This is a genomic window from Planotetraspora mira (assembly GCF_016863275.1).
Taxonomy (GTDB): Bacteria; Actinomycetota; Actinomycetes; order Streptosporangiales; family Streptosporangiaceae; genus Planotetraspora; species Planotetraspora mira.
The window spans coordinates 1-49537 of sequence record NZ_BOOO01000054.1 but is presented as its reverse complement, the minus strand read 5'-3'; the positions used below and the strand labels follow the sequence as shown (position 1 = coordinate 49537).

Sequence of the window (49537 nt, the reverse complement as noted above, 5' to 3'; positions counted from 1 at the left end):
ACCCACTCCTTCCGGGAGCACCACCATGAACCAGAACACCGCGGACAGCGAGACGATCCTGCGCGGCGTCCTCGACGGTTGGAAGGTCGCCGTCGACAAGCACCAGACTGACACCTCCGGTGTCCCGAGAATGTGTCGAAGCTGGGGGAGCAGGGCACAGGACCACCCTTCCGTCGAACAAGGGTGATACATGGACCGCCTTGTGAGGCTGGGCGACTTCCTCCGCTCACGCCGCGCCCGCCTCCAGCCCGTGGAGGCGGGGACGGTCACTCGCGGGCGCAGACGCGTCCCGGGGCTGCGACGCGAGGAACTCGCCCGGCTCGCCGGTCTCAGCGTCGACTACTACACCCGGCTGGAACAGGGCCGCAGCAAGAACGCCTCCCCAGCGGTACTCGACGCCATCGCCCGCGCCCTCAGGCTCGACGAGGCCGAACGCGAACATCTGGTCTCCCTGGCCAGCCCTCTTCTCAGCCCCGGCCGCGGACAGCCGCGCACCTCGCAGAATGTGCGGCCGGAAACATACGAGATGCTCGACACGCTGGAGCGCGCCGAGACCCCGTCGTGTGTGATCGACCAATACACAGACGTCCTGGCGGCCAACCGGGTGTTCCGAGCCTTGATGATGTGGGACGACCCCACGATGACGCCGGAGCGGAACCTCGTGAAGTTCGCGTTCCGCAATCCGCGAGCCCGTGACCTGTATCTGGACTGGAACCTCGTGGCAGCCGACGCGACCGCCATGCTCCGTTTCACCGCCGGGCGCTACCCCGACGACAGGAGGATCTCCCAGCTGATCGGCGAGCTGATGAGCGGCGAGGACTTCAGGCGGGTGTGGGGCCAACATCACGTGTACAAGCTCATGTGCGCACCCAAGCGATATCACCATCACGTCGCCGGCGATTTCATGCTCAGCTTCCAGGTGTTGGCGCTCACCACGTCCCCCGACCAGAATCTGTGCGCCTACACCGCCAAATCCGGGTCGCCCTCCGCCTCCGCCCTCCGGCTCCTCGCCGAGTGGGCCAAGGCCAACGACCCCCGCCCGCCGAACGACGAGAACGCCTAGAAATCCTGACATTTGCGCTCAATACCACTGAGCCTTTTCATCCTGCGTAGCGGTCGGTTTCGACGCGGTGTAGGACGAGGATGGCCTGCACGATCGCGGTGGAGCGGCGTGGACAGCAGCGCAGCTTGGCAGGAGTTTCCAGGTCTTTAGCGTGGCGATGGCTCGTTCGCCACGGGCACGGATTCTCGCGTGCGCCTTGTTCACCGCCTTCTGCTGCTGTGACAGCTTCGGCCGGTATCGGTGCCGTCTGGAACGGAGTGCGCACGCTGCCGCTGGCACCTTGGTAGCCCTTGTCGGCGAAGGCCATCACGTTTGCGTTGGCCAGCGCGTCGATGATGCCGTGAGTGCGGGCAGCGCTCAGTTCGTGCGCCGAGCCGGGCAGTGCCGGCGATGCCCATACGAGCCAGCCGGCGCTCGGGTGGTCGCGCTTCCGGAGGTCATCATGGGTGATCTCGCCTGGCACCTCCAGCGGTTCAGCGAGCCGGCACCCGATGGTCTCGTGTTCGTGGGGGAGAAGGGCGCCCAGCTGCGGCGCAGCAATTTCACGAAGGTCTGGGCGAAGGCACTGGCCAAGGCGGGGCTCCCGAAGATTCACGTCCATGACCTTCGGCACACGGGTAACACGCTCGCGGCGGCGACTGGCGCGACGCTCAAGGAGCTGATGACTCGCATGGGCCACTCCAGCACGAAAGCAGCCACGGTCTATTTGCACGCCGCCAGGGACAGGGATCGGGCGATCGCTGACGCCATGGGTGAGATCGTCAAGCAGGGACTCGGCGCGAAGGATGACCGCGATGATCCGCCCCTCACCGAAACCAAGATCCACTGATCTGGCACGAATCTGGCACGCGAGTGAGAAGCAACCTCAACAAAGATCAAGGCCCGGGTCGGGAATCATCCTCTGACCTGGGCCTTTGTGTGTGGAGCGGGTGACGGGAATCGAACCCGCGCTGTCAGCTTGGGAAGCTGATGTTCTGCCATTGAACTACACCCGCGTGGGCCGACCGTGTACGCCGACCGCGTCCCTACTGTAGCGGAAACTCGACCCACTCCTGCAGTCCCCGGACTCCCGATCTTCACTTCGGGCCCACCGTGCGGCCGACTTGATGAAGACGCACGGGGAGGCGTGGCCGCCGTGTCAGCGACCATTAGCCTTGCACCGTGCTGCTTTCCGATCGTGACATCCGTACAGAGATCGAGTCGGGACGGGTCAAGCTGGACCCCTACGACCCCGAGATGATCCAGCCGTCCAGTGTCGATGTGCGTCTGGACCGGTACTTCCGGGTCTTCGAGAACCACCGCTACCCGCACATCGATCCGGCCACGGAGCAGCCTGACCTCACCCGGGAGGTCGAGCCGCAGGGCGAGGAGCCGTTCATCCTCCACCCCGGCGAGTTCGTGCTGGCCAGCACGTACGAGGTGATCAGCCTGCCGGACGACATCGCGTCGCGGCTCGAGGGCAAGTCGAGCCTCGGCCGGCTGGGCCTGCTCACCCATTCCACGGCCGGCTTCATCGATCCCGGGTTCCAGGGACACGTCACCCTCGAGCTTTCCAACGTGGCCACCCTCCCGATCAAACTGTGGCCCGGCATGAAGATCGGTCAGCTCTGCATGTTCCGGCTCAGCTCGCCGGCGGAGTTCCCCTACGGTTCCGACCGGTACGGCTCCCGCTACCAAGGGCAGCGTGGTCCCACGCCGAGCAGGTCGTACCTCAACTTCCACCGCACGTCGATCTGAGCGGTCGAGGGCCCGGCAGCGTGTCAACAGGGGACAGGAGGGCAACCACAAGGGGAAGAGCAGGTTACAAGTGGGTGTGCGATGCCTTAAGTTCGCATTTCTACAGGTAGGCCGTACTCTTCTCTGCGGACCATTCCCGCACATCTGGAGAAACGACGTGCGACTGCGTCTCACGCCCCGTGAGGACAGCTACTACGAGTTGTTCGCAGACTCCGCGAACAACCTCGTCACCGCGTCCCGTCTGCTGGTTGAGATCATCGGCGACGACTCGGACAGGGAAGCCCTGGCCGAGAAGATGCGAGCCTGCGAACACGCGGGCGACGAGCGTACTCACGCGATCATGAATCGTCTGAATGAGAGCTTCATCACGCCGTTTGATCGCGAGGACATTTATCGCCTCGCCTCGAACCTCGACGACGTGATGGATTTCATGGAGGCAGCCGCCGATCTGATCGTGCTCTACCAGATCGACCACCTGCCGAAGGAGGTCGTCCGCCAGGTCGAGGTCCTCGAGAGGGCCGCCGAGCTGACGGCGGACGCCATGCCGCGGCTGCGGTCGATGCAACACCTCAACGAGTACTGGATCGAGATCAACCGCCTGGAGAACCAGGCCGACCAGATCTACCGACGGCTGCTCGCCAAGCTGTTCAGTGGGGAGTTCGACACGCTCACCGTCATGAAGATGCGTGAGGTGATCGAGCAGCTGGAGTTGGCCGCCGACGCCTTCGAGCACGTGGCGAACACGATCGAGTCGATCGCGGTCAAGGAAAGCTAAGTGGATCTCGCTATTGTCATCGGCGTCATCGTCATCGCCTTGGCGTTCGACTACACCAACGGCTTCCACGATGCCGCCAACGCGATCGCGACCTCGGTGTCGACGCGGGCCCTGACGCCCCGGATCGCGCTTCTCATGGCCGCGGTGATGAACTTCATCGGTGCGCATCTCGGCCTGTCGGTGGCTCAGACGGTCGGCAGCGGGATCATCGACGCCCCTCAGGGCAGGCATGGCCTGGTGGTCGTGGGGGGCGCGCTGACCGGCGCCATCGCCTGGAACCTCATCACCTGGTACTTCGGGCTTCCGTCCTCCAGCAGCCACGCCCTGATCGGCGGGCTGGTGGGCTCCGCCCTGGCGGCGAGCGTGTCGGTGCACTGGAAGGGCGTGCTCGACAAGGTCGTCATCCCCATGATCCTTTCGCCGGTGGTCGGCTTCCTGCTGGGCGGGATCATCATGATCGCCATTTTATGGATCTTCCGCCGGTCGAATCCGCACAAGACCAGCCGCGGGTTCCGATACGCCCAGACGGTCTCGGCGGCCGCGATGGCCCTCGGGCACGGTCTGCAGGACGCCCAGAAGACGATGGGTGTGATCTTCCTCGCCCTGGTCGTCGGGGGGCACATCTCGCCCACGGCCGACATCCCGGAGTGGGTCATCACCGCGTCGGCGGCGGCGATCTCGCTGGGCACCTACGCCGGCGGCTGGCGCATCATGCGCACTCTCGGCCGCCGCATCATCCATCTGGACCCGCCGCGGGGCTTCGCGGCCGAGTCCGCCGCGGCGACCGTCCTCTACACGGCGGCGATCGCGTACGGCGCGCCGATCTCGACGACGCACACGGTCACCACCGCGATCATGGGTGTGGGGGCCACCAGGCGCCTGTCGGCGGTGCGGTGGGGCGTCGCCGGAAACATCATCACCGCGTGGGTCCTCACGATTCCGGCGGCCGCCCTGGTCGCCGCGCTCGCCTACTACATCCTGAACCTGATCATCGGTTAGTCACCGGCGATACATGACGTCGGTCTTCCACCGGCTGAACCCCAGCGACTCGTAGAGCCTGACCGCCGCGTGGTTCTCCTCGTCCACGTAGAGCATCACCTGCGGCAGTCCGAGCGCGCGCAGGTGCACGAGCCCGGCGAGCGTCAGGGCCCGGCCCAGCCCCGTCCCCTGCTCGGCGGGGTCCACCCCTACCACGTAGACCTCACCGACGGGCTCGTGCCCGCCGTCCTCGCCGTCACGGTGGACCTTCGTCCAGTGGAAGCCCGCCAGTGTGCCGTCCCGCCGTACGGCGAGGAAGAAGCCGGCCGGGTCGAACCAGGACTCCCGTTCCCTCTGCTCGACGTCGTCGATCGTCCACGCACCCTGCTCGGGGTGCGCGGCGAAGGCGAGCGCGTTGAGCGCCACCCAGGCGTGCTCGTCCTTGCCGGTCTCGAACGTGCGCAGCCGTACATCGCCGGGCAGGACCGGATCGGGCGTCGGCGTCTCCAGCGAGCGGCGCATCTGCCACAACGACCGGCTGCGGCTCAGCCCCGTCGATGCCGCCAGCCGGGACGCGGCGGGGTGGTCGCCGTGCGCCCACAGCCGGATCCGGCCGCCGCTCTCCTCGAGGACCGCCTCCAGCAGTCGCCGTCCCAGGCCGCGGCCGCGGAACGCCGGGTGGACCACCAGTTCGCCGCTCGGCCCCTCGCCCTGGCCGGCCGGGTCCGGTGGGTCCAGTTGCGCGAATCCGGCGAGGTCCGCGCCTTCATGGATCAGTACGGCCCTCGCCCCCGGCGCGCCCCCGTGGCGCAGGCGCAACATCGCCTGCTCGTTGAGCGGGCGGACGCCGTCCGTCTCCGTCGCCGCCTCCACAAGGGACCGCACGGCCGTCACCTGATCTTCGTTCAGCCGTTCCACGACATCCACGCGCACGTTCATGCCTTGAACGTTAAGTGACCGCCGAGATCTCAGCACGCTCGGGTTCTGGCAATGTTCGCCATCTCGGAGCCCCATGAATCGTTACGTTCCAGCCATTTGATGCTTAGATCACGGCTTTACTGTCGGGGCCATGACCCCTGCATCTCTCACGCGTCTGGCCCTCGTAGGAGTCGCCGCGGTGAGCCTCACAGCGCTCGCCATCGGTCCGGCCGGCGCGACCTCATCCCATCACCCGTCGCACAACCAGCCGTCGCAGCATCACCCCGAGCCCAAGACGGTTCCCGTGCGCCTGCTGTCCATCAACGACTTCCACGGCAACCTGGAGCCTCCGACCGGCTCGGGCGGCCGCATCGCCGACGAGACCGGAACCCTGGTCGACGCGGGCGGCGCCGCCTACCTCGCCACGCATCTCAAGCAGATGCGCGACAAGAACACCGTGGTGGTCGCCGCCGGCGACCTCATCGGCGCCTCGCCGCTGATCTCCGCCGCCTACCACGACGAGCCGACGGTCGCCCTGCTGGACAAGCTCGGCCTCGCGACCTCCGCCGTGGGCAACCACGAGTTCGACGAGGGCATCGACGAGCTCAACCGCATCATGAAGGGCGGATGCCACCCGGTCGACGGCTGCTCGCCCGCGGGCAAGTGGAAGGGCTCCAGCTTCGACTACCTCGCGGCGAACGTCCTCAAGGAGAAGAACGGCGACTACGCGCTCCCGCCGTTCTACGTCAAGAAGATCAACGGCGTGAAGGTGGGCTTCATCGGGCTCGTCACCCAGACGACCCCGACCATCGTCACGGCCGCGGGCATCAAGGGGCTGAAGTTCACCGAAGAGGTGGCCGCCGCCAACAAGGTGTCCAAGCTCCTCGCCCGCCAGGGTGTGAAGGCCCAGGTCGTGCTCATGCACGAGGGTGACAACGTCGCCCCCAACCAGAGCCCGGACGCCTGCCCCAACGTCCCCGGCGCCGGCTCCCGGATCGCCCAGGGCCTCGACGCGCAGGTCGACCTGGTCATCAGCGGCCACTCGCACCAGGCCTACATCTGCAAGACCAAGGACCCGGCCGGGCATGACCGGTACTTCACCCAGGGCTCGTCCTTCGGCCGTGTCATCACCCAGATCGACTTCCAGGTCGACAAGAAGACCGACGACATCGTCCGTTCGTCCGTCGTCCCGGACAACCACGTGGTGACCCGCACGGTCACCCCCGACCCCGAGATCACCGCCTTCGTGCAGACCTGGAAGGACCGGGTCTCGACCGTCGCGAACAAGCCGATCGGCTCCATCACCGCCAACCTCGGTCGCAACTCGACCAACGGCGGGGAGTCCGCGCTGGGCGACGTCATCGCCGACGCTCAGCTGGAGGCGACGAAGGTGGGCGGCAACGCCGAGATCGCGCTGATGAACCCCGGCGGCATCCGCGCCGATCTGACCTTCGCGCAGAGCGGTTCCGAGGGCGACGGCGTCGTGACGTACGGCGAGGCCTTCACGGTGCAGCCGTTCAACAACCTCATGCAGGCCGTCACGCTCACCGGCGCCCAGCTCGACGCGCTCCTCGAGCAGCAGTGGAGCGCCGCGGCGACCCGGGTGCTTCAGCCGTCGGCCACGCTGACCTACACGGCCGACCTGACGCAGCCGTTCGGGTCCCGGGTCTCCGGCATCAAGGTCAACGGTGTGGCCGTGACCGACACCCAGCAGATCCGGGTGGCGGCGAACAACTTCCTGGTCGGCGGAGGTGACGGCTTCACGGTCTTCACCCAGGGCACCGACCTGTGGAGCGGCCCGCTGGACATCGACGCGTTCGTCGCCTACATGGGCGCCCACTCGCCGATCGCTCCTCCGGTGACCGATCGCCTCACCGTCATCCAGTAGGGATCAGATCCGCCATCACGAAACAGGCCCGCCCCGGAGTCCGGGGCGGGCCTTCTCGTCTCGTGGCCTGGTGCCGTCACCCGTGCGGGGATCGGGCCGGTACGGCTATCGCCTGGCGGTCTCGGCGGCCTCGGCCTGCTCACCGCCGCGGTCGGGGACGAACCGGTAGCCGACGTTGCGGACGGTGCCGATGAGGGCCTCGTACTCCGCGCCGAGCTTCGCCCGCAGACGGCGGACGTGGACGTCGACGGTGCGGGTGCCGCCGAAGTAGTCGTAGCCCCAGACCTCCTGCAGCAGCTGGGCCCGGGTGAAGACCCGGCCGGGGTGCTGGGCGAGGTACTTGAGCAGCTCGAACTCCTTGAACGTCAGGTCGAGCGCGCGGCCGCGGAGCCGGGCCGTGTAGGTCGCCTCGTCGATCGACAGCTCGCCGCTGCGGATCTCGTCCGGGACCTCCTCGGCCGCCGCGAGCGACCGCTTGCCGACGGCCATGCGGAGCCGGGCCTCGACCTCGGCGGGGCCGGCCGTGTCGAGGATCACGTCGTCGAGACCCCATTCGGCCGTCATCGCGGCCAGGCCGCCCTCGGTGACGATCACCATGAGCGGGCAGTCGATCCCGGTGGTCCGCAGCAGCCGGCACAGGCTCTTCGCCTGGACGAGCTCACGGCGGGCGTCGACCAGGATGGCGTCGGCGGGTGGAGTGTCGATCAACGCGGACGCCTCGGAGGGCGCGACCCGCACCGAGTGCAGGAGAAGTCCGAGCGCGGGAAGTACCTCCGCGGAGGGCTCCAAAGCATTGGTCAGCAGGAGCAGGTTGCTCAATTTCCGCCTCCTTGCCACCTCGTCGGCTTGTCCGCCGCTTCGGATGAAAACTGCGCCAGCCGTACAAACACGGAAGGACCCGGGGGCGACGCTGCCCAGGTCCATTAGTCCGTAGGGTAGCTCACAGCATGTTGAGGTCCAATGTGGGTCCATCGTGTGAACACCAGGTCACGTGGATTAACACCGTAACCTCTTGCTCACATTGAGTGGTCGCCCGTGTGGCGGAAGGGGGCTGGGAGACCGATGGCAACCGGGACGGTCCGCTACTGGGCCGCGGCCAAGGAAGCCGCCGGAGTCGCGGAAGAACCGTTCGACGCGGAAACCTTGAAAGACCTGCTCGCCGCGATCGGAGGGAACCCGGACCTGGAGCGGGTGCTGCGGCGCTCGTCCTTCTTGATCGACGGTCATCCGGCGGGCACGCGCGATCCGAGTGTCGTACTCCTCCCTGAGGGTGCCGTTGTCGAGGTTTTACCGCCTTTTGCCGGGGGATGAGGCGCTAGTCTCAACGGCAGGCCAGCCCTGGAGGAACCCGGATGCGCAAGCTGATCGTCACTCTGATCGTGCTTGCCGTCCTGCTCGCCGTCGTGGACAGGGTCGCGGTCGCCGGCGTCCAGCGCGAGATCGCCAAGCAGGTCGCGGCGAAGTACGACCTCACGACGCCTCCCACGGTGGAGATCAAGGGCATCCCCTTCCTCACCCAGGCACTCCTCGGACGTTATGACGAGATAGCCGTCGGGATCGGGCCGATGACCGTCGAGGACGTCGAGCTGTCGAAGATCGACGCCACGCTGACCGGCGTGACGGCCCCCCTGGGCGACCTGATCCAGGACCCCTCGAAGGCCGACATCCGGGCCGAACACGTGACCGGCACCGTGGTGATCCCCTGGGAGACCATCGCCGCCCGTGCTCCGCGTGGCATCGAGATCGACGGCGCGGGGGACAAGGTGCGGGTGTCCGGCACCGTCAAGGCGCTGGGGCGCTCCCTCCCGGTCACCGCCGACATGAAGATCAACGTCGTCTCCGGCGCCGTGAAGCTGACCCCGGTCGGCGTGAAGGTCGCGGGCGGTTTCTCCGTCCCCAACCCGGAGAGGTTCATCACCTTCACTGTGCCTGTCAAGGACCTGCCGCTCGGCCTTAAAATCACCAGCGTGAAGACGACCCCCGATGGGCTCGCGGTCGAGGGCACCGCCAGCGATGTCCCCCTCCGGTGACCTGGGCCACACTCCTGAACCCGACGGCCCGGCCGTACGTGATGAGGGTGTGAGTCCAGCCGCAACCGCCGCCGACGAGCTCATGCGCGCGCTGGTGGAGGAGCACGGTGGGCCGCTGTACGGCTATGTGCTCCGCCTGACCGGAGATCCGGGAAGGGCGGAGGACGTCGTGCAGGAGACGCTGCTGCGAGCCTGGCGCCATCCGTCCGTTCTCGGGGCGCGCCCTGTGCGCGCGTGGTTGTTCACCGTCGCCCGCAACCTCGTCGTCGACCAGCATCGGGCCCGCCAGGCCCGGCCGCAGGAGACGGGTGACGAGGCCCTGGCCGTGGTCCCCGCGGACGACGAGCTGGAAAAGGCCGTCGAGTCGTGGGCGGTGGCGGAGGCGCTGGCCTCGCTCAGGCCGGAGCATCGCGAGGTGCTCCTGGAGACGTACTACCGGGGGAGATCGGTGAAGGAGGCGTCAGAGGTCCTCGGCATACCGGCAGGCACGGTCAAGTCGCGGACCTACTATGCGCTCCGAGCGCTGAAGCTCGCCCTGGAGGAACGGGGGCTTGCGCCATGACCTGCGACGACGAGGTGCGCATGTCGCTCGGGGTCTACATCCTCGGCGCGCTGGAGGACGACGAGATCGCCGAGGTCGAGGCCCACCTGGACGGATGTCCCGAGTGCCGGGCCGAGCTGGCGGAGCTGTCCGGGCTGCCGCGCGCGCTCGCGCTCGTCTCCGAGGACGACATTCGGCACGCCGAGGGTCCGCCGCGGGCCGTGCTCGACCGGCTGGTGGCCACGTCCGTCCGGCGCAGCCGCTGGTCGCGGGCCTTCCTCGCCCTGGCCGCGTCCGTGGTGGTCGCGGCGCTCGGCGGTACGGCATGGCTGACGGTCAGCCGCGGAGCCGGAGACTCGCCGACCGCGACATCGCAAAGTGAGATCGCCGCGGCGAAGCCGGGCACCCCGGCCGTCGCGGCCGAGGACGGCGCCGACGCCGCGGCCCCCACCGCGGCCCCCAAGATCCTTTCCAGTAGTCCGCAGGCGGCGCCCGACAGGGCGGGGACGATGAGGCGGGAGGTCACGGACGGCGACGTGCGGCTCGGCGTCCGCCTCACGGCCGAGACGAGCGGTACGAAGGTCGTGTCCTGGGTTCGCGGTGTCCCCGCGGGCACGGTGTGCCGGTTGTGGGCCATCGGCAGGGACGGCACGAGGTCGCCGGCCGGAAGCTGGAAGGTGCCCAAGGGGGGCTACCGCCCCGGCCAGTGGTACGACGGCTCGATCGAGCTCCCGATCGGGGAGATCACGCGCTTCGAACTGTCCACCTCCGACGGAGGGCTCGTGACCCTGCCCGTGTGACCGCTCGACCCGTTCCTGTGACGGAACCGCTGTGATGGGTGTGCCTTCTCGGGTAGGCATGACGGGAATGAATCCGCGCGGAAGGCGGGTTGCACAGCACGATGGTCGGAATCGTGGTTCTTGGTGTGACGCTCGTCGTGGGCGTGATCATCGGATTCGCCGTGAGGCGCCGCGACGGGAAGGTGCGTGCCGTGAAGCAGGTGGTCTCCGACGCCCGCGCGGTGGTGACGAGCGACGATCTCGGCGTGGAGCTGGGCGAGCGCGTGACCCTCGTGCAGTTCTCCACCGCCTTCTGCCAGCCCTGCCGGGCGACCAGGCGGATCCTCCACGACGTCGCGGAGATGGTGCCCGGTGTGCGGCATGTCGAGATCGACGCCGAGTCGCGGCTCGATCTCGTCAGGCGCTTCGATGTGATGCGGACGCCGACGGTCCTCGTCGTGGACGTCGCCGGCAACGTCGTGAAGCGGGCGTCCGGCCTGCCCAGGAAGGCCGACGTCATCGCGGCCGTCGGCGTGGCGGTCGACGGTCCGTCTCACGAATCGTCTCATCAATCGGACAGCGTGTGACAGATGGCGAGACGGCAGGTACTGTCGTGGTCATGACTCCCACGACAGAGCTGCTCACGAAGCGGCGCGCGGTGGACTTCTGCCGCGTGGCCACCTCGCTCTGTCGCATGGCCTGAGGGTGATTCCCGCGGCTTTCGCCGCATTCCGTGAATCGTTCAGGAGCATCCCACGATGCAAATCGACCCTCGAGGCCCCCGGTTCGGTGCGGCCGTCACGACTCTGATTCTCGCGATCACCCTGGTGACGCGCAGCCCCTGGCTGCTCGCCCTGCAGGCGGTCGTGTTCGCGTTCGGTGCTTTCGACGCCTCCCCGTACGGCCTCCTGTTCCGGAGACTCGTGCGGCCGCGGCTGGGACCGCCGAGCGAGTTGGAGGACGCGGCACCACCGCGCTTCGCGCAGGGCGTCGGGCTTGGGTTCGCGATCGTGGGGTTGATCGGGTTCGCGGCAGGAATCACTCCGCTGGCTCTGGGTGCGACAGCAGCGGCACTGCTGGCCGCCTTTCTCAACGCCGCCTTCGGCCTCTGCCTGGGCTGCGAGATGTACCTGATCATCCGCCGTCTACAACCTGGGAGAACACAATGAGCCGCTCCGCCGTCCTGGTGGATGCCGACTGGGTCGAGGCCAACCTCGACACGCCCGGTGTCGTGCTCGTCGAGGTCGACGAGGACACCAGCGCCTACGCCAAGGGCCACATCCGCGGTGCCGTGAAGATCGACTGGAGGCAGGACCTGCAGGACCCGGTCCGCCGTGACTTCGTCGACAAGGCGGGCTTCGAGGCCCTCCTGTCGGCCCGTGGCATCGCCAACGACGACACCGTCGTCCTCTACGGCGGCAACAACAACTGGTTCGCCGCCTACGCGTACTGGTACTTCAAGCTTTACGGCCACGAGAACGTCAAGCTGCTCGACGGTGGCCGCAAGAAGTGGGAGCTCGACTCCCGCGAGCTGGTCGAGGACGTGGCGGCCCGTTCCGCCACCACCTACACCGCCTCCGAGCAGGACCTGTCGATCCGCGCCTTCCGTGACGACGTCGTCGCCGCGATCGGCAAGCAGAACCTGGTCGACGTCCGCTCGCCCGACGAGTTCACCGGCAAGCTGCTCGCCCCCGCCCACCTTCCGCAGGAGCAGGCCCAGCGTGCGGGCCACGTGCCCACGGCCCGCAACATCCCGTGGTCGAAGGCGGCCAACGACGACGGCACCTTCCGCTCCGACGACGAGCTGAAGGACCTCTACTCCGGTGAGGGCGTCGACTTCGGCAAGGACACCATCGCCTACTGCCGCATCGGGGAGCGCTCGGCGCACTCGTGGTTCGTGCTGCACGAGATCCTCGACCAGGCGAACGTCAAGAACTACGACGGTTCGTGGACCGAGTACGGCTCGCTCGTGGGCGTGCCGATCGAGTTGGGGGAGGCCCGCTGATGACCGTTCAAGCACAAGGTTGCGCAGCTCCGGAGCAGACCGTCGCGCTGCCGGCCGGCATCGACCTGTCGACGCAGGCCGTGATCCAGGGTGTCGTCTCCGGCGCCGGCACGGCCTACGCGCGCCTGCTCGACCACTCCGGCGAGTTCACCGGTGAGGTCGTCGTCTCCGACGAGGGCATCTTCCGCTTCTTCGCGGCCCCGGGCCAGTGGACCGTCCGCATCATCGCGGGCGGGGGCGTCACGAAGGACGTCTCGGTCGAGGCGAAGCTCGGCGAGGTCTCCCAGCTCGCCGTCGCCGTCTGACCTACGCACGCACCACCGAAAGGCCGGCACTCTCACCGAGTGCCGGCCTTTTGCTTTCTCGCCCGTGCCGCACCGTGACGATCTCGCCGCGATGGCGGGGTGATGGCGCCTCGAACCCGATAACATGCGGCAGATGTCCGGAACGTCCGCGCTCCCTGCCCCGATCCAGGCTGCCGCTGCCCCCAAGGCGACCTGGACGCTGTCGCCGTACGCGCTCCCGTTGCACACCTTCCGCATCGCCGCGCAGTGCGCACTGCCGCTGATCATCTGGTTCTCCGCCGGGCGACTCGTGCGGTGGGCGTTGCTGCTGCTGGCGGCGACCCTCTCACACGGGTCGTGGTATCAGGCCCGCCTGGTCGTGGTCCTGTTCCTCTTCACGCTCGTCGTGATGATCTCTCTCGCGACCACGGTGGGCATGTTGTACGTGATCCGGGGCGCTCTGATGGAGACCCGGGCCCGCAGGAACGCGAGCGAGGCGCAGGAGGGCCTGTTCGGGGCGCTCAACCGGACGGCACTGGTCTTCTCAGGTATTTACATGACCTGGGGCTTCGTCGACCAGGACCTCCGCGATTTCTTGAACATCGACCTGTTCCGCCAGCCGGACGGGATCCTCGTCGACGTCATGGCCGGCCGGGAGAGCACGGTGATGGGGGGCCTGATCAGTCTCGACTGGAAGGTCTCGCTCGTGACGGCCGTCGTGGCCTACGGGGTGAAGACCATCTTCGGCCGGCGGCACGAGGCGGGACAGGGCCGGTTCTCGGGGATCGTGGCGACCTTCGGGGAGCTCGCGTTCGTCTTCTACGGGCTCAACGCCATCGGGGCCGCGGTGGGCGTCCGCTCGGCCTGGATCGGTGACCGGGCCGTGGTCGCGGGTGGGGAGAAGTTGGCGACGGACGCGCAGAGTGCGATCCCCGGATGGGAGACGTTCTGGTCGGACATCTGGCCGAATGTGATCTCCGGACTCGCCCTTCCGCTGGCGTGGCTGACCATCGGCATCCTCGTCTACGGGGCCTACGCGGAGGACACGCAGACCACGATCAGGGGCACGCCCCTCGAGGTGGCCGCCGCCCGGCTGCAGGACACGCACAGCCTGACCCGGCGGGCCCTCTCCAAACTCACCGCGGGATGGACCGAGCGCTGGATCCCACTGCTCAACTCCCTCCGGCTGACGGCCAGGGGAGGGGCGCCGCTGTTCGGGCTGTTCGCGCTCTGCTACGTCGGTCTGCACATCGGCGGCGACTATCTCACCAGGGCGGGTCAGTACCTGGTCGCCAGCGACAAGCCGTACTTCTGGTTCATCACCGACGTCCCGGTCTTCTTCGTCTCCGAGTTCGTGGTCACGACCCTGACCATGTGCCTCATCGCCGCGACCTTCGATCTGGCGGCCACCCGTGACCGGCTGCGCCGGCCCCGGGTCACCGGGTGAACCTGAGCACCTGGTCTTGCTTCTCCTCGGTCGTGACCGACGCCTTCATCGAGTCGTCGAACGACTGGCCGGGCACGTCGCGGGTGATGCTGGGCCGTACCAGGACCTCGATCTTGTCGGCGACGGACGTCGGGACCACGCCCATCAGCTCGATCTTGTACAGCGTCCCGACCTTGTTCTCGGCCGTGGCCGAGGGAGTGGTGTCGTTGACGAGCTGCGCGAGCCAGGTGCGGCCTGACCCGTCCGTCAGCTTCACGTCGGGGGTGCCGTGCCGGATGGCGCCCTCACCGTCCAGAGCCGTCCTGGTGACGACGACCTTCATCCACTGACGTGAGGGGTCCGGCTTCGCGCTCGGACCCGGATCGGCTATGGGCCACAAGGCCACCCGCCACGACACGTGTTGCCAGGTTGCGGCTTGTTTGGGCTTGACGATGTGGATGTGGTCGCTTGGCCGGCCGTACTCGTAGACGCCTCGGGCGAACCAGAGCGGAAACGCGATGGCGGCGGCCACGGAGAGGAACGCGCCCGACCCCAGCAGGACGCGCCGCCGACCGCGTGACATCTTCTTGCGCGCGGGAGGAGGCGGCGGCGCCGGCGGCGAGGGCCGCCTGTAGTGGGCGGGCAACTCGACGCGGGTGCCGGGGACGGCGGGGAAGGGCACCGTCATGGTGTGCTCCTCCTCCGACAGGGCCGGCCAGACCCGCAGGTCCCCGACCGGCCGGAGCGTCCCCGGAATGGGTATCGAGGGAGGCTGGGGCGGTGGGCCCGTGTAGGTGATGTCCATGTCCGCCGGCTGGTCCAAAGGCGGGGCGAACCAGTCCCGGGAGTCGGGAGAGCCGGGGTCCTGCCGGTCTCCGCCCATCGGCGTCTCGCTCACGTCAGAACCTCGCACGTCTTCCCGATTCTTCGGCTCATGAGGTCTTGGTCACCAGGGGGTGGTACGCCTCTGCCCGTGAGATCAGCCGGGCGGCGTCCGCGCTGGTGAGGCCCAGGTCGATCTCCGCTTCTGGCGCGGAGTTGTCCACGACTATCGCGGCGACGGGCGGGATGAAGACGAAGCGGACGCCCGGTATGGCGGCGGCGGGAACCTCGTAGACGAGGGTTCCGGCGGACCAGAGCCCCGGCTGGACCTGCTTGGCGAAGAAGGTGAGCGACTCATCCACCTTGTCGGTGGGCTTGTATCGCTTGCCGTCCGCGGTGAGAAGCTCGGGCGGCCCCAGCTTGCTCAGCTGCATGGGCTCGCTGCGGGTGGTCGCCCTGAGGTTCACCAGAAGGAACAGGTAGCGGGTCGCGACCTTCACGGTCTCGCTGGAGAAGTTCCGCGTATCCACCATGTGTGCCGCCGTCACCGACGTCACCTGCACGGTGTAGCGGTTCGTCTCCACGGGCCGGCCGATCTCGCCCTTGGTGGTGAGGAAGGAGCCGCGCTGCTCGTACGGCATGGCGTTCGACTGGGCCCACACCGCGGCCGCCGCCAGGGCGATCCCGGCGACCATCGCCGCGACGCGGCCGACGACGCTCCGCCGCTCCACGGGTCTGCGTGCCTGCCGCGGGGTGGTTCCCGGTTCCTGTCGCGTCATCGTCATCACCCGCGCTCCCGCGTCACTGGGAGGGTGACCTCCGCGGCCACCGTGGGGACGAACCCGTCGTCGTCATCGTCACCGACGAGTTGCCAGTAATGCGTCTGGTCCCGTAGTCCGAGCGGCTCGTAGACGAAGCTGCCGACGTCCAGAGTGACTGAGGTGGGAGCCGTGGCCGTGGGCTCGAGTTCGAACTTCACGAGCACGGTCGTCGCCACACCAGGCTGCAGAAGCCCGGTCTTGACCCCGAAATCCGTCCCGTAGACCTCGGGTCCGTACTTCGTCTTGATCTCCGGTCGCATGCGGAGGATGGAACCCGCGAAGTTGAGGGGCATCGACCCGATCTTGTCAGCCTCCGGGAGGAGGCCGATGCCTGTGGTCTCATCGCCCAGGTTGGTGACCTTGAGAGTGAGCACCAGGTAACGCTTGAGATCGCCGAAGGTGCCCGGCTGGGTGGTGTCGGCCGCCTTGACGAACTGCGTGCGGAACTGGCCCTGGTCGATCATCTTGCCTGGAGCGACCTTCGGGGGTGGATCGTCGGCCGCCTGGGCGAAGCCGCCGGAGACGGCGGTCACGCCGATGCCCGCCGCCAGCACCGCGGAGGCGACCGGAACCAGGACCGGACGTCGACGGCGGCTGCCGCGGGGGGATGACATCATGGCACCGGATGGTAGTACGCCCGCAGTCGAACCATTAGCCGCATTCGTCCCATCGCTGGCCGGAATTGCGTCCGAATGCCGAGAAGCCCGTCCTGATAGGGCTTATAGCTCCTACGCTGTGACCCAGGCGGACATGGAGGGCTTGTGGGCGACCCGCACCCGGAGCATGCTCAGCTTCAGGCGGACCGTATCTACCTGGGCTGGCAGTACGCCCTGCTGCATTCAGATCCGGGGCCCCCACCCAAACGTCCCGCCCGGGAGGACATCGAAGAGGCGGACGCCCAAGCGCCCGCCGAGGCGGAATGGGCCCAGCGGGAGCGGCTCCAGGAGGACATGCTCAACCGCCCGGTCCGGATCTTCCGCCGTTTCATGGCCGTCGTCGCGGTCGGCATCTTCGCCCTCGGGGTGACGCAGATGCTCGCGTGGTCGTTCGTGCTGCTCGGACTGGTCGCGGCGGGCGGTGTGGCCGGGATCTGCACCTATGCGATCGTCCAGGGCAACCGCGCGGTCGGCGTACGGGTGAACGAGCGCCTCGCTCGGGAGCAGCGGACGCAGGAGCGGCGCGAGCGCGAGATCATGACGGCCCAGGAGGAGCACGCCGCCGAGTACCGTGCCTGGGCCGAGAAGAAGACCACGTTCGACAAGCAGCTGAACTGGTACGCGGTGGCCGTGCCCGACGAGATCGACCGCGTCGACGTCGCAGGCGGGACGCTCGCGGGCTGGTCGGCCCTGATCACCCTGATCGGCGCGACCCGGCTCTACAGCGGCGGTCACCTCACCGTGCTCGACCTGTCCGAGGGGGCCATCGCCAAGGACCTCATCGAGCTGGCGAAGAGGGGCGGCGACGACCCGCTGGTGTGGGTGCTTCCGGTGGACCTGCCGCGGCTCGACCTGGGTGCCACGCTCAAGCCGGAGGCCTTCGCCGACGTGCTCGCCCACGTCGTGAGCGTGAGCGAGGAGACCAGCAGGGACATCGGGTTCGACAACGCCATCCTGGAGCGGGTCCTCGAGGTCCTCGGGGAGAACGCCACGATCAGCCAGGTCACCGCGGCGCTCCGGGCACTCGCCCAGGTGGGTGACCCGCGCGACGACATGAAGTACGGCCTGCTGACCGCGACCCAGCTCGAACGCATCGGCACCCTGTTCGGCCGGGGCGTCGCCGACCGCGTCGTGATCGAGCGGGCCTGGGCGCTGGAGTCGCAATTACGCAAGCTGGAGACGCTCGGCTCCGAGGCCGTACGGCTGCCGCCGGCACGGTTGCGCGTGGTCAGCATGGACCGCCAGGCGGGCGTCTTCGGCAACCGGGTGCTCGGCACCTACGTGGCCACGGCGCTCACGCACATCCTGCGCCAGTCTCCGGCGAGCGAGCGGCCCTGGTATCACACGATCATCGTGGCCGGGGCGGACAAGCTGCGCGGCGACGTGCTCGACCGGCTCATGGACGCCTGTGAGACGTCCCGTACGGGGCTCGTGCTGACCTACCGCAGCCTCACCCCCACGGTCAGGGAACGGCTCGGCAGGGGCCACGCCGCCGTCGCGTTCATGCGCCTGGGCAACGCAGAGGACGCCAGGGTCGCGAGCGAGCACGTCGGCACCGAGCACCGTCTCGAACTGGCCCAGCTCACCGAGACGTTCAGCTCGTCCGTCCATCCCCCGAGCGGGTTCTACACCTCCACCGTCGGCGAAGGCCGTACCGGCCCGGAGGAGAAGGGGGAGGGCGACCTCAAGGAGGACATCACCGAGTCGACCGAGTGGGGGCGCACCGCTCCCCAGGTCGCCGAGGGCGTGCTGCAGCGCTCGCGGGAGTTCCTCGTCGAGCCGCACCAACTGCAGCAACTCCCCACCACGTCGGTCATCGTCACCCATGCGACCGCCGAGGGGCGGCAGGTCAGGCTCGCGGACGCCAACCCCGCGATCCTCACCTTCCCCAAGACGACGCTGGGCGAGTTCCAGGAGCTGAGGCGGGTCGCGCTGCGCTCCGAGGAGCCCGAGCCGCTCGAGCTCGACGAGGACGCGCCGCCGCCGAATCTCGGTCCTCCGCCGCCCCGGCTCGACTGGCGCAAGCGGCCATGACACCGTCCGGATCCGGTAAGGGCATCGTCAACAGGGATGTGAGCACTTGATCGTTGAAGGAGTCTCTCCCCTGTTCGTCGTCAAGTGAGGGGTCTCATGCATCCGTTCCCCCTGAGCGGGCCGTGGTACCGGATCCAGGCGATCGCCGCCCCGTCGCGGAGTTCGTCTGCGGAATGGGACTTCGTCACCGTTCTCCCGGCCGTTCTGTCCGCCGCACAGCGCAACCGCCCGTTCGTCATCGGCTGGTTGTCGCGTGGTTCGGGGGCGCCGCTCGAGCTCATCACCAACGCGGGGCCGCTCACGCCGCCGCGGCCGCCCAAGCGCGCGGTCGCGAGTGACGAGGCGCCCGTCACGGGTCCTCAGCCGCTGCTCTTCCCCGGCGGTGCCCGCGGGGTCGAGATCGGCGAGGAGTGGATCGCCGACCTGGCCGACCTGGTCTGGACGCCCTGCCCCGGCAGGCAGGCGCCTCCGCTGTACGGCAGGCGCGAGCCCGAGCCCGACGAGCACAAGCGGCCGACGCTGTTCGAGTCGACGCTGGTCACGCTGATGTCGCGACCGTTCGGCTGGGTGGTGGTCGCCGAGCCGACCGACCTCCTCGACACCGAGGTCGCCCACCTGCGCACCCAGCTCAACGTCCTGCGCCAGTACGGCGACGCCTCGGAGAGGTCCCGATTCGACGCCGAGCGCGCCGAGCGCAGGATGCAGGAGCTCGACGCGTTCCGCGAGGCCGGTCTGTGGAACGTCCGTGTGCTCGCGGGCGCCGCGGGCCCCGACGAACTGCGGCAACTCGCCCCCGTGCTGGTCGGCTCGGTCGAGATGAGCCACCATCCCTACCGGCTCCGCAGCGCCATGTCCGTGCCGGCCCTGTCCGGAGCCGAGCGCGGCATCGCCGCCGGCGAGTCCGTGTACGGCTTCGCCGAGGCGCTGGCCGTCAACCTGCAGGACTCCGCCGACGGGGCGGGCGCGCCGTTCGCCGCCACGGCGGGCGCGCTCGCCGCTCTCGCGGGACTGCCGCGCCGGGAGGTCCCGGGCGTGCGGGTGGTCGACGCGGGCTACTTCGACGTGACGAGCGAGGCCGAGATCGAGGGTTCCTCCGAGCTGATCGACCTCGGGGCGATCGTGGACGGCCAGGACCGGGCGGTGGGCGCGTTCCGGGTGCCGCTGGCCACGCTGAACCGCCACGCCTTCATCACCGGCGCCACCGGCTCGGGCAAGTCGCAGACGGTCAGGCACCTGCTGGAGGAGCTCACCAAGGCCGGGATCCCGTGGCTGGCCATCGAGCCGGCCAAGTCGGAGTACGCCGCGATGGCGGGCCGGGTCGAGAACCTCGCGCCGCTGACCGTCATCAACCCGTCCGCGCCGGACAACGTGCCGTTCAGCGTGAACCCGCTCGCTCCCGAGCCGGGCTATCCGGTGCAGGCGCACATCGACATGGTCCGCGCGCTCTTCATGGCGGCCTTCGACGCCGAGGAGCCGTTCCCGCAGATCATGTCGCTGGCCCTCCAGCGGGTCTACGAGGCCAACGGCTGGGACGTCGTCACCGGAGGCGGGATCCCCGGCGCGGCGGTGCAGCCGGCCGTACCGACCCTCGAGCAGCTGCAGCAGCACGCCCTGGAGGTCATCCAGGAGATCGGCTACGGCAACGAGGTGCAGGCCGACGTCGAGGGGTTCATCAGCCTCCGGCTGCGCAGCCTGCGGGTGGGCAGCGCAGGCCGGTTCTTCGAGGGCGGTCATCCGGCCGACATCGGCGGCCTGCTCCAGCGCAACGTGGTGCTCGCCATCGAGGACGTGGCCAACGACGAGGACAAGGCGTTCCTCATGGGCACGCTCATCATCCGCATCGTCGAGCACCTGCGGATGCGTGCCCGGCAGGACCCGCGTAACGAGGACGGCCCGGCCGGACTCCGCCACGTCATCGTGATCGAGGAGGCCCACCGTCTGCTCAGGGACCGCGGTTCGCAACGGGCCTCGACCCACGCGGTCGAGCTGCTGGCCGGGATGCTCGCCGAGATCAGGGCGTACGGCGAGGGCATCATCGTGGCTGAGCAGATCCCCACGAAGCTGGTCTCCGACGTCGTGAAGAACACCGCGCTGAAGGTCGTCCACCGTCTGCCCGCGGAGGACGACCGCCGGCTCGTCGGCGCGGCGATGAACCTGAGCGAGGACCAGTCCCGCCAGGTCGTCTCGCTCCAGCCCGGCTACGCGGCGGTCTTCGCCGACGGGATGGACCGCCCGCTGCGCATCCAGGTGCCGCTGGGGGAGGACCGCGAACGCGCCATGCTGAGCCCGGTCCCGCCCATCTGCGGCCGCCGCTCGGCCGCCTGCGGCCGCGAGTGCCGTACGGGCAAGGCCTGCACGCTGGTCGAGCTGCGCGAGGCCGACCTGCTCGCCGTGGCGCCGGAATGGGCATGGCTGCGGATCTGGACCGACACGGTGATTCTGTCGTTCGTGACGAACCGCTCTCTGCCCGGTGTGCCGCGCGTCCTCGCCGACATCTGGGCCGAGTTGCCGGTCAAGCGCCGGGAGTGCCTGCTCGCGACCCTCACCGAGCGCGGCGTCGCCCGCAGGTCGTGGTCGCTGCGGACCTGGTTCGACCCCACGCTGCTCACGGAGAAGGCGTCCGAGGTCGCCGCGGGACTGCTGGACCCGGAGGACAGGGAGCAGCCGATGCAGGCGGGGGAGCGCCCGGGGGCGGCCTGGGTCATCCCGCAGGTCCGCTGGCTGCACGAAGTGGATCGGTTGTTCCCGTTCGGCCATTCCGCACCCGATTTGCGCAGCGCCGCCCCGGCGATGGAGTACACCCTGTTCGGCACCGATCCGGTCGGCCGGCCGTACGCGCACCAGGGGGTCAACGGGTCCGCGGCCGCCGGTGAGGGGGCCGTCGCGGTGGGGGTCAGGACCGAGTTGCTCGGCCACCGGGCCAAGGCCCTGCGCCACCACCCCCTGTCGATGGAGGTGGACCGCAACCGCGCTCTCGCGTGGCGGGTCATCCTCGGAGACGACGAGCACGAGGGCATCCAGCGGGACGTGGGGACCGTCGCGATCGGCGTGGAGCCGAAGGACCGGGTCAAGCACGTCGCCCAGACGATGGGCGCAGGCTGGCTGGAGACGGTCCTGTCCTGGCCCCGCCGGTTCGTCCTCCCCTTCGACGGAGACACCCCCCCGGAGTTGTCCTTCATCCCCCCCGCGTGATCATGCACAGGTTCGGCAACACCCCCACCGACCTGCCCAAACCTTGGGCGTGATCATGCACAGGTTCGGGGAAACCACATTCACCTGCACCTTCACAACTCGTGATCATGCACAGGTTCGCAAAAGTCGCCTCCTGCCTACGTCTTCACGGTTTGTGATCATGCAGGGCCGTACGGCTCCGAGCCGCGAGGCGGCCGGTGGTGGGGAGCGCGGATAGGATCTCGGGCATGAGTCAGCTTCCGTTGCGGGCGCAGCTCGCCAGTGCCTTGGGCCGCACGGCCGCGACGCTGTCCAGGGCCACCGGACGCGGCGACGGGTCGGTCATCGGCGGCAGGGTCGGGCTCATGCTGGAGCCTGATCTGCTCCGCAAGCTCGCCACAGATCGCAAGCTCGCCCTGGTCAGCGCCACCAACGGCAAGACCACGACGACGCGTCTGATCGCCTCGGCGCTCATGGAGTTGGGCGAGGTGGCCACCAACGCCTTCGGTGCGAACATGCCGGCAGGCCACGTGTCGGCGTTGTCTGGGGCGAAGCACGCGCCGTTCGCCGTGCTCGAGGTCGACGAGAAGTACCTCCCCGAGGTGCTCGACACGACCAACGCCGGGATCGTCACCCTCATGAACCTCAGCCGCGACCAGATGGACCGTGCGGCCGAGATCTGGCTGCTTGCGCAGAAGTGGCGCCGTGCGCTGGCGGGCAAGCCGGCGCACGTGATCGCCAACTGTGACGACCCCCTGGTGACGTGGGGCGCGTCCACGGCGGCCCGGGTGACCTGGGTGTCGGGCGGGCAGCGCTGGCGTGAGGACTCGTGGTGCTGCCCCGAGTGCGGCGGCCCCCTCGACCGCGGCGGTTCCAGGGAGATGGGGCAGCAGGGGTCGGTCCACTGGGCCTGCCGCGAGTGCACCTTCCATCGCCCCGAGCCCGACTGGGTCCTCGACGGTGAGGACGTGATCGACCCGCACGGCCGGCGCTGGCGGCTCGATCTGCAGCTTCCCGGCGAGGCCAACCGGTCCAACGCCGCGATCGCGCTGGCCACGGTGGACGCGTTCGGGCTCGACCCGGCCAGAGCCCTGCCGAGGTTGCGGACGGTCACGTCGGTGGCGGGCCGCTACACCACAGTGGAGCGCGACGGGCGCGCCCTGCGACTCCTGCTGGCCAAGAACCCGGCGGGCTGGCTGGAGGCCTTCGAGGTCTCCGACCCGAGGCTTCCGATCATCTTGTCGGTCAACGCCCAGGGGCCGGACGGCCGGGACACCTCGTGGCTCTGGGACGTCGACTACCGCATCCTCCGGGGGCGGCCCGTCTACGTGACCGGTGAGCGGCGTCTCGACCTTGCGTTGCGGCTCGACGTCGCCGGCATCCCGTTCCAGCTCTGCGATTCGTTCGACCAGGCGGTGGCCGCGCTGCCGCTGGGCAGGATCGACGTGATCGCCAACTACACCGCGTTCCAGCAGATCCGGACGGAGTTCGGTCGTGCAGTCTGAATTGTCAATCGTCTGGATCTATCCGGACCTGCTCAGCACCTACGGCGACCAGGGCAACGCGCTGGTCCTGGAGCAGCGGGCCCGCGCCCGGGGCGTCCCGACCCGGATCCATCACGTCCGGTCGTCCGACCCGGTGCCGCAGCAGGGCGACATCTACCTCATCGGCGGCGGTGAGGACCGGCCGCAGATCCTCGGCGCCGAGCGGCTGCGCAAGGACGGCGGGCTGCAGTCGGCGATCGCCCGCGGCGCCGCCATGCTGGCGGTCTGCGCGGGTTACCAGATCATGGGCTCGGTGTTCGGCGGTGAGGAGGGGCAGCCCGTGCCCGGCCTCGAGTTGCTCGACATCAGTTCGAGCCGCGGCGAGCGGCGAGCGGTCGGCGAACTGGCCGCGGAGGTCGATCCCGCGTTGCGCCTGCCCACTCTGACGGGCTTCGAGAACCACATGGGCGTCACCCGGCTGGGCCCGGGCGTGCGGCCGCTGTCGCGGACGATCGTCGGCACGGGCAACGGAGACGGCACCGAGGGCTGCGTCGCAGGAAAGATCATCGGCACCTACCTGCACGGCCCGGCTCTGGCGCGCAATCCCGCCCTGGCCGACCTGCTGCTCTCGTGGGCGATCGGGCCGCTGCCGCCGGTGAACGACGAGTGGTATCAGCGGCTGCGCGACGAGCGGCTCTCGGCCGTTCTGGGTGACCAGGCCTGATGGAGCGCGATCCAGCCGGTACGGCTCTCGCCGGCTAGTAGACCAGGGCCTGGACGCCCTCGGCGAGCACCTCTTCGACGAACGTGGAGGCTCCCGCGATGCGGACGCCGTCGATGATGTCGTCGACGGTGATCCCGCGCCGTGCGGCGCACTGGGTGCAGAGGGTCACACGTCCGGCCGCGAGGACGGCGTCGAGTAGATCCGCCAGCGGTGCGGCCTCGGGCAGGACGAACTCCTTCGCGCGACCGGGGAGCGCGAACCACGCGGATTCTCCGGTGAGCCAGACAGACACCGGTACGCCGCTGACCAGGGCCGCCGCCGCGACGGTGAACGCCTGGTTGCATCGCTCCGGCGCGTCCGCGCCGGCCGTCACCTTGATCACCAGTGATCGTGCCATGCTGGCAGCCTAGTCGGAGACCGATGGGCCCGCGTCGCCGCATACCGGATAAGTCGCCACAAGTCCTGCGGCTGCCGGTTGGCCTGCTGTCCGGCCCGCCCGGGGCATCTAAGCTCGTATCCCATGGACGCACATCCCGACCTCGAACCGATCGCCTTCCTCCTGGGCCGTTGGGAGGGGGCCGGCGTGATCGGCTACCCCACCATGGAGAGCGCCAACTTCGGCCAGGAGGTGGAGTTCGGGCACAACGGCAAGCCGTTCCTGACCTACCGGAGCCGCTCCTGGCTGCTCGACGCCGAGGGCGCCAAGGTCCGCCCGCTCGCCACGGAGACCGGTTTCTGGCGGATCCAGCCCGGACGCCAACTCGAGGTCTGCCTCGCCCACCCCACGGGCATCGTGGAGATCTACGTGGGGGAGGTCGTCTTCCACAAGATCGAGCTGCAGACCGACATCGTCGCCCGTACGGCCAGTGCCAAGGAGTACACGGCGGGCCACCGTCTGTACGGCCTGGTGGGCGGCAGCCTGATGTACGCCTATGACATGGCGGCGATGGGTCAGCCCCTGCAGTCGCACGCATCCGCGGAGCTCAAGAAGGTGGCGGACTTCCAGCCGGAGGACTGAGCGGTCGCAAGGCCAGGGGCCCAGGACCGAGAGCTGAAGGCCGGGCAGGCGACCGTTGAGCCGGGATCACCCAGGAGACGGTCGTTCCAGGAGAAGTCTCAAGAGAAAGAAAAAGAACCCCGGGCGGCCTCCGCCTCACAATGAGGCGGGCCGGCTGGACCATGGCCGAGGATGCTCCTCGGCCGCCGGCAGCCCGGGGTTCCGGTGTCTGTTTGAGGATTTCGCCAGGACGTCAAAGACATCCAGACGGAAGGTCCGAATGGACGACGTCCTAGCGGACAGCCACCTCGCTAGTCCAATAATGATCAACCATTGTTCGGACCACCTCCCTTCTGCGTGCTTGTACGTTATGCGAGCCCCAGAGGCAGCGGCAAGCGATTAACCGGGGAGGCCGAAATCACAGCGAGACCTACTTGCCTGTGACGCCTCGTAGACTCTGTTCATGGCTGAGACCTGGCATGAGGAGCTGCGTTCGCGCGGCTACCGGATCACTCCTCAGCGCCAGCTGGTGCTGGAAGCGATCACCCAGCTCGGGCATGCCACGCCCGAGGACATCTGCTCGCGCGTCCAGGAGACCGCCCGCGGGGTGAACATCTCCACCGTCTACCGCACCGTGGAGCTGTTGGAGGAGCTGGGCCTCGTCTCCCACACCCACCTCGGTCACGGCGCGCCCACCTATCACCTCGCCTCGGAGGCGGATCACGTCCATCTCGTCTGCCGTTCGTGCAGCAAGGTGACGGAGGTCGCCCCGGAGCTCGTCAACGGTCTGGTGGACGTGCTCGACGACCGGCTGGGCTTCGCGACCGACGTCCGCCACCTCACCGTCTTCGGCCGCTGCGGAGACTGCCGCTGACCCACGGGTCCGCGCCGTCACCGCGCGCGGACGAGGTCCGTACGGGACCGAATAGCCTTGAGGCATGCGGAGCCCATTGCTTGACACCCCGGGAGCGGTCGCCGCTGTGGCGCCGGACGAGACGATCGCAGCCCACTACGGGGAGCCCTACGCCGAACAACGTGCGCTCGCGGCCGGCCAGGCACTGGTCGACCGGAGCAACCGGGAGATCATCCGGGTCTCCGGGCCCGATCGGCTGACCTGGCTGAACGACCTGAGCTCGCAGAAGCTTGACACCCTCGCACCGGGCGTTCCCACCCAGACGCTGCTGCTCGATGCCCAGGGCCGCGTCGAGCACCACCTCACGCTCGTGGACGACGGCGACGCGGTGTGGGCGCACGTGGAGCCGGGGACCTCGGCCCAGCTCGTCGCGTTCCTGGACAAGATGCGGTTCATGTTGCGGGTCGAGGTGGCCGACGTCACCGCCGACTACGCCGTGGTCTCGGTCGCCGCCTCCGGGGCCGTTCCCGCGGTCGCACCCGCCGAGGGGACGATCGCCATCGGCGGCGACTTCCTGGTGCCGCGGGGCGCGCTGGCGGACGTCCCGGCCGAGCTGGGCCTGAGACTCGCCGGGATCTGGGCGTACGAGGCGCTCCGCATCGAGGCGCACGCGCCGCGGCTGGGCTTCGAGACCGACCACAAGACGATCCCGCACGAGGTCGGCTGGATCGGCGAGGCGCTCCACCTGAGCAAGGGCTGCTACCGCGGGCAGGAGACCGTCGCTCGGGTCCACAACCTGGGCCACCCGCCGCGGCGCCTGGTGTTCCTGCATCTCGACGGCAGTGTGGACACGTTGCCCCCGCACGGTGCTCCGGTCACGCTCGGCGCCGCGACGCAGGCCGAGGGGGACCCGGAGGCGGCCGCCGAGCCCGGCCAGATCGGCTTCGTCGGCTCTTCCGCGCGGCACCACGAACTCGGCCCGATCGCCCTCGCCGTCGTTAAGCGGACCGTGCCCGTCGACGTCGAACTGCTCGCCGGAGGCGTCGCGGCGACGCAGGAGGTCATCGTGCCGCCGGACGCCGGCCGCAACGTGACGATCGACCCGGCTCTGCGGCGCCGTCTCCGCTAGACGCCGGGAACGTCCAGCACGAGCGTGATGGGGCCGTCGTTGGTCAGGGAGACCTGCATGTCGGCCCCGAACACGCCGGTCTCGACATGTGCCCCCTGCGACCTGAGCTCGGCGACGACGGCGTCCACCAGAGGCTCGGCGACAGGTCCCGGGGCCGCCGACTGCCAGGTGGGACGGCGGCCCTTGCGGGCGTCGCCGTACAGCGTGAACTGGCTGATCACGAGCAAGGGGGCGCCGACGTCCGAGCAGGACTTCTCACCGTGGAGGATGCGCAACCCCCACAGCTTGCCGGCAAGCCTTGCGGCCTCGGCGGGCCCGTCGGAGTGGGTGACGCCCACCAGGACGAGGAGGCCGGGCTCATCGATCTCCCCGACCACTTTGCCGTCCACCGTCACCGACGCTGAGCTGACTCGCTGGACCACCGCACGCATGGCCCCGCATTCTGCCACGTCCGGCCGCTTCGTAGACTGCCCGCTATGTCCGAACTGATCGTCGAAGTGGTCCGCTCCGGGTTCGTCGAGTCCGTCCACCGGGTCCGGGTGTACGCGGTGGACGCGCACGGCTCGCCCGTCATGGTCCACGGTGACACCTCGAGCCTGGTATCCCCCCGTTCGTCGATGAAGCCGCTGCAAGCGCTCGCCATGGTCCGGGCCGGCCTGCCCGTGGAGGACGAACTGCTCGCGCTGGCCTGCGGCAGCCACGGCGGGGAACGGTTCCACGTCGACGGGGTACGGAAGATCCTGGCCGGGGCCGGGCTGGACGAGTCCGCCCTGCGCTGCCCCGAGGACCTGCCCCTGGACACCGAGGCGCTCCACCAGGTCTTCCGCGAGCATGGCGGGCCCAGCCGGATCCTGATGAACTGTTCGGGCAAGCACGCGGCCATGCTCGCCACCTGCGTGGTGAACGCGTGGCCCGTGGACGGCTACCTGCATCCGGGCCATCCTCTGCAGCGGGCGATCAGGTCCACGGTCGAGGAGCTCACCGGGGAGCGCGTCGCGGCCACCGGGGTCGACGGGTGCGGCGCCCCGCTGTTCTTCGTGTCGATGGCCGGTGTCGTGCGGGCCTTCCGCCGCTTCACCCTGGCGGACCCGGGCAGCCCGGAGCGCCGCATCGCCGACGCGATGCGCGCCTTCCCCGAGTGGACCAGCGGAACGGCGCGGCCCGAGGCCGTGCTGATGCGCGCGATCCCCGGACTGATGGTCAAGGCGGGGGCCGAGGCGTTCGACGCCTTCGCCTTCGCGGACGGAAGCGGCGGCGCCGTGAAGGTCGACGACGGTGGTTCGCGCGCCCGCGTCCCCGTCACCGTCGCCGCTCTGCGCGCCCTCGGCCTCGACGCCCCTGAGCTGGACCGGCTCGCCACCACGCCGGTGACCGGCGGGGGAGAGCCGGTGGGCGAGATCCGGGTTCGACCGGCCTCCGCATGACAGTCGCCCCGAAAGACCCATCTTGTACGGCCAGGCGCACTGACTAGGCTTGCTGGACATGGGACGCACGCGTCTGTATCGGAACGGGAAGCTCGAGGCCGAGGGCTTCCCCGTCGCCGATGTGTCGGAGCACGTGAAGGACCCGTCCGCGGTCGTGTGGTTCGACATGTGCGAGCCGACCGAGGAGGACCTTCGGGCGATCAGCGAGGAACTGGGGATCCACGAACTCGCCGTCGAGGACGCCCTGCAGCACAAGCAGCGCCCGAAGCTGGACGTCTACGACAGCCACAAGTTCCTCAACGTCTACTCCGTGAGGTTCGACCCCGACTCGGGCCGGCTGGACGTCGCCGAGGCCGCGGCGTTCATCACGTCCAACGCGCTGGTCACCGTACGGAACTCCGACCACTTCGACATCGGCGAGGTCGTCAGGCGGTGGGACGACGCACCGGCCCTGACCGAGCACGGCATCGCCTTCCTGCTGCACGGCCTGCTCGACTACGTCGTGGACACCCACTTCGAAACCGTCGAGGCGATCGACGAGCAGATCGAGATCCTGGAGGAGAGCGTCTTCGGGGAGCGGCCCATCACCCAGGGCGACCAGCGCCGGACGTTCGAGATCCGCAAGAGCCTGGTGACCCTGCGCCGCGTCGTCATGCCGATGCGCGAAGTCGTCAACACGCTCATCCGCAGGAACGACGAGATCGGGGACGGGGCGATGGCCCCGTACTACCAGGACGTGTACGACCAGGTGTTGCGCGCCACGGAGTGGACCGAGTCCCTGCGCGACCTGCTGAGCAACATCCGTGAGGCGCATCTCACGATGCAGAGCAACAAGATGAACCTGATCATGAAGCGGGTGACGAGCTGGGCGGCCATCATCGCCGTCCCCACCCTGATCACCGGTTTCTACGGGCAGAACATCCCGTTCCCCGGGTTCGAACACTCCTGGGGGTTCTGGACGTCCAGCGTCGCCATCGTGGTCGTGTCGGCGGTGTTGTACCGGTCGTTCCGCAAGCGTGACTGGCTCTGATCGGTCGCGGACCTCACTCCTCCACGGCGATCCTGAGCCGCCGGAAGCCCTTGCCCTTGTTCTCGATCTTGGCGACCCGGATCCTGCCGATCTGCCGGGTGGAGGCCACGTGGGTGCCGCCGTCGGCCTGGCAGTCGAGACCGACGATGTCCACGATCCTGACCTCCTGGACGGACTCGGGCACCAGGTTCGTCGCGGTGCGGATGATGTCCGGGATGGCGAAGGCCTGCTCGCGCGGCAACACCCGGACGTCGATGCGCCGGTCGGCCGACACCTCGGTGTTGCAGGCCGCCTCGACGGCCTCCTTGAAGCCGGGCGGCACCTCCGTCAGGTTGAAGTCCATCCGGGCGACCAGAGGCTCCATGTTGCCGCCGGTGACGAGCGCGCCGAAGTCCCGGAACACGACCCCGCAGAGCACATGGAGCGCGGAGTGCGTGCGCATCAGCGCCGAGCGCCTGTCGTCGGCGACGGCGGCCGTGACCACGGTGCCGGGAACGGGCAGCGGCTCACCCTCGGCCGGGATCAGGTAGAGGTCGTCGCCCTTGCGCACACCCGCGATGCGGGTCTCCACCCCCTGCCAGAGGAGGGTGCCTTCGTCGGCCGGCTGGCCGCCGCCTCCCGGGTAGAACGCCGAGCGGTCGAGCACGATCCCGTCAGGCGAGGAGGCGAGAACGACCGCCTCCCAGTCACGCAGGCTCTGGTCGGCGAGTTCGAGGCGTTCGGTGCGCCCGAGGACATCGGTTCCCATGGTTGGCAGCCTAGGGCCACCCCCCGGGTTCCGGCGCCCGCCGGGGCCTACCAGGGACCGTAGGGGCCCTGGTTGCCGCCGCCCCTGCGGTAGCCGTTCACCGCGGGCTTGACGTCGGCCAGGTAGATGCCCGCGGCGATGACCGCGGCGATCGTGAAGATGCCCGGCAGGCCTACGCCCATGTTCTGGTAGTTGACCGCGGCGGCGAAGGTGAAGAGCGTCGCGAACCCCAGGATGACGAGCCAGAGCGGCTTGGTCTGCTTGCCCGCGGCGGGGAACGCCTTCGTGGGGATGCGGATCGCATGGATCAACGCCCATGCGGACATGATGAACGCCGCGATGCTGATCAGCCAGAAGATGAGATCCAGGACGCCGTTCACAGGCCCGAACATGAACTCTCCCAGACGGTCATTCGGTGGGTGTCGCCTCCACACTAATGCGCGGGGGCAACCTGTGTCGCGAGCGCGAGAGGCGTATCACCCTGAAACGGCGAACGGCCCGTCCCCGGATCAGCGGGGACGGGCCGGGCGACGCGTCGCATCGCGGAGTCGTCGTCAGGAGTGCGAGCGCTTGGCGCCGGACTTCCTGGTGGTTCCCGTGGTGGTCCGCTTGGCGGAGCCGTTGGTCGCGCCGTTGGTCGTGCCGGCGGACTCGGAGACCTCGGCGAGCTCGTGGGCGGCCTCGCCGCTCACCTTGCTCACGATCTTGCGGCCGCGGAGGGCGAACTCCTCGTAGAGCTCGGTGAACCTGGCGGCGGCGGTGTCGGCGTACGCCCGGGCCTTCTCGGGGAAGTCCTTGGCGGCGGCCTCGGCCCTGCCCTGCACGGTGGTGGCGTACTCCCGCGCCTTGACGGGGAGGTCCTTGGCCGTCTCACGCAGGTCGTCCTGGCGGGACTGGATCTTCTGCAGCTGCTCGGGCAGCTCGCGGAGCTTCTCTACGGCGAAGTCCCCGGCGCCGGTCAGCGCGTAGAAGGGCTTGGACTCGGTGATCTTCTTGACCTCGGTCGCGAGGGTCATGGACTATCCTTCCTTCTCCGGCGTGATGCCGTTACGTGGGGGAACCGGGTCGTCCCCGAGATCATCGGCCGATTGCGGCGGCCGGGCGGAATCAGCGGCCCGGTTCTCCTTGTGGAACGATTCGTAGATATCGATGAGCACCTGGCGTTGCCGCCCGGTGAGTGTGACGTCGGCACGGATCGCCGCGAGCACGTCACTGTGGGGCTCGCGGTCCTCGATGAGCCCGGCCTGGACGTACAGCGCCTGGGCCGAGATGTGCAGCCCCTTGGCGATCTGGTTCAGGATCTCCGCGCTCGGCTTGCGCAGGCCTCTTTCGACCTGGCTCAGGTAGGGATTCGACACCCCTGCCTGGGCGGCGAGCTGACGGAGAGAGATCTTCGCCTGCTGCCGCTGCTGGCGGATGTACTCACCGAGCGAGCCGACTTTGGGCAGTTCCATACCCCAAGTCTGCCGCATGGTGCTTGCAATTGCAAGCTAGGCGATAAACGCCAGCTAGCACCCAACGGTCAGCCAGGAATCAGCCAAAGCAGCGGGGCCGACGCGGTCAGCAGGACGGAGCCGAAAAGGATCAGGAACCGGGCGTGGGCGGGAAGCTCCACCGCCGGATGGACGAGGCGGTTGACGCGGGCCATCACGTTCGACACCGCGGAGGCGCCCAGGGCCCCCTGCGGCGTGGGAAGCGCGGCGGCGGAGCCGAAACGGAGCAGGGCCGTCGCCAGGGGCTTGGCGCAACAGTGGCGCAGGGCGCGGTCGTCGGCCGCCATCTCGATCAGCAGGCTCACGGACGCGTGGGCGTCGCGGACGACCGCCGACCAGGGCAGCGCACGGCGAAGCGCGGTGAACGGCAACAGCACCAGATCGTGCCGCTCCCGCACATGCGCGGCCTCGTGCGCGAGCACGGCGTCGAGTTCGTCGGCCGACAGCAGGCTCAGCGTCCCGTCGCTGATCACCACGTGTGACTTCTTGAGCCCCGGAAGGCAGTAGGCGGCGGCGGCGGGGAAGTCCACGACACGGACTCCGGGGACGGCGGGCTCGTCCCTGGCGATCAGCGAGAGCAGCACACGGTGCCGGTGCCGGGCACGCAGCGTCTGGGCGCCGGCGGCGAGCAACACCGCCACCAACCCGGCGAGCAGTGCCAGCCCCGCGATGAGGGAGCCGAGCCTGACCACGTCGTGCGGCTCGCGGGTGCCGTACTCCAGAGTGGTGAGCAGGGCGGCGAGACCGTGGACGACGCCCCGCCGGTACGGCTCGAGCGCGTATGCCAGCAGGGCCCCCGTGGAGGCGAGTCCCCAGGTCACCCCGAGCGACTGCCACAGGAGAATGGCCGTGCGCGGGGCACGCCACGTCCAGCGCGCCGACGTCAGCCGCCAGGCGGCCAGGGCGCAGATCGTGGCCAGGGCCGCTAAGACCGCCGCCGCGATCACTCCTCCTCCAGCTCCGTGAGGGCTTTTCGCAGGATCTCGGCCTCGGAACCGGAGACGGCCTGCGCGAAGCGCGTCAGCGCCGCGTCGCGGTCACCGGTCATTTCCAGGGCCTCGAGCATGAGCTCGGCGACGTAGGCGTCGCGGCTCGCGGCGGGCTGGTAGCGCCAGGCGCGCCCGTCCCTGGTGCGGGTGAGGAACCCCTTGCGGGAGAGCCGGTCGAGTACGGTCATCACCGTGGTCGGTGCGAGATCGCGGTCCTCGATCATGCGACCCACCTCGCGGGCGGTCAGCGGGGCGTTCTCCGCCCAGAGGATGTCCATGATGCTGCGTTCAAGCTCGCCGAGACCCTTCACGTCGTTCAGCCTACCCGGGGTAGTACTACGTCCCGTAGAGAGGTGAGACAGATGAAGCTCGTTCTGGTCGAGGGAGACATCACCGAGCAGCGCGTGGACGCGATCGTCAACGCCGCCAACTCCTCGTTGATGGGGGGCGGCGGGGTCGACGGCGCGATCCACAGGCGCGGCGGTCCGGAGATCCTGGAGGAGTGCCGGGCGCTGCGTGCCTCGCGGTACGGACGCGGGCTTCCCGTGGGCGCGGCGGTGGCCACCACGGCCGGCCGTCTTCCGGCCCAGTGGGTGATCCACACCGTCGGGCCCGTGTACTCGCGGAGCGAGGACCGGTCCCATCTGCTGGCCTCCTGCTATCGGGAGTCGCTGCACGTCGCGGACTCGCTGGGTGCCTCGACCGTGGCATTTCCCGCCGTCTCGACCGGGATCTACCGATGGCCGATGGCGGACGCCGCCCGCATCGCCCTGGCAGCGATACGGCAGGCCGGATCCAGTGTCACCGAGGTCCGTTTCGTGCTGTTCAGTCCCGCAGCTTATGCGGAGTTTGAGCAGGCCTTGGGGGACATGGGGTAAGCGTTCGGCCAAGTCTCGTCTTCGGGTATCGAAACAGTCAGAGCCACTTGATCAGGTAGATCTCATCGCGTTCCTCGCCGGGGGACAGACGGATGGAGCGCGGGACCCGGCCGGTCTCGTGGTAGCCCACACTCGCGTAGAAGGCGTCCACGCCCGTGCCACCCCGGCAGGTGAGCTGGAGCGCCTCCAGCCCGAGCCGCTTCGCGGCGTCGTCCGCCGCCAGCATGAGAGCCCTGCCGTAGCCCTTGCCCTGGTGCTTGGGGTGGACCATGACCCGCACGACCCACCGCCAGTGTGCCCGCAGGCCCGACCCGTTGTCCGAGAGGATGAGCCAGCAGGCCACGCGGTCCTCTTCGTCGAAGCCGACCAGCAGGTCGTCGGAGGCCCGGCCGAAGGCCCTCTCGGCCGTCGGCCTGATGTCGTCCGGTGTCACGGGAGGGACGAATCCGACGGCGCCGCCCGCGTTGGTGACCTCGGTCCAGCAGTCGAGGAGCTCCTCGAACAACTCGGTGGTCATCTCGGGGGCGAGGACGAAACGCATGAGTCGGACGTTACCAATCGCCGGTGAACGGCGAACTACGGGCCGACGGCGGTCCAGGGCAGGGTGAGCTCGCCGAGCCGCCATCGCGCGGGACCCCCGGCCGGCGGCGCCGTGACGATCGGCCAGTCACGGGCCAGCGCCTCGGCCGTCCTGATCCAGCGCTGGCGGGAGCCGTACGAGCCGTAGGGGGCGCACGCCGCCCAGGCGCGGTCCCAGTCGGTCAGGAACGCGTGCACGCGCTCACCGGGCACGTTGCGGTGGATGAGGGTCTTGGGCAGCCGCTCCGCGAGGTCGGAAGGCCGCTCGAAGCCGGTGAAACGGGCGGCGAAGGTGAGCGTCCTCGGACCCTCCGCCCCGAGAGCGGCCCACACCGCGCGGTGGCCCACTTCCGAGCAGGTCCCCTCGACGATCACTCCGTCGGGGGCGATCCTCGACCGCATCAGGTCCCAGTGCTCCCAGGCCTCGGCCTCCGCGTACTGCCGGAGCACGTTGAACGCCCGCACGACCAGCGGGGACCGCGCGACCGGCAACTCGAAGCCGCCCCTCCTGAACGACAACCCCTCCCGCTCGTACGGCTTCGCCGCGGCGACCCGCTCGGGGTCGATCTCCACGCCGACGACCTCGACGGCCGGGTGCACCCGCCGCAGCCTGGTGAAGAGCTCATACGTCGTGATGTGCGAGGCGCCGTAGCCGAGGTCCACCACCAGCGGCCGCGCGTCCGCCGACGACCTGAGCAGCGGGCCGCAGACGGCGGAGATCCATCGGTCGGACCGCCGCAGTCTGTTGTGGCCCGTGGTCCCGCGGGTGATCGCCCCGATCGGCCGCCGGGCCGGCCGCGCCGTCACGCGCCTTCTGGGACGCGGTGCACCTTGTGCTGCGCCGCCTGCGCGCGTGGCCGGACGACCAGCCGGTCGATGTTCACGTGAGAGGGCCGGGTGACGGCGAAAGCGATCACATCGGCGATGTCGTCGGCGGTCAGCGGGTTCGGGACGCCTTCGTAGATCTTGGCGGCCTTCTCGGCGTCGCCGCGGAAGCGGGTCAGCGAGAACTCCTCGGTCTGCACCATCCCCGGCGCCACCTCGATGATCCGCACCGGCTCGCCGACGAGCTCCAGCCTGAGCGTCTCGGTCATCGACGTCTGGGCGTGCTTGGCCGCGCAGTAGCCGCCGCCCCCTTCGTAGGAGACGAGCCCGGCCACCGAGGTGAGCATCAGCAGGACGCCGTCGCCCGATTCGATCAGCCTGGGCAGGAGCGCCTGCGTCATCCGCAGCGAGCCGAGCACGTTCACGTCGTACATGCGCTGCCAGTCGTCCACCCGCCCCTGCGCCACCGGCTCCAGGCCGAAGGCGCCGCCCGCGTTGTTGATCAGCACGTCGCAACGGTCCAGCGAGGAGGCGAACGCGGCCACGGACTCCTCAGAGGTCACGTCCAGCGTGGCGGAGCGGATCGAGGGGACCTCGGCGGCCAGTTTGTCGAGCCGGTCACGTCGTCGCGCCGCCGCGACGACGTCGAACCCCTCAGCCGCCAGGCGGCGGGCCGTCGCCTCGCCGATGCCGCTGCTCGCACCGGTCACCACTGCGGTCTTCGTCATGATTCCTCCGCGCCCCATGGAAAAACCCGTTAAGAGGCCGACATTCTCTCAGGAGCGCGTCCCGGAGACGGTCGCTGAGGGGCCAGGGAATCTCGCTGAGATCCTTTCGGTTATAACGATCTCGGAGGTGGTTGGGGTGACGCGCAGACGGCGTCGGATCAACCGGGTCGCGACGATCAGTGTCCACACATCACCGCTCGACCAGCCGGGCACCGGCGACGCGGGCGGGATGAATGTCTACATTGTGGAGGTCGCGAAACGGCTGGCCGAGCTCGGCATCGAGGTGGAGGTCTTCACCCGCCAGACGGCCCGTGACCTGCCTCCCGTGGCGGAGCTCGCTCCCGGCGTCATGGTCCGTCATGTCACGGCCGGGCCGTACGAGGAACTGGACCGCGCCGACCTCCCCGGTCAGCTCTGCGGCTTCCTGTCCGGCGTGCTGCGCACCGAGGCGATGTACGACCCCGGACGCTACGACGTCATCCACTCCCACTACTGGCTCTCCGGCCAGGTCGGGTGGCTCGCCAAGGAGCGATGGGGCGTGCCGCTGGTGCACACCATGCACACCATGGCCAAGGTCAAGAACGCACTGCTGGCGACGGGAGACAAGCCCGAGCCGAAGCTCCGCGTCCTCGGCGAGGAGCAGGTCGTGGAGGTGGCCGACCGGCTCGTGGCCAACACCGCCGCCGAGGCCCAGGAGCTGATCGATCTCTATGACGCGCCCGCCGACCGGGTGGCCGTGGTCAACCCCGGGGTGAACCTGAAGGTCTTCCAGCCCGCGTCCAAGGGGGCCGCCAGGCACAGGCTCGGGCTCCCGCAGGACGCCCGCGTGCTGCTGTTCGTCGGCCGCATCCAACCCCTGAAGGCCCCTGACATCCTGCTCAAGGCCGCGGCCCGGATGGTCGAGCACGATCCGGCCCTGCGGTCGCGCCTGATCGTGGCCTGCGTCGGCGGTCCCAGCGGCAACGGGCTCGCCCGCCCCTCCCTGCTGAGCGACCTCGCCGCCGAGCTGGGCATCAGCGACATCGTCCGGCTCGCGCCCCCGGCTCCCCAGGACGAGCTGGCCGACTGGTACCGCGCGGCCGACATGACCGTGGTGCCTTCGTACAACGAGTCGTTCGGCCTGGTCGCACTGGAGTCGCAGGCCTGCGGCACGCCTGTCGTCGCCGCGTCCGTCGGCGGCCTGCGCACGGCCGTGCGGGACGGCCTGTCCGGTCTCCTTGTCGACGGCCACGAGCCGGAAGCCTGGGCACGGGCCCTGGGCCGCCTGGTCGACCGGCCGGGGTGGCTGGACTTCCTGTCCGCCAACGCCGTACAGCACGCCGTCGGCTTCGGCTGGTCGGAGACGGCCGCCCGCCTCGCCGACGTGTACGCGGGCGCCATGGCCAAGCGGCAATGGGCGCCCGTCGCGGTCAACTCGTAGGCTGGGACCATGAGACCCGATCTGGAAGGCGTGGTGGCGTCCGCGCTCGAGTCCGCGGAGCTCTCCTACGAACGGCCCAAGCCGGGCTCGTTCCTCGTCAAGCTGCCGGGCCAGCACAAGCTCGCCACGCTCACCTGGCTCGTCATCGGCGACCAGGCGCTCAACGTCGAGGCGTTCTTCTGCCGTCAGCCCGACGAGAACCACGCCGAGTTCTACCGATGGCTGCTGCTCAAGAACGGCTCGATGTACGGCGTGCACTTCGCGATCGATCCCATCGGCGACGTCCACCTGGTCGGCCGCCTGCCCCTCGACGCCGTGACCGAGGAGGAGATCGACCGGGTGCTCGGGTGTGTGCTGACCTACTCCGACGAGTCGTTCGACCGGGCACTGGAGCTGGGCTTCGCGTCCTCGATCCGCCGCGAGTGGGACTGGCGGGTCAAGCGGGGCGAGTCCCTCGCGAACCTGCGGCCCTTCGCCCGGGTGATCGAGTCCTGACCGGCTGCTCTCTTACGAGCGTAAAGAGGGACGAAAGCCATGCGCCGATAGGATTGCCGGCATGGCTACTTTGGTGCTGCTGAGGCATGGCGAGAGCGAATGGAACGTCAAGGGCCTGTTCACGGGCTGGGTGGACGTGACCCTTTCGCCGACTGGTGAGGACGAGGCGCGGCGCGGCGGGCAACTGCTGCTCGATGCGGGCATCAGCCCCGAGGTGGTGCACACGTCGGTGCTCACCCGTGCGATCAAGACGGCCAACCTCGCGCTGGAGGCCGCCGGTCTGCTGTGGCTGCCGGTGCGCCGCTCGTGGCGGCTGAACGAGCGGCACTACGGCGCCCTCCAGGGCAAGGACAAGGCCCAGACCCGCGCGGAGTTCGGCGACGAGCAGTTCATGCTGTGGCGCCGCTCCTACGACGTGCCCCCGCCGCCGATCGCGGACGACGACGAGTACTCCCAGTACGGCGATGCCCGATACGCCGAGCTGCCCTCCGAGCTGATGCCCAGGACGGAGTGCCTGAAGGACGTCGTCGACCGCATGCTGCCGTACTGGTACGACCAGATCGTGCCGGATCTCGCGGCCGGGAAGACCGTGCTCGTCGTGGCTCACGGGAACTCCCTGCGGGCGCTGGTCAAGCACCTGGAAGGGATCAGCGACGCCGACATCGCGGGGCTGAACATCCCGACCGGGATTCCGCTCCGCTACGAGCTGGACGCCGACTTCCGCCCGACGGGCCCGGGGGAGTACCTCGACCCCACGGCGGCCGAGGCCGCCATCGAAGCCGTCGCCAACCAGGGCAAGAAGTAACCCGCCCCCCTCGCGGGACCCCCAACCGGTCCCGCGAGGGCCAGGGTGGATGCGAGGGGCGCGGCGGTGCCTGGACTGAGGAGCGCGCGCAGGGAGGAACGAGCGAGCACGCGACGAGGGAAGGCATCGCCTCTAAGGCGCCCCGAGCCCGCGTGAGCGGAGCGAGCGCCAATAAGCACGCGAAAGCCCCGGCCCCCCGAGGACCGGGGCTTTCGAGCCCGTGAGGAATGGTCAGTCGGCGGCGACTTCGTCCGTACGCGATCCGGTCACCAGGTAGACCACGTCGCGGGCGACCCGGACGGCGTGGTCGGCGTAGCGCTCGTAGTAGCGGCCGGCCAGCGTCACGTCGATCGCGGCCTCGACGCCGTGCGACCAGTCGTCGGAGAGCAGGACGCGGAACAGCCGCCGGTGCAGGCGGTCCATCGCGTCGTCGTCCTCCTCGAGCTCCTTGGCGAGCTCGATGTCGCGGGAGGCGATGCAGCTGCCGGTCTTCGTGATCAAGTTCTCGGCGATCGCGCCCATCTCCACGATGGTGTCGCGGAGCTCGGCGGGGATGGCCGATACGGGGTGGCGCATCCGTGCGATCTTGGCGATGTGCTCGGCCAGGTCGCCCATGCGCTCCAAGTCGGATGCCATCCGCAGGGCCGTCACCACGGTGCGCAGGTCGACGGCGACAGGCTGCTGCAGCGCCATCAACTCGTAAATGGAGGACTCGAGCTCGTTGTAGATCCGGTCGACCTCGGCGTCCTGGGAGATCACACTCTCCGCGAGCTGCAGGTCGGCGTCAAGGAGTGCGGTGGTGCCCCGGGACATGGCCGACCTGACCAGCCGGGTCATCTCCACCAGCCGATCCGTCAGGGATTCCAGCTCATCGTGATAGGAGTCGCGCATGCGGCCACGCTACGCGGGATTTCGTGAACGAATCCCTGCCGTAAAATGAACATTCCTGGAAACACCATGGTCATGGGCTATCCCACTGGTCAGATAACGGGAAAGGCCGCCTAGCATTCAAGCGTGAACGAGTTGCTGGCGAGCTTGGCTGCGATGGGCGGATTCGTCCTCGGCTCCTTCGTCATGCTGGCCATTCGTCGTCAGACCGACAAGGACAAGGATCCCGAGCCCGTCGACGACATGTTGTCGCCGGGCGTGGCGTCCGTCCTCGCCGTCCTTCCATCCTCCGCCGTCGTCCTGGACCGGGACGACCGCGTCCTTCGAGCCAGCTCCGCCGCCCGGGCCTTCGGGCTGGTGCGCGGGGACTCCCTCATGGCCGCCGAGTTGCTCGCCCTCGCCAGGAAGGTCCGCCGGGACGGCGAGATCCGAGAGAGCGAGATCGAGACGGCCGGCCGCAAGTTCGGCCAGGAGTCGACCACCTTCGCCGTACGGGTCGCGCCGCTGGGCTCCACCGGGCAGGTGCTCGTGCTCGCCGAGGACCAGACCGAGCGCCGACGGGTCGAGGCGGTCCGCAGGGACTTCGTCGCCAACGTCAGTCACGAGCTGAAGACGCCGGTCGGCGCGTTGAGCCTGCTCGCCGAGACGATTCAGGACGCCGCCGACGATCCCGAGGCCGTCACCCGGTTCGCCGGCCGCATGCAACACGAGGCGGCGCGGCTCACCTACCTGGTGCAGGACCTGATCACCCTGTCCCGGATCCAGGGCGGGGAGCCCGTCCCCACTCCTGGTCCTGTGCCGATCGACGAGGCCGTTCACGAGGCCATCGACCGGTGCAACACCAAGGCGTCCGCGAAGGACATCACGCTGGTGGCCGGCGGCGCCGAGGGCCTGAAGATCTGGGGTGACGACGAACTCCTCGTCACCGCGCTGCGCAACCTCATCGACAACGCCGTGGCCTACAGCCCGGAGCACACCCGTGTCGTGGTGAGCGCCAGGCCCGCCGGGCGCTCGGTCGAGGTGAGCGTCAGCGACCAGGGCATCGGGATTCCCGAGAGTGCCCAGGAGCGCATCTTCGAACGATTCTTCCGGGTCGACGCGGCCCGGTCCCGAGCTACCGGTGGCACGGGGCTCGGGCTCGCCATCGTGAAGCACGTCGCCGTCGCCCATGGTGGCGAGGTGACCGTCTGGAGCAAGGAAGGCTCCGGGTCGACCTTCACACTCCGCCTTCCCGCATTCGGCGGGACGGCGATCGCCGCACCACGCACTACCAGCCCCCTGGAGGCCACGAAGTGACTCGAGTACTCGTCGTGGAGGACGAGGAGTCGTTTTCCGACGCCTTGTCCTACATGCTGCGCAAGGAAGGGTTCGAGGTCGCGGTCGCGGCCACCGGGCCCGAGGCATTGGACACCTTTGACCGCAACGGTGCCGACCTCGTGTTGCTCGACCTGATGCTGCCGGGCCTGCCGGGCACGGAGGTGTGCCGCTCGCTCCGTCAGCGGTCCAAGGTCCCGGTGATCATGCTGACCGCGAAGGACAGTGAGATCGACAAGGTCGTGGGGCTCGAACTCGGCGCCGACGACTATGTGACCAAGCCCTTCTCGTCGCGTGAGCTGGTGGCCCGTATCAGGGCCGTCCTGCGCCGTCAGGGCGATGTCGAAGAGCTCGAGTCCGCGATTCTCGCCGCGGGACCGGTGCGGATGGACGTCGACCGGCACATCGTGGCCGTGCGCGGTGAGCACGTGCAGCTCCCCCTGAAGGAGTTCGAGCTGCTCGAGGTGCTTCTGCGCAACGCCGGCCGGGTGCTGACCCGTGGCCAGCTGATCGACCGCGTCTGGGGTGCGGACTATGTCGGTGACACCAAGACGCTCGACGTCCATGTGAAGCGGTTGCGGGCCAAGGTCGAGGCCGACCCGTCGAACCCCCGCTGCATCCTCACCGTGCGGGGCCTCGGCTACAAGTTCGACCCCACTGAGGAATAGATCGCCTGAAACGTTAGAGGCCCTGTCCGGTACGGCATGCCGTACCGGACAGGGCCTCAGACGTTCGCGGATGTCAGGTCTGCGGGGTCTCCGTGGTGACCGGGGTGGGCGTCGCCGAAGGGCTGGCCGAGGTGACGGGAGTCGGAACCGGCTGGGGAGCGGGCGGCAGCGTGGCGTACTCCCGGCTCCGGGCGATGACGGGCACCCACATGGTGACGTCACCCGCGTTCGTGAACTGGAACGTCAGCCGCACGCTCTCGCCGCCCAGCAGAGGGGTCTTGAGGCCGTCGACCGTGGCCTGAGGCGCCTTGGCGAGCTGGTCGGACGCCAGCGGCACCGGGGCCGGCAGCTTGACGGAGGTGACCTCCTTGCCGTCGGAGACGACGCCGGTGAGGGTGTCCGGGGTGCTCGCCCGGTTCACGATGCTGAGGTAAAGCGGTGCCGAGCCTCCGGCGGCGATCTGTCCACCCGAGTCGGGCCCGAGGATGAACGCCTGGCTGATCATGATGCCGTTCTCGCCGTAGCTCCTGGTCGAGCCGTCGTCCTGGATGAGGACGCCCGCCTCGGTCGGCGCGTAGGCCCTGTTGGTGTTGGCGTCGACCCCGGCGCCACACGCGGCCAGAGCAGGGATGGAGGCGAGGACCGCCGCAACGGCGATCGCCCTGCGGTGGCTGGTGCTGGTCACGGTTCGAGTTCTCCTTGGTGCGCACGTATATGGGCGGGAATCAGCCTATCTGCGCACTCCAACGGTCCTCACTCGGTACCCCGCTGCCGGACCGGCTGCGACGCAGGTCACCCGGTATGTCGGGAATGCCATTCACAGAGTCGACCGGTTGTCAAGTCCCAAAACGGGGCTTTGACCTGCAGTTATGTTCATTTCACTGTTCCGGGAGGCTGTAATCGCGTGGTACTCTTAAGTACAGCGGAAGGGGTACTCGTCACATGACTTTCCAGGTCGGCGACACTGTCGTCTACCCCCACCATGGGGCTGCTCGGATCGAGGCAATCACTACCCGGGCCATCAAGGGTGAGGAAAAGACCTACTTGGTGCTGAAGGTTGACAAGGGCGACCTCACCGTCCAAGTGCCAGCTGAAAATGCCGAACTCGTCGGTGTACGCGACGTCGTCGGTCAAGAAGGGCTCGAGCGAGTTTTCGACGTGCTGCGCATGCCGCACACGGAGGAGCCCACCAACTGGTCCCGCCGCTACAAGGCCAACCTCGAGAAGCTGGCGTCCGGCGACGTCAACAAGGTGGCCGAGGTCGTCCGCGACCTGTGGCGACGCGACAAGGAACGCGGCCTTTCCGCGGGTGAGAAGCGAATGCTCGCCAAGGCGCGGCAGATACTGGTCAGTGAGCTTGCGCTGGCGGAGAAGACCAACGAGGACAAGGCTGAGGCTTTGCTCGACGAGGTGCTGAACTCCTGAACACGACATCGCCAAGGGTGGGCGTCGGTATCGATGTCCACCCTTTTGCGTTTGGCAGGGAACTTCATCTGGCGGGGCTCCACTGGCCAGATGAAACCGGTCTCGCTGGACATTCGGATGGGGACGCCGCCGCGCACGCATGTTGTGACGCCCTCCTTTCGGCGGCAGGTCTGGGTGACATCGGCGGGCTCTTCGGTACGTCGGATCCCCGATGGGCCGGCGCCTCGGGTGTCGTCCTCCTTGAGGAGACGGCGCGTCAGGTCCGGGCCGCAGGCTTCGAGATCGGCAACGTGGCGGTTCAGATCATCGGAAACCGGCCCAAGCTGGCGCCCCGCCGTACGGAGGCGGAGAAAGTCCTTGAGGCCGCTGTAGGCGCTCCTGTGAGCGTGAGCGCGACCACCACGGACGGACTCGGCCTCACCGGTCGTGGAGAGGGCATCGCGGCGATCGCCAACGCCATCGTTTTTCGTTGAACGGCTTGCCTAATCGGACATGTCAACCGGAATTGGGCTAGCAGCGTCTCATTAGCACGTGGGCGGCGACTCAAACCAGGCGCGGTAAGAGTCGCCGTCCTCTTTTTCTCCTCTGTGAGCGCATATTTCGCCGGGGCAGGGTAGCCCACCTTCTGAGAGTGAAGGGGGCAACCCCCCAACGGGAGGTCGATATGACAATCGAGTCCATCCTCGGCGCCATCGTCATCGGAGCGGTCATCGGGGCCCTGGGCCGTCTGTTCCTGCCGGGCAGGCAGCCGATCGGCTGGATCCTGACCATCGTCGTCGGCATCGTGGCGGCGCTGATCGGCACATTCATCGCCCAGCACCTGGGCGTGGCGACCACCAAGGGCATCGACTGGATCGAACTGATCATGCAGGTGGTGCTGGCGGTCGTCGGTGTCGGCCTCGTCGCCGGCATCCGTGGCAGGACACGCGTGTAGGACCGCCGCAGGCGGGTTTGCCCCGCCGCTCGTGGCATGACAAACGTGAAAGGCCCCATTCGGAGTTTTGGGACTCCGAATGGGGCCTTTCACGTGTCGTTTCTCAGTCTGTTTCCTCGTCGGGCGGAATCGGGGTGCTCCGCATCCGCCCGGAGGGAGGCGCGAGGGGGACGGTGCCCTCCCCGGTTCCGGTCTCCGCGCTGTACGGCTGTCGCCGCGTCGCGGAGTGTTCCTCCGGGTCGGCGAGCTCGGCCGTGTGGGCGGGGTCGGGATCATCCTTGATGTGGTGCAACGGTTGCGTGTCCACATCGGCGTCTTCGACCTCAGCCGCGTCGGCCTCGGTGAGGTCGGCCGGGGCGATGTCCTGCGTGACCTGATCGGCCGGTGTCGGCGCAGGCGCCTCCTGTCCGGTCACGGGTGTGCTCTGCTCACTCGGGAGCGCCGCGGCCTCCCAGATGACCGGGGAGGACGTTTCGCGAGCGTCTTCGGGGAACGCCGGCGCCGCGTGTTTCGGCGCGGGCGCCTCCGCGGCCTGGACTCTCTCGGCGAGGGGCTCGTCGGCCGCCTGGGCGGCACCCGGCTGCGGAAGGCGGGGGTGGACGAGCACGTCGCCTGTGGAGGGACGGACGAAGTCGCCCCACTTGATGGGCCGGTTGGGCCGGTTGCGCCGGGGCGAGACGGGCTCCGGTGGAGCGGGAAGCTCGGTGACCTCCGGCGTCTGGGGTGCGGCCGTGGGCTGGACCACCGGCAGGGCCTCGGGCTCCTCCGCCGCGTCGGAGGAGGAGAAGGCGTCAGGGATGGCGTCCGCATTCTCGGGAAGCGGTGACGCCGGAAGCGGCGGAGCCTGTTCGGGCGATGTCGCGATCGCGGGGACGACGGCATAGGGCGCGGTCGGCATCTCGGCCTCACCATGGCCGCGTGAACCGCGCTCCTCGGCGAAGGGCACGATGTCACTTTCTTCGACGAGGCCGTCCAGAGCGGTCCGGGACGCCCGCGCGTGCTTCAGAAGGAGGAGCAGCAACCAGAGCCCGATCGCGAGCAACACCCAGGGCAGCAGCGCGACCACGATCGCGGCGCTCTCGGGGTCGAAGGTCATCTCCATGGCCGTCGCCACGGTCGCCGCCGCGGCCGCCGCGAACAGGGCGAGCAGGACGAGGGCGGCCTGTGCCCTGACCAGGAAGCGGCCGCCGCGCAGCAACGGGACGCTGACCAGGGAGAGCGCCAGGAGGGCGTCGAAAGCCGTCGGGTACAGGTAGGCGAGCCGGGGCTCCGCCCGACCGATGATGGCGAGGGCTCGGAGATCGTCGAAGGAGAGCGCGCAGGCCGCGCCCGCGAGCACCGCCACGATGAGGCCGGCGAGGCCGATCGCGAGGCGGCGCAGCACCGGCGGGATTCCGGCGGATGTCGATGTGGACGGGCGGGAGGTGGTGCCTGCCGCTCCGGGGGGGTTCGCGTCCATGGCGTTCTGAGCCTACAGAATCATGCCGACCGTTTGACCAGCTCTGTGAGGGCTGATGTCTCCTGAAATGGTGGGTCATATCGGGTGGAGCGCCCTCGATCGGCGGTCTCCTCGCCCGGCCGGGAGGGTCCGTCCCCGATGGGATTCCGGGCCGCCGACGCCACGAGAAGCCGCAGCCGGACACCGAGTGTGTGATCGTTCGGGCGACTTTGGGAGAAGCTAAATCTGTTCTAACGGAGTTATCTCCGCTTATAACGTGACTTATGAGTCTGAAGTGGTGGCCGTCCATGGTGGAAAGGCGACTCGTGGACCGCTCACCGGCACGCAAGTAGCTCTGTGCTGTGGCATTAGGCGTTAGCCTTGCCTTCGTGAGCCTGAACCTCTACGACACCAGCACGCGTACGGTCCGTGAATTCGTACCGGTCGAGCCCGGCCGGGCCTCGATGTACCTGTGTGGTGCGACCGTTCAGGCTCCGCCGCACATCGGGCACATCAGGTCCGGGGTCAACTTCGACGTCCTCAACCGGTGGCTGACGCGGCAGGGGTACGACGTGACCTTCTGCCGCAACGTGACGGATCTCGACGACAAGATCATCCGGGTCGCCGCCGCAGAGGACGTGCCGTGGTTCGTCGTCTCCGAGCGCAACCAGCGGGCGTTCACCTGGGCCTACGACCAGCTCGGCTGCCTGCCGCCCACCGTCGAGCCGCGGGCGATGGGTCATGTCCCGGAGATGATCGAGCTGATGCGGCGGCTGATCGACAAGGGTCACGCCTACGCCGCGGGCGGCGACGTCTACTTCGACGTCATGTCCTACGCCGACCGGTACGGCAAGCTCTCCAACCAGAAGCTGGAGAACATGCGGGCGGCCGGGGACACCGACACCGACTCCCTCAAGCGCGACCCCCGCGACTTCGCCCTGTGGAAGGGCGCCAAGCCGGGTGAGCCGACCTGGCCCACTCCGTGGGGCCGCGGCCGGCCGGGCTGGCACCTGGAGTGCTCGGCGATGGCCACCAGATACCTCGGCGAGACCTTCGACATCCACGGTGGCGGCGTCGACCTGATCTTCCCGCACCACGAGAACGAGATCGCGCAGTCGCAGGCGGCGGGCGACGGATTCGCCCGCTACTGGCTGCACAACGGCATGCTGCTGCTCGGCGGCGAGAAGATGAGCAAGTCGCTGGGCAACTCGCTGTTGATCCCCGAGATGTTGCGCAAGGTCCGCCCGGTCGAGTTGCGCTACTACCTGGTCGCGGCGCACTACCGCTCGCCGATCGACTACTCGGAGGAGGCTCTCCAGGAGGCCGCGGCCGGCTACCGGCGTATCGAGGGGTTCGTGACGCGGGCGGCCGAGGTGATCCACGACGTGGACGCCGCCGCGCCGCTGCCGCAGGCCTTCGTGGACGCCATGGACGACGACCTCAACGTCTCCCAGGCGCTCGCCGTGATCCACGAGGTGGTGCGCGAGGGCAACGTCGCCCTGGCCCACGGCAACAAGGAGCAGGTCGCCCGGCTCCTGGCCGAGACGCAGAACATGCTCGACGTGCTGGGGCTCGACCCGAGGTCGGAGCAGTGGCGTACGACCGGCGACGACGGACTCCGGGAGGTCGTCGACGCTCTGGTGGCCGTCGCGCTCGAGCAGCGCCAGGCCGCGCGGGCCCGCAAGGACTACGCGGCCGCCGACGCGATCCGCGACCAACTCGCCGCCGCGGGGATCATCGTGGAGGACACCCCCCAGGGTCCGCGTTGGGAACTGGCACGCTGAGCGGGGCCGGTACCCTAGGGACCATGGCTGGTAAGGCTTCAGGGAAGTCCTCGAAGAGGCAGGGTCCCACCAGGGGCACGGGTGGCAAGGTCCGGGGCTCCCTGGAGGGCAAGGGGGCGACGCCTCCTGCGCACATGCGGCACTGGTACAAGGACAAGGCGCGGGCCGAGCGGATCGATCGCGAGGCCGCCGGGCGTCCTGGCCGTCCCACACGTGCCGCGACCAGGCCGCGCAGGGACGATGCGCCGGAGGTCATCGGCGGGCGCAACCCCGTGCTGGAGGCGCTGCGTGCCGGAGTGCCCGCGAACGCGCTCTACGTGGCGCAGCGGATCGAAAGCGACGACCGGGTACGTGAGTCGATCAGGATCGCGGCGGATCATGGAATCGCACTGCTTGAGGTCTCTCGCGACAAGCTCGACCGCCTGACCGAGGGTGGGGTCCACCAGGGTGTGGGCCTGCAGATCCCCGCGTACGACTACGCCCATCCGGAGGAGCTCGTCGAGAGGGCGCGCGACGCGGCGGAGGTGCCGCTGATCATCGCTCTGGACGGTGTGACGGACCCGCGCAACCTGGGTGCGATCGCGCGGTCGGCGACGGCGTTCGGCGCCCACGGCCTCCTGATCCCATCGCGCCGCTCAGCTGGAGTCACGGCCGGAGCGTGGAAGACCTCGGCGGGGACCCTCGCCCACCTGCGGGTCGCGCGGGCGGCGAACCTGACCCAGACCCTCCAGGCGTACCGGGAGGAGGGGCTGTTCGTCGTCGGACTGGACGGCACCGCCACGCTGGACATCGCGCAGGTCGACCTGGTGACCGAGCCGCTCGTCGTGGTCGTCGGCTCGGAGGGCAAGGGCCTGTCGCGTCTGGTCCGCGAATCGTGTGATCAGGTGGCGCGGATTCCCATGTTCGCCGCAGCGGAGTCCCTCAACGCCGGAGTGGCCGCGGGGATCGCACTCTACGAGGTCGCGCAGCACCGTCGGCGGTGATTCTGCGGTGACGGTAAGGCCTACCGGCCACTAGACTCGTGCCGATACGCCGCCTTAGCTCAATCGGCAGAGCATCTGTCTTGTAAACAGAAGGTCTGGGGTTCGATTCCCCAAGGCGGCTCCCATGGCAAAGGCCCCTTGCGATCTACGCGAGGGGCCTTTTCGATCTCCGTACAGCGTCTGTGTACAGCAACGTCCTCAGTCGCCGCCGTCGGGCTGAGTGGGCCGCAGGGCAAGGCGCCGATCTACACTGCGCCCAGCGAAGCGCAGATAGGTGTACGGGCCCGGCATGGCCACGCTGTCCGACGAGGAGATGACCGCCCGGCTCTACTCGGGGTCCGGGGCCACATGTCACGATCTGTCCTCCATGTTCATTTTCATGCGCAGGAGTTTCCCGGAGACCCTTTCGTAGGACGCTCGGAAGCGTTTGGGATCACGGCTAGATAGGTCGCGGTAGATGGTGATGGCTTCTTGGATGTGGGGCAGGGCGTCGGCGGGGCGGCCCAGTTCCGAGAACAGACGCCGAGGTTGTCCCGCGAGGGTGGGACGGTAATGGATCACGTGGATCAACCAGTCGCGCATGACCATGAGTTGTGGGAGTCGTTCGTCTCGGAGGCTCGTGACAGGGTCGGGCAGCAGCAGGCGCGGATGGTTTCCGAGCATGGGCTCAGCGGCGATGTGCAATACCACTGGTCGATGGACGATGCCAGCATCGTCTGGTCGCGCGGCGGCCGGGATTTCCTCCGCGGCCGAATCACTGTGATCGGAAGCACGGACCACGCCCAGCAGACGTGGTTGTGGTCGTGGGCAAACGACTCTTTGCCCCAGATCGTGCTCGGGGACATCACCTCCGTGCGCCGCTACGGCGAAGAACACGACTTCCCCATATTGGTCTGGCCGAGCTTCCGTGCGGAGCAGAAGCCGATGGCGCAGGCCAGGATCATCGCCGCTGATGTGCTGGCCGCCGAAGGTCTGTGGTTCGAACCCGGCGATGAGATGGACCTGCACTTCGCCATTCATGATCTGCGCCGACTCTGAGGGACGACCCCAGCAGAAGCGGGCGGCACCGTCGCGCGATCTCCGTCGGACCTCGGTTGATGCCTGACTGATTGTCTCGGGTGATGCTGTACATGATCAGGACGCGGTTAACCAACCCAAACTGACCATCATGGCGCCCGGCGACACTTTCCGCTCATGCCGATGAGCGCAAGCCTCGACCGAACGGTCGATCAGGCCCAGACAGCTGGTACTCAATCGCGTAGCAACTGATCTCCGAACCGGAAACCGAGGGCGAGCATGAGCGTGTCCACCCCCTCGCCGAACGGTCCCACTCGTTCGCACAACGCGGCGGCAACGTCGGCTCGGATGGCGTTTCGGTCCGCTTCCGCAGCCCACGCGACAGCTCGGTCGGCGATGGACGCTACCGGTGCCGGTGGATCCGGCGCTTCGTAGTCGCGGACCGCGGTTTCCGGGTTGAGATAGCCCCACCAGGCCACGCCGGCTGGTGTGCGGGCATCGATATAGCCGAACTCGCTCTCGACGACATAGATGGACATCGCCGGCGCCCCCGTTTC

General features: G+C 68.8%; 56 protein-coding genes, 2 tRNA genes and 1 pseudogene. 37 read left to right on the top strand and 22 right to left on the bottom strand.

Translation table 11 applies throughout. The features are described 5' to 3' along the window. Positions 1-190 precede the first annotated feature (190 nt). Positions 191-1063, top strand: coding sequence for a helix-turn-helix transcriptional regulator (locus tag Pmi06nite_RS40065; RefSeq protein WP_203958481.1), 873 nt, complete (start codon positions 191-193; stop codon positions 1061-1063). 37 nt (positions 1064-1100) lie between these two features. Here Pmi06nite_RS40065 and Pmi06nite_RS40060 read toward each other — a convergent pair. After that, positions 1101-1475, bottom strand: a pseudogene (locus Pmi06nite_RS40060) (transposase family protein); the annotation flags it as partial. 30 nt (positions 1476-1505) lie between these two features. Here Pmi06nite_RS40060 and Pmi06nite_RS40055 point away from each other — a divergent pair. Beyond that, positions 1506-1892: a tyrosine-type recombinase/integrase gene (locus Pmi06nite_RS40055; protein ID WP_203958480.1), complete on the top strand. Its 387-nt coding sequence runs from the start codon at positions 1506-1508 to the stop codon at positions 1890-1892. Between the two features lie 92 nt (positions 1893-1984). On the opposite strand, the gene Pmi06nite_RS40050 is transcribed toward Pmi06nite_RS40055, so the two are convergent. Continuing rightward, positions 1985-2058, bottom strand: a tRNA-Gly gene (locus tag Pmi06nite_RS40050). Positions 2059-2224: 166 nt separating this feature from the next. Here Pmi06nite_RS40050 and dcd point away from each other — a divergent pair. From dcd to Pmi06nite_RS40035, 3 genes are all read left to right on the top strand, one after another. Next, entirely contained in the window at positions 2225-2800 is a 576-nt protein-coding gene (gene dcd, locus Pmi06nite_RS40045) for a dCTP deaminase (RefSeq protein WP_203958479.1), read from the top strand. A gap of 157 nt (positions 2801-2957) precedes the next feature. Then, positions 2958-3575 carry a DUF47 domain-containing protein gene (locus tag Pmi06nite_RS40040; protein WP_203958478.1) on the top strand — a complete coding sequence of 206 codons (618 nt, stop codon included), beginning with the start codon at positions 2958-2960 and terminating at the stop codon, positions 3573-3575. Next, entirely contained in the window at positions 3576-4574 is a 999-nt protein-coding gene (locus tag Pmi06nite_RS40035) for an inorganic phosphate transporter (RefSeq protein ID WP_203958477.1), read from the top strand. It abuts the gene before it with no gap. Here the strand turns inward: Pmi06nite_RS40035 and mshD are convergent, their stop codons facing one another. After that, positions 4575-5492 carry a mycothiol synthase gene (gene mshD / locus Pmi06nite_RS40030; RefSeq protein WP_203958476.1) on the bottom strand — a complete coding sequence of 306 codons (918 nt, stop codon included), beginning with the start codon at positions 5490-5492 and terminating at the stop codon, positions 4575-4577. Positions 5493-5622: 130 nt separating this feature from the next. Between mshD and Pmi06nite_RS40025 the strand changes: the two genes are divergently transcribed. Next, positions 5623-7359, top strand: coding sequence for a bifunctional metallophosphatase/5'-nucleotidase (locus tag Pmi06nite_RS40025; RefSeq protein WP_203958475.1), 1737 nt, complete (start codon positions 5623-5625; stop codon positions 7357-7359). Between the two features lie 105 nt (positions 7360-7464). On the opposite strand, the gene Pmi06nite_RS40020 is transcribed toward Pmi06nite_RS40025, so the two are convergent. After that, positions 7465-8178: a winged helix-turn-helix transcriptional regulator gene (locus Pmi06nite_RS40020; protein ID WP_203958474.1), complete on the bottom strand. Its 714-nt coding sequence runs from the start codon at positions 8176-8178 to the stop codon at positions 7465-7467. A gap of 243 nt (positions 8179-8421) precedes the next feature. Here Pmi06nite_RS40020 and Pmi06nite_RS40015 point away from each other — a divergent pair, with 243 nt between their 5' ends. From Pmi06nite_RS40015 to Pmi06nite_RS39975, 9 genes are all read left to right on the top strand, one after another. Beyond that, entirely contained in the window at positions 8422-8670 is a 249-nt protein-coding gene (locus tag Pmi06nite_RS40015) for a MoaD/ThiS family protein (RefSeq protein WP_203958473.1), read from the top strand. 41 nt (positions 8671-8711) lie between these two features. Further along, positions 8712-9389 (top strand): LmeA family phospholipid-binding protein, encoded by a 678-nt coding sequence (locus tag Pmi06nite_RS40010; RefSeq protein WP_203958472.1) that lies wholly within the window; start codon positions 8712-8714, stop codon positions 9387-9389. Between the two features lie 49 nt (positions 9390-9438). Then, positions 9439-9951 carry a sigma-70 family RNA polymerase sigma factor gene (locus Pmi06nite_RS40005; RefSeq protein WP_275409657.1) on the top strand — a complete coding sequence of 171 codons (513 nt, stop codon included), beginning with the start codon at positions 9439-9441 and terminating at the stop codon, positions 9949-9951. Then, positions 9948-10730: an anti-sigma factor family protein gene (locus Pmi06nite_RS40000; RefSeq protein WP_203958470.1), complete on the top strand. Its 783-nt coding sequence runs from the start codon at positions 9948-9950 to the stop codon at positions 10728-10730. Before Pmi06nite_RS40005 ends, Pmi06nite_RS40000 begins: the two co-directional genes overlap by 4 nt. Before the next feature lie 113 nt (positions 10731-10843). After that, positions 10844-11296: a thioredoxin family protein gene (locus tag Pmi06nite_RS39995; protein WP_239114534.1), complete on the top strand. Its 453-nt coding sequence runs from the start codon at positions 10844-10846 to the stop codon at positions 11294-11296. Between the two features lie 171 nt (positions 11297-11467). Beyond that, the gene (locus tag Pmi06nite_RS39990) at positions 11468-11878 is read left to right on the top strand and encodes a DUF4395 domain-containing protein (RefSeq protein ID WP_203958468.1); all 411 of its coding nucleotides are present in this window, start codon (positions 11468-11470) and stop codon (positions 11876-11878) included. Continuing rightward, positions 11875-12714, top strand: coding sequence for a sulfurtransferase (locus tag Pmi06nite_RS39985; RefSeq protein ID WP_203958467.1), 840 nt, complete (start codon positions 11875-11877; stop codon positions 12712-12714). Before Pmi06nite_RS39990 ends, Pmi06nite_RS39985 begins: the two co-directional genes overlap by 4 nt. Beyond that, entirely contained in the window at positions 12714-13019 is a 306-nt protein-coding gene (locus Pmi06nite_RS39980) for a DUF1416 domain-containing protein (RefSeq protein ID WP_203958466.1), read from the top strand. The genes Pmi06nite_RS39985 and Pmi06nite_RS39980 overlap by 1 nt, the downstream gene beginning before the upstream one ends. Before the next feature lie 133 nt (positions 13020-13152). Beyond that, positions 13153-14445, top strand: coding sequence for a hypothetical protein (locus tag Pmi06nite_RS39975; RefSeq protein ID WP_203958465.1), 1293 nt, complete (start codon positions 13153-13155; stop codon positions 14443-14445). Here Pmi06nite_RS39975 and Pmi06nite_RS39970 read toward each other — a convergent pair. From Pmi06nite_RS39970 to Pmi06nite_RS39960, 3 genes are read right to left on the bottom strand one after another with little or no spacing between them, the layout of a single operon-like run. Continuing rightward, a complete protein-coding gene (locus Pmi06nite_RS39970; RefSeq protein WP_203958464.1) occupies positions 14435-15322 on the bottom strand; it encodes a hypothetical protein in 888 nt (295 codons plus the stop codon). The two genes, Pmi06nite_RS39975 and Pmi06nite_RS39970, sit on opposite strands and share 11 nt — an antisense overlap. A gap of 34 nt (positions 15323-15356) precedes the next feature. Continuing rightward, entirely contained in the window at positions 15357-16025 is a 669-nt protein-coding gene (locus Pmi06nite_RS39965) for a DUF4352 domain-containing protein (RefSeq protein ID WP_203958463.1), read from the bottom strand. Between the two features lie 5 nt (positions 16026-16030). Next, entirely contained in the window at positions 16031-16684 is a 654-nt protein-coding gene (locus tag Pmi06nite_RS39960; RefSeq protein WP_203958462.1) for a hypothetical protein, read from the bottom strand. A 144-nt stretch (positions 16685-16828) separates the two neighbouring features. On the opposite strand from Pmi06nite_RS39960, the gene Pmi06nite_RS39955 reads away from it, so the two are divergent. From Pmi06nite_RS39955 to Pmi06nite_RS39940, 4 genes are all read left to right on the top strand, one after another. Next, positions 16829-18757, top strand: coding sequence for a hypothetical protein (locus Pmi06nite_RS39955; RefSeq protein WP_203958461.1), 1929 nt, complete (start codon positions 16829-16831; stop codon positions 18755-18757). A gap of 96 nt (positions 18758-18853) precedes the next feature. After that, positions 18854-21949: an ATP-binding protein gene (locus tag Pmi06nite_RS39950; protein ID WP_203958460.1), complete on the top strand. Its 3096-nt coding sequence runs from the start codon at positions 18854-18856 to the stop codon at positions 21947-21949. A gap of 227 nt (positions 21950-22176) precedes the next feature. Next, the gene (locus Pmi06nite_RS39945; RefSeq protein WP_203958459.1) at positions 22177-23433 is read left to right on the top strand and encodes a Mur ligase family protein; all 1257 of its coding nucleotides are present in this window, start codon (positions 22177-22179) and stop codon (positions 23431-23433) included. Further along, complete coding sequence (locus Pmi06nite_RS39940; RefSeq protein WP_203958458.1) at positions 23423-24136, top strand: type 1 glutamine amidotransferase; 714 nt, start codon at positions 23423-23425, stop codon at positions 24134-24136. The genes Pmi06nite_RS39945 and Pmi06nite_RS39940 overlap by 11 nt, the downstream gene beginning before the upstream one ends. 34 nt (positions 24137-24170) lie before the next feature. Here Pmi06nite_RS39940 and Pmi06nite_RS39935 read toward each other — a convergent pair whose 3' ends face one another. Then, a complete protein-coding gene (locus Pmi06nite_RS39935; RefSeq protein ID WP_203958457.1) occupies positions 24171-24533 on the bottom strand; it encodes a DsrE family protein in 363 nt (120 codons plus the stop codon). A gap of 123 nt (positions 24534-24656) precedes the next feature. Between Pmi06nite_RS39935 and Pmi06nite_RS39930 the strand changes: the two genes are divergently transcribed. The 3 genes from Pmi06nite_RS39930 to ygfZ all read left to right on the top strand — a co-directional run bounded on the left by Pmi06nite_RS39930 (position 24657) and on the right by ygfZ (position 27115). Beyond that, positions 24657-25154: a heme-binding beta-barrel domain-containing protein gene (locus Pmi06nite_RS39930; protein ID WP_203958456.1), complete on the top strand. Its 498-nt coding sequence runs from the start codon at positions 24657-24659 to the stop codon at positions 25152-25154. A 442-nt stretch (positions 25155-25596) separates the two neighbouring features. Then, complete coding sequence (locus tag Pmi06nite_RS39925) at positions 25597-26007, top strand: Fur family transcriptional regulator (protein WP_203958455.1); 411 nt, start codon at positions 25597-25599, stop codon at positions 26005-26007. A gap of 64 nt (positions 26008-26071) precedes the next feature. Beyond that, positions 26072-27115, top strand: a complete 1044-nt coding sequence (gene ygfZ / locus Pmi06nite_RS39920; RefSeq protein WP_203958454.1) for a CAF17-like 4Fe-4S cluster assembly/insertion protein YgfZ — start codon at positions 26072-26074, stop codon at positions 27113-27115. On the opposite strand, the gene dtd is transcribed toward ygfZ, so the two are convergent. Then, positions 27112-27546, bottom strand: a complete 435-nt coding sequence (dtd, locus tag Pmi06nite_RS39915) for a D-aminoacyl-tRNA deacylase (protein ID WP_203958453.1) — start codon at positions 27544-27546, stop codon at positions 27112-27114. The genes ygfZ and dtd overlap by 4 nt on opposite strands. A gap of 45 nt (positions 27547-27591) precedes the next feature. Between dtd and Pmi06nite_RS39910 the strand changes: the two genes are divergently transcribed. Both Pmi06nite_RS39910 and Pmi06nite_RS39905 read left to right on the top strand, forming a co-directional pair. Continuing rightward, on the top strand, positions 27592-28539 hold the full coding sequence (locus Pmi06nite_RS39910) for an asparaginase (RefSeq protein ID WP_203958452.1): 948 nt from the start codon (positions 27592-27594) through the stop codon (positions 28537-28539). A gap of 58 nt (positions 28540-28597) precedes the next feature. Further along, the gene (locus Pmi06nite_RS39905; RefSeq protein ID WP_203958451.1) at positions 28598-29569 is read left to right on the top strand and encodes a magnesium transporter CorA family protein; all 972 of its coding nucleotides are present in this window, start codon (positions 28598-28600) and stop codon (positions 29567-29569) included. 13 nt (positions 29570-29582) lie between these two features. On the opposite strand, the gene Pmi06nite_RS39900 is transcribed toward Pmi06nite_RS39905, so the two are convergent. From Pmi06nite_RS39900 to Pmi06nite_RS39875, 6 genes are all read right to left on the bottom strand, one after another. Continuing rightward, the gene (locus tag Pmi06nite_RS39900; RefSeq protein WP_203958450.1) at positions 29583-30317 is read right to left on the bottom strand and encodes an alanyl-tRNA editing protein; all 735 of its coding nucleotides are present in this window, start codon (positions 30315-30317) and stop codon (positions 29583-29585) included. 47 nt (positions 30318-30364) lie between these two features. Beyond that, entirely contained in the window at positions 30365-30709 is a 345-nt protein-coding gene (locus Pmi06nite_RS39895) for a DUF2516 family protein (RefSeq protein WP_203958449.1), read from the bottom strand. 162 nt (positions 30710-30871) lie between these two features. After that, complete coding sequence (locus tag Pmi06nite_RS39890; protein ID WP_203958448.1) at positions 30872-31333, bottom strand: hypothetical protein; 462 nt, start codon at positions 31331-31333, stop codon at positions 30872-30874. A gap of 3 nt (positions 31334-31336) precedes the next feature. Then, positions 31337-31771: a helix-turn-helix domain-containing protein gene (locus Pmi06nite_RS39885; RefSeq protein ID WP_203958447.1), complete on the bottom strand. Its 435-nt coding sequence runs from the start codon at positions 31769-31771 to the stop codon at positions 31337-31339. 68 nt (positions 31772-31839) lie between these two features. Continuing rightward, positions 31840-32757, bottom strand: coding sequence for a M56 family metallopeptidase (locus tag Pmi06nite_RS39880; RefSeq protein ID WP_203958446.1), 918 nt, complete (start codon positions 32755-32757; stop codon positions 31840-31842). Beyond that, the gene (locus tag Pmi06nite_RS39875) at positions 32754-33110 is read right to left on the bottom strand and encodes a BlaI/MecI/CopY family transcriptional regulator (RefSeq protein ID WP_203958445.1); all 357 of its coding nucleotides are present in this window, start codon (positions 33108-33110) and stop codon (positions 32754-32756) included. The genes Pmi06nite_RS39880 and Pmi06nite_RS39875 overlap by 4 nt, the downstream gene beginning before the upstream one ends. Positions 33111-33161: 51 nt before the next feature. On the opposite strand from Pmi06nite_RS39875, the gene Pmi06nite_RS39870 reads away from it, so the two are divergent. Then, positions 33162-33677, top strand: coding sequence for an O-acetyl-ADP-ribose deacetylase (locus Pmi06nite_RS39870; protein WP_203958444.1), 516 nt, complete (start codon positions 33162-33164; stop codon positions 33675-33677). A gap of 37 nt (positions 33678-33714) precedes the next feature. Here Pmi06nite_RS39870 and Pmi06nite_RS39865 read toward each other — a convergent pair whose 3' ends face one another. From Pmi06nite_RS39865 to Pmi06nite_RS39855, 3 genes are read right to left on the bottom strand one after another with little or no spacing between them, the layout of a single operon-like run. Further along, complete coding sequence (locus tag Pmi06nite_RS39865; protein WP_239114533.1) at positions 33715-34218, bottom strand: GNAT family N-acetyltransferase; 504 nt, start codon at positions 34216-34218, stop codon at positions 33715-33717. Positions 34219-34253: 35 nt separating this feature from the next. Continuing rightward, on the bottom strand, positions 34254-35063 hold the full coding sequence (locus Pmi06nite_RS39860) for a class I SAM-dependent methyltransferase (RefSeq protein ID WP_239114532.1): 810 nt from the start codon (positions 35061-35063) through the stop codon (positions 34254-34256). Then, entirely contained in the window at positions 35060-35809 is a 750-nt protein-coding gene (locus Pmi06nite_RS39855) for an SDR family NAD(P)-dependent oxidoreductase (RefSeq protein WP_203958442.1), read from the bottom strand. Before Pmi06nite_RS39855 ends, Pmi06nite_RS39860 begins: the two co-directional genes overlap by 4 nt. 136 nt (positions 35810-35945) lie before the next feature. Between Pmi06nite_RS39855 and mshA the strand changes: the two genes are divergently transcribed. The 3 genes from mshA (at position 35946) to Pmi06nite_RS39840 (ending at position 38529) form a co-directional block, all read left to right on the top strand. Next, positions 35946-37229, top strand: coding sequence for a D-inositol-3-phosphate glycosyltransferase (gene mshA, locus Pmi06nite_RS39850; protein ID WP_239114531.1), 1284 nt, complete (start codon positions 35946-35948; stop codon positions 37227-37229). Between the two features lie 9 nt (positions 37230-37238). Further along, complete coding sequence (locus Pmi06nite_RS39845) at positions 37239-37724, top strand: type III secretion system chaperone family protein (RefSeq protein ID WP_203958440.1); 486 nt, start codon at positions 37239-37241, stop codon at positions 37722-37724. 61 nt (positions 37725-37785) lie between these two features. Next, complete coding sequence (locus tag Pmi06nite_RS39840) at positions 37786-38529, top strand: phosphoglyceromutase (RefSeq protein ID WP_203958439.1); 744 nt, start codon at positions 37786-37788, stop codon at positions 38527-38529. Between the two features lie 231 nt (positions 38530-38760). On the opposite strand, the gene phoU is transcribed toward Pmi06nite_RS39840, so the two are convergent. Continuing rightward, positions 38761-39420 carry a phosphate signaling complex protein PhoU gene (phoU, locus tag Pmi06nite_RS39835; RefSeq protein WP_203958438.1) on the bottom strand — a complete coding sequence of 220 codons (660 nt, stop codon included), beginning with the start codon at positions 39418-39420 and terminating at the stop codon, positions 38761-38763. 153 nt (positions 39421-39573) lie between these two features. Here phoU and Pmi06nite_RS39830 point away from each other — a divergent pair, with 153 nt between their 5' ends. Then, the gene (locus Pmi06nite_RS39830; RefSeq protein WP_203958483.1) at positions 39574-40713 is read left to right on the top strand and encodes a sensor histidine kinase; all 1140 of its coding nucleotides are present in this window, start codon (positions 39574-39576) and stop codon (positions 40711-40713) included. Beyond that, positions 40710-41399 carry a response regulator gene (locus Pmi06nite_RS39825; RefSeq protein ID WP_203958437.1) on the top strand — a complete coding sequence of 230 codons (690 nt, stop codon included), beginning with the start codon at positions 40710-40712 and terminating at the stop codon, positions 41397-41399. The genes Pmi06nite_RS39830 and Pmi06nite_RS39825 overlap by 4 nt, the downstream gene beginning before the upstream one ends. 73 nt (positions 41400-41472) lie before the next feature. Here Pmi06nite_RS39825 and Pmi06nite_RS39820 read toward each other — a convergent pair whose 3' ends face one another. Continuing rightward, on the bottom strand, positions 41473-42084 hold the full coding sequence (locus Pmi06nite_RS39820) for a copper chaperone PCu(A)C (protein ID WP_239114530.1): 612 nt from the start codon (positions 42082-42084) through the stop codon (positions 41473-41475). 257 nt (positions 42085-42341) lie between these two features. Here Pmi06nite_RS39820 and Pmi06nite_RS39815 point away from each other — a divergent pair, with 257 nt between their 5' ends. The 3 genes from Pmi06nite_RS39815 (at position 42342) to Pmi06nite_RS39805 (ending at position 43758) form a co-directional block, all read left to right on the top strand. Continuing rightward, complete coding sequence (locus Pmi06nite_RS39815) at positions 42342-42824, top strand: CarD family transcriptional regulator (protein ID WP_203958436.1); 483 nt, start codon at positions 42342-42344, stop codon at positions 42822-42824. Positions 42825-42841: 17 nt separating this feature from the next. Further along, complete coding sequence (ispF, locus tag Pmi06nite_RS39810) at positions 42842-43297, top strand: 2-C-methyl-D-erythritol 2,4-cyclodiphosphate synthase (protein WP_203958435.1); 456 nt, start codon at positions 42842-42844, stop codon at positions 43295-43297. A gap of 191 nt (positions 43298-43488) precedes the next feature. Next, positions 43489-43758, top strand: a complete 270-nt coding sequence (locus Pmi06nite_RS39805; protein WP_203958434.1) for a GlsB/YeaQ/YmgE family stress response membrane protein — start codon at positions 43489-43491, stop codon at positions 43756-43758. A 103-nt stretch (positions 43759-43861) separates the two neighbouring features. Here Pmi06nite_RS39805 and Pmi06nite_RS39800 read toward each other — a convergent pair whose 3' ends face one another. Beyond that, positions 43862-45217, bottom strand: coding sequence for a hypothetical protein (locus Pmi06nite_RS39800; protein WP_203958433.1), 1356 nt, complete (start codon positions 45215-45217; stop codon positions 43862-43864). A gap of 368 nt (positions 45218-45585) precedes the next feature. Here Pmi06nite_RS39800 and cysS point away from each other — a divergent pair, with 368 nt between their 5' ends. The 4 genes from cysS (at position 45586) to Pmi06nite_RS39780 (ending at position 49001) form a co-directional block, all read left to right on the top strand. Beyond that, positions 45586-46980, top strand: a complete 1395-nt coding sequence (cysS, locus tag Pmi06nite_RS39795; RefSeq protein ID WP_203958432.1) for a cysteine--tRNA ligase — start codon at positions 45586-45588, stop codon at positions 46978-46980. A gap of 23 nt (positions 46981-47003) precedes the next feature. Further along, positions 47004-47963 carry a 23S rRNA (guanosine(2251)-2'-O)-methyltransferase RlmB gene (gene rlmB, locus Pmi06nite_RS39790; RefSeq protein ID WP_203958431.1) on the top strand — a complete coding sequence of 320 codons (960 nt, stop codon included), beginning with the start codon at positions 47004-47006 and terminating at the stop codon, positions 47961-47963. A 48-nt stretch (positions 47964-48011) separates the two neighbouring features. Continuing rightward, positions 48012-48084, top strand: a tRNA-Thr gene (locus Pmi06nite_RS39785). 356 nt (positions 48085-48440) lie between these two features. Then, positions 48441-49001, top strand: a complete 561-nt coding sequence (locus Pmi06nite_RS39780) for a DUF6882 domain-containing protein (protein WP_373317366.1) — start codon at positions 48441-48443, stop codon at positions 48999-49001. A gap of 212 nt (positions 49002-49213) precedes the next feature. Here Pmi06nite_RS39780 and Pmi06nite_RS39775 read toward each other — a convergent pair. Then, positions 49214-49537 (bottom strand): hypothetical protein (locus tag Pmi06nite_RS39775; protein ID WP_203958429.1); only part of this gene is annotated, 324 nt, incomplete at its 5' end.

Excerpts from the sequence above, each read along its gene's own strand:
- ygfZ (WP_203958454.1), top strand. The coding sequence starts at position 26,072 with ATGCGGAGCCCATTGCTTGACACCCCGGGAGCGGTCGCCGCTGTGGCG.
- phoU (WP_203958438.1), bottom strand. The coding sequence starts at position 39,420 with ATGCGCGACTCCTATCACGATGAGCTGGAATCCCTGACGGATCGGCTG.
- Pmi06nite_RS39840 (WP_203958439.1), top strand. The coding sequence starts at position 37,786 with ATGGCTACTTTGGTGCTGCTGAGGCATGGCGAGAGCGAATGGAACGTC.
- Pmi06nite_RS39805 (WP_203958434.1), top strand. The coding sequence starts at position 43,489 with ATGACAATCGAGTCCATCCTCGGCGCCATCGTCATCGGAGCGGTCATC.
- Pmi06nite_RS39855 (WP_203958442.1), bottom strand. The coding sequence starts at position 35,809 with ATGACGAAGACCGCAGTGGTGACCGGTGCGAGCAGCGGCATCGGCGAG.
- Pmi06nite_RS39930 (WP_203958456.1), top strand. The coding sequence starts at position 24,657 with ATGGACGCACATCCCGACCTCGAACCGATCGCCTTCCTCCTGGGCCGT.
- Pmi06nite_RS39800 (WP_203958433.1), bottom strand. The coding sequence starts at position 45,217 with ATGGACGCGAACCCCCCCGGAGCGGCAGGCACCACCTCCCGCCCGTCC.
- Pmi06nite_RS40025 (WP_203958475.1), top strand. The coding sequence starts at position 5,623 with ATGACCCCTGCATCTCTCACGCGTCTGGCCCTCGTAGGAGTCGCCGCG.
- Pmi06nite_RS39815 (WP_203958436.1), top strand. The coding sequence starts at position 42,342 with ATGACTTTCCAGGTCGGCGACACTGTCGTCTACCCCCACCATGGGGCT.
- Pmi06nite_RS40065 (WP_203958481.1), top strand. The coding sequence starts at position 191 with ATGGACCGCCTTGTGAGGCTGGGCGACTTCCTCCGCTCACGCCGCGCC.
- rlmB (WP_203958431.1), top strand. The coding sequence starts at position 47,004 with ATGGCTGGTAAGGCTTCAGGGAAGTCCTCGAAGAGGCAGGGTCCCACC.
- Pmi06nite_RS39960 (WP_203958462.1), bottom strand. The coding sequence starts at position 16,684 with ATGATGTCATCCCCCCGCGGCAGCCGCCGTCGACGTCCGGTCCTGGTT.
- Pmi06nite_RS39985 (WP_203958467.1), top strand. The coding sequence starts at position 11,875 with ATGAGCCGCTCCGCCGTCCTGGTGGATGCCGACTGGGTCGAGGCCAAC.
- Pmi06nite_RS39990 (WP_203958468.1), top strand. The coding sequence starts at position 11,468 with ATGCAAATCGACCCTCGAGGCCCCCGGTTCGGTGCGGCCGTCACGACT.
- Pmi06nite_RS39870 (WP_203958444.1), top strand. The coding sequence starts at position 33,162 with ATGAAGCTCGTTCTGGTCGAGGGAGACATCACCGAGCAGCGCGTGGAC.
- Pmi06nite_RS40000 (WP_203958470.1), top strand. The coding sequence starts at position 9,948 with ATGACCTGCGACGACGAGGTGCGCATGTCGCTCGGGGTCTACATCCTC.
- Pmi06nite_RS39950 (WP_203958460.1), top strand. The coding sequence starts at position 18,854 with ATGCATCCGTTCCCCCTGAGCGGGCCGTGGTACCGGATCCAGGCGATC.
- Pmi06nite_RS39925 (WP_203958455.1), top strand. The coding sequence starts at position 25,597 with ATGGCTGAGACCTGGCATGAGGAGCTGCGTTCGCGCGGCTACCGGATC.
- Pmi06nite_RS39830 (WP_203958483.1), top strand. The coding sequence starts at position 39,574 with ATGGGCGGATTCGTCCTCGGCTCCTTCGTCATGCTGGCCATTCGTCGT.
- Pmi06nite_RS40015 (WP_203958473.1), top strand. The coding sequence starts at position 8,422 with ATGGCAACCGGGACGGTCCGCTACTGGGCCGCGGCCAAGGAAGCCGCC.
- Pmi06nite_RS39900 (WP_203958450.1), bottom strand. The coding sequence starts at position 30,317 with ATGGGAACCGATGTCCTCGGGCGCACCGAACGCCTCGAACTCGCCGAC.
- Pmi06nite_RS39905 (WP_203958451.1), top strand. The coding sequence starts at position 28,598 with ATGGGACGCACGCGTCTGTATCGGAACGGGAAGCTCGAGGCCGAGGGC.
- Pmi06nite_RS40010 (WP_203958472.1), top strand. The coding sequence starts at position 8,712 with ATGCGCAAGCTGATCGTCACTCTGATCGTGCTTGCCGTCCTGCTCGCC.
- Pmi06nite_RS39975 (WP_203958465.1), top strand. The coding sequence starts at position 13,153 with ATGTCCGGAACGTCCGCGCTCCCTGCCCCGATCCAGGCTGCCGCTGCC.
- dtd (WP_203958453.1), bottom strand. The coding sequence starts at position 27,546 with ATGCGTGCGGTGGTCCAGCGAGTCAGCTCAGCGTCGGTGACGGTGGAC.
- Pmi06nite_RS39935 (WP_203958457.1), bottom strand. The coding sequence starts at position 24,533 with ATGGCACGATCACTGGTGATCAAGGTGACGGCCGGCGCGGACGCGCCG.
- Pmi06nite_RS39885 (WP_203958447.1), bottom strand. The coding sequence starts at position 31,771 with ATGGAACTGCCCAAAGTCGGCTCGCTCGGTGAGTACATCCGCCAGCAG.
- Pmi06nite_RS39865 (WP_239114533.1), bottom strand. The coding sequence starts at position 34,218 with ATGCGTTTCGTCCTCGCCCCCGAGATGACCACCGAGTTGTTCGAGGAG.
- Pmi06nite_RS40055 (WP_203958480.1), top strand. The coding sequence starts at position 1,506 with ATGGGTGATCTCGCCTGGCACCTCCAGCGGTTCAGCGAGCCGGCACCC.
- mshD (WP_203958476.1), bottom strand. The coding sequence starts at position 5,492 with ATGAACGTGCGCGTGGATGTCGTGGAACGGCTGAACGAAGATCAGGTG.
- Pmi06nite_RS39945 (WP_203958459.1), top strand. The coding sequence starts at position 22,177 with ATGAGTCAGCTTCCGTTGCGGGCGCAGCTCGCCAGTGCCTTGGGCCGC.
- Pmi06nite_RS39890 (WP_203958448.1), bottom strand. The coding sequence starts at position 31,333 with ATGACCCTCGCGACCGAGGTCAAGAAGATCACCGAGTCCAAGCCCTTC.
- Pmi06nite_RS39910 (WP_203958452.1), top strand. The coding sequence starts at position 27,592 with ATGTCCGAACTGATCGTCGAAGTGGTCCGCTCCGGGTTCGTCGAGTCC.
- Pmi06nite_RS39845 (WP_203958440.1), top strand. The coding sequence starts at position 37,239 with ATGAGACCCGATCTGGAAGGCGTGGTGGCGTCCGCGCTCGAGTCCGCG.
- Pmi06nite_RS39980 (WP_203958466.1), top strand. The coding sequence starts at position 12,714 with ATGACCGTTCAAGCACAAGGTTGCGCAGCTCCGGAGCAGACCGTCGCG.
- Pmi06nite_RS39895 (WP_203958449.1), bottom strand. The coding sequence starts at position 30,709 with ATGTTCGGGCCTGTGAACGGCGTCCTGGATCTCATCTTCTGGCTGATC.
- Pmi06nite_RS39965 (WP_203958463.1), bottom strand. The coding sequence starts at position 16,025 with ATGACGCGACAGGAACCGGGAACCACCCCGCGGCAGGCACGCAGACCC.